Genomic DNA, 55,142 nt, shown 5'->3' with positions numbered 1-55,142 from the left:
CTCGAGTGCCTGCGGCAGGCCGCATTCTGTCAGTTCGCGTAGTGGTTCGCGGATATCGCCCATAAAATCAGTCCTTCTGGTGCAACCTATTTACCGGTTTTCCCGCCAAAGCCAAATTCTTTGAAAAAATGAGTTGCATCGCGCAACCTAATTATCTAGGTGGTGATTCGCAACTGGTTGCAAATTGAAACTTACATTGCATTTTTCGCACGGCCAGTTGAGAAAAACGCAATGCACTGAAGGAATGATACGATGACCCTCTCCCTCGATCGTAGCGCCAAGATCAGCGTGTTCGTGTCGGCTTTCGCCTACACCGCCCTCACCTTCGGCGCCCTCACCACCCCCACCGCTGCCGAAGCCCGCAGCGATGCGCCTTACTACACTGCCGAACTCGCCCAACCTGCTGCAGAGCGCACCACGGTTGCAGGCGGGGTTGCCTGGACCTGCGCGGACACCAGCTGCGTCGCACGCAAGGGCACCTCGCGCCCGGTCCGCATCTGCCGCGATCTCAAGCGCGACCTCGGCGAAGTGAAGGCGTTCACCGCCAAGGGTGAAGAGCTGGACGCCGACAAGCTGGCGAAGTGCAACGGCTGATCCCGAGCACCACCACATCCCCCACCCCCTCTCCATCAGGGTGGACCTTGGAGCCCCGGCCACAGTGCCGGGGCTTTTTTCGATCAGATAAGCCCGCGCTCGCTCAGGTCGTTCTCGAGCAGCCGCGCCTCGGTGAAGTGATGCACCTGCCAGCCGCAGTTGCGCGCCGCGTCGATATTGGCCGGGTTGTCGTCGATGAAGAGCATGGAGGCGGCAGGCAGGCCGAACCGCCGTTCCGCCAGCGCGAAGATCGCCGGATCGGGCTTGGCGACACGCTCTTCGCCCGAGACCACGATATCACGGAACCGGTCGAAGATGCGTTCCTGCGGGCGGAAGCCGGCCCAGAACTCGGCACCGAAATTGGTGATGGCGAACAGCGGCATGCCTGCCTCGTCGAGCCGTTCGACCAGCGCATGGCTACCCGGGACCGGGCCGGGAATGGTCTCGTTGAAACGCGTAGCGTAGGCGCGGATTTCCTCCGCAAAGTCCGGGTAGAGCGCGATACGTTCCGGCACCATCTGCGCCAGCGGACGCCCGGCATCGTGGAGGAAGTGCCATTCCTCGGTCACGACTTCGCCCAGCACCTTTTCCAGCCGCTCGGGATCGTCGACGATCTTTTCGAACAGGGCACTCAATTGCCACTGGTAGAGCACCCTGCCCACGTCGAATACGACCGCCTCGATCGGACTATCACTCATCACACGCCTTCCATACGCGAACGGCCCGCACTCCCTTCCGGGAGCCGGGCCGGTTCATGACGCTTGCGGGGCAAATGCCCCACATCGCAGCTTAGCCCTGGCGGGCCTTGAAGCGGCGGTTGGTCTTGTTGATGACGTAAGTCCGCCCGCGACGACGGATCACGCGGCAGTCGCGATGCCGGTTCTTGAGCGACTTGAGGCTGTTGCGGATCTTCATGGTAGGTCTCGTTTCACAAATAAATACGCGCCGGAGATGGTGCCCCGACGCGCCAATTTCAAGCGCGCCCGTTAGCGGCGGTGGTGATTCCCGTCAAGCTTCACCACGAATTTCCGCAAGCTTGCGTTCCCATTGCAGCGCGTGGGTAATGATCTCGTCCAGGTCGGCGTGGCGCGGCTCCCACGGCAGGGTCGCGCGGATACGCGACGGGTCAGACACCAGTTCGCCCGGATCGCCTGCGCGGCGCGGTTCCATCCGACGCTTTATCGCGACATTTGTCACGCGGTCGACGGCGTCCAGCACTTCGAGCACGGAAAATCCGCGCCCGTAGCCGCAGTTCATCGTCAACGAGCGGTCCGGCTGCTCGATCAGCGCTTCCAGCGCCAGCACATGGGCGGCGGCAAGGTCGCTGACATGGATATAGTCACGTACGCCCGTCCCGTCCGGCGTATCGTAATCGGTGCCGAACACCGAGACCGCGTCGCGCTTGCCGGTCGCCGCTTCGCAGGCAACCTTGATGAGATGCGTGGCGCCGGCGGTCGACTGGCCCGAACGGCCTTGCGGATCGGCGCCCGCGACATTGAAATAGCGCAGGGCGCAATGGTTGAACCCGTGAGCCGCGCTGGCGTCCGACAGCATTTGTTCGGTCATGAGCTTCGACCAGCCATAGGGATTGATCGGCTGCTTGGGCGCGTCTTCGGCCACCGGCGATGTTTCGGGCGTGCCATAGGTCGCCGCGGTCGAGGAGAAGATGAAGTGATCGACCCCGCCGCGCACGGCGGCCTCGATCAGGGCGCGGCTCTTCACCGTGTTGTTTTCGTAATAGCCGAGCGGGTTCTCGACCGATTCGGGCACCACGATCGATCCGGCGAAATGCATGATCGCCTTCGTGCCCTGTTCGAGGAATATCTGCTCCAGCAGGACGCTATCCGCGATATCGCCCTCATATAAAGGAACGTCGTCGGGAACGGCGAAAGCGAAGCCGGTCGACAGATTGTCGATCACGGCCACCGGCCAGCCCGCATCGCGCAGGGCCAGCACCGCATGGCTGCCGATATAGCCTGCACCGCCCGTCACGAGCACCGGCACTTTTGCGTCCCTGTCCATGGAAGCGGCACCTAGCAGATATTGCGAAGCGGGCAATCTCGGAGCCTTGCCGGTTCTGGCGCGTTCTTCTTTCTTTAACGCCCATATCGGAAAGACCCCGCCCATGAGTCGCATCACCCGCCGCATCGCGCCAACGCTGGCCCTGTTTTCGGCCCTCGCCCTGTCCGCCTGCGCCACCACGCCCGGCCCGGTCGAGGTCACGCGCTTCGTCGCGCCGGAGGCCGCCGCGCAGCTTGGGCAGGGGACGATCTTCGTCGCCAGCGCGGAAGATGGCGAGGACAACAGCCTTGCCCTGATGCCGTACAAATCGGCCGTCGCCGACGAGCTTCGCAGCCTCGGCTATGTCGAGACCGACCGCGCAACGGCAGACCAGATCGCCACCGTGCGGATCGAGCGTTATGTCCTCACCGCGCAGGGTCGCCGCTCTCCCGTCAGCGTCGGCGTCGGCGGTCGCACCGGCTCCTATGGCTCTGGCGTGGGTGTCGGCATCGGCATCAACCTTGGCGGCGGAGAGCGCGACAAGGTCGGCAGCGAACTGTCGGTCACGATCCGCAGCGCCGCATCGGAAGCAAACCTGTGGGAAGGCCGCGCGGACCTGCGCGTTCCCGACAATTCAGAGCTTGCGCAGGCGCAGGCAAACGCACAAACCCTCGCCGCCGCGCTGTTCAGCGATTTTCCCGGCAACAATGGCGAAACGATAGAAATCGAGGTTCCCTAAGTGAGCGATATCCGGATCGATGCGGCTTTCGACAGCGGCAATATCGAAGTTCTTTCCATCGACGGCGCGAGCGCGAAGCTCGCCATCCCGCTCGATACCAGCAGCGAATTCAAGCAGTGGTTCCACTTCCGCGTCAGCGGGGCACGGGGCCGCGAACTGGTGCTCAGGATCACCGACCTGGAATCCAGCGCCTATCCCGGCGGCTGGCCCGGCTACGACGCCTGCGTTTCGGAAGACCGCGATTACTGGGGCCGCGCCGCATCGTCCTATGACAAGGACGAAGACGGCGGAACGCTGACGATCCGCTATACGCCGGCCAGCGATATCGCCTGGTTCGCCTATTTCGCGCCCTATTCGATGGAGCGTCATCACGACCTCGTGTCCGAGGCGGCGGCATCGGAAGGCGTCGATCACCTGCACCTTGGCACTACGCTCGACGGCCAGCCGATCGACTGCCTCGAAATGGGCGAAGGCGAATTCAAGGTCTGGCTCTATGCCCGCCAGCATCCCGGCGAAACGCAGGCCGAATGGTGGATGGAAGGCGCGCTCGAAGTGCTGACCGACCCGAGCGACAGCGTAGGTCGCCTCCTGCGCGAGAAATGCCGCCTCCATATCGTGCCCAACTGCAATCCCGACGGGTCGAAGCGCGGCAATCTGCGCGTCAATGCCGCAGGGACCAACCTCAACCGCGAATGGGACAATCCGAGCGCGGAGAAGAGCCCCGAAGTCCTCGCCATCCGCAACCGCATGGATGAGACCGGCGTCGATTTCGCGATGGACGTCCACGGCGACGAAGCCATCCCGGTGAGCTTCCTTGCAGGCTTCGAAGGCATCCCGAGCTGGACCGACGAGCAGGGCGACAGCTATTACAGCTACGAGGCGATCCTCGACCGCCGGACCCCCGATTTCCAGACCGAGCAGGGCTATACCAAGTCCGCTCCCGGCAAGGCGAACCTGTCCATGAGCACCAACCAGGTCGCGGAGCGTTTCGGCGCCACCGCGATGACGCTGGAAATGCCTTACAAGGACAATCCCGCGAGCCCCGAGCCCGAACAGGGCTGGTCGCCCGAACGCTGCAAGATGCTGGCACGCGATTGCCTTGCCAGCCTGCTCGAATGGCTGGAAGCGCGCGAAGCTTAAGCCACCGGAAATGCTGGGTTAAGCGAGCGCGGGGTAGGCGATCCCCATGCGCTTGCCCATCGCCATTGCCGGCCTGATCGGCCTTTCCGCTATCGCCGCTCCGGCGCAGGCGACGGGCGGGTTCCTGTGCAAGACTGCCAGCGGGCCGCAGATCGAGATCGCGCTCGGCTTCGGCCATGTGCCGGGCGCCCCGCTGGTCGGGCACCGGCTGCGCGTGGACGGCAAGCTCATCGCCTCGCACGCGCCGCAATGGTGGCTCGACGACAAGGACATGCGGCTCCAGCTCACCTCGCCCGATGCGATGAAATCGCTCCTCGTGATGCGCACGAAGCGGGTCGGATACCATTTCGACGGGCAGGTCGAATATGACGGCCGGACCCGGTGGATCCGCTGCAAGGAAAGCTGATCCGGCCCGGCTAGGCGGTGACCGGTTCCAGCGGCGTCAACTTCCCGCCATCCGCATCGAACGCGACGCGCGCGCCATGCGGCAGGCAGAGCTGGCCGCGAATATGGCCGACGTTCGCGCCGGTCACGACGGGGCAGTCCAACGTTCCGAGATGCTGGGCGAGCACATCGTCGAGCGTGAAGCTTTCGCCCTCCGGATCATCGACACTGCAAGCCCGGCAGCGGCCAAAAATCACGCCCGCAGCATTATCAAGTACGCCCGCCAGTTTCAGCTGCTGGAGCATGCGGTCGATCCGGTACGGCTCCTCGTTCACGTCCTCAAGGAACAGCACCGCGCCCTCCAGTGCAGGCAGGCGGCCCGTGCCCATCAGGGTGGAGAGGATGGTGAGGTTACCGCCCAGCAGCCGTCCCTCGCCCCTGCCGGACTTGAGGACTCGGTCGGCAGCGAGGTCGATCTTGGGCATTTCGCCCGTGAAGGCGAGCCGCCACAGGCTTTCCCAACTCGCCGCCTCGTTCCACGGGCTGGCCGCATTGGGCGCGTGAAGCGTCGGAAATCCAGCCTCGCGCGCGATGGCGAGGTGTAGTGCGGTGTTGTCGCTATAACCGATGAAAAGCTTGGGATTGGCCCGGATGGTCGGCCAATCGAGCAAAGGCAGGATGCGCGCCGCGCCATAGCCGCCACGGATCGCGAAGATTCCGCGAACGTCCTGGTCGGAGAAAGCAGCGTTCAGGTCCGCTGCGCGCTGGGCATCGGTGCCCGCGAGATAGCCGTATTGCGCCTCGGCATTCGCTCCGAACTGTGGGACGAGGCCCATGCTCGACACCCAATGCCGCGCACGCTTGATCTCGGCTTGTGCAACTGCGCTGGCCGGTGCGACCAGCGCCACCTTGTCGCCCGCTTGCAGTCGTGGAGCACGCCCCGGCCTGGTTGCTGCGACCAGAGGCGAAGCGGACAGCGCAGCGCAGGCGGCGGCAATTCCGCCCATCGCGCTGCGCCGCGTGATCAAACGAGGCTCGCCGGGCCGAAGGCGTCGGGCAGGAGCGCGCTCAGCGTGGTGCGGCGCACTACTCCGGGGCCGACGCACAGGATCACCGGATCGGTCTCGCCCAGCTGCGCGAGTTCGTTGAGGACCTGGCGGCAACGCCCGCAGGGCGTGATCGGCATGTCGCCCGGCCCGGTAACCGCGACCGCTTCTAGCCCGCCGCGCACGCCGTCGGCCATGGCTTTCGACACCGCGACCGTCTCTGCGCACAGCGCAAGCCCGTAGCTCGCATTCTCGATATTGGTGCCGGTCACGACACTTCCATCGGCAAAGCGCAAGGCGGCGCCGACCGCGAAACTGGAATAGGGCGAATAGGAGTTTGCGGCAGCCTCCCGGGCGGCGGCGATCAGGTCGTCATCGGTCATTCGTCAGCACCTAGCCGGATCAGGGCCGCACGACCAGCCAGCGCAGCGGCGTATCGGCAGCCTGCGTGGTATGCGCCGCATTGGCGGTCCAGACCGTCCACGGCCGTCCCGCATAGCCCGGCTCGTCCATGTCGCCTTCGAGCCACAGCGCCCGCTCCAGCCGGGCGGCGGGGCGATAGCGTTCCTCGAAATCCCGGCTGGGGGCCAGCACCACCGGCGCACCGGCATGCGCTTCGATCTGGTTGACCAGCGTCAGCAATTCGCTCTGCACCGCGGCATCGGACACCCGCGTCGGGCACTCGTCCGCGGTTCGCGCAAGCCGGATCGCGGGCGGGAGCAATTGTTCGTCGCGCGGAACGATGGTGACATAGTTCGCCGACTGGCCATCCGCGCGCTCGCACGGGTCGAATTCGTGGACGGTGCCGACTTCCAGCCCTGCCTCGCGGGCAGCGGCGAGATTATCGGAAAAGCCTGCATCCTTGTCGCGCGCGCCCTTGCTCGCTTCGAGATAGACGAAGCTTGCCCCGAGCCCGGCGAGCACTTCGAAATCGACGTTCTCGTCTTCTTCGCCGATCAGCGCGCCCTGGTCGGGATAAGTGTCCTCATCGGGGCGCCAGTTGCGTTTCTCGTTCCACAGCCAGATCGCCGCGACGCCCGCGATGACCGCTGCCAGCAGCACCAGCTTCAGCAGCCAGCCCGATCCGGGCTTCTTCTTGCGCCGCGCCATGCCCTCAGCCCTTGATGTGCAGGACGCAGATCAGCGTGAACAGCCGGCGTGCGGTGGCGAAGTCGGTCTCGATCTTGCCTTCCAGGCGTTCCAGCAGCAGCTCGGCCGCCTGGTTGTGAACCCCGCGCCGGGCCATGTCGATCGTCTCGATCTCGTTGGCGGTCGCCTTGCGGATCGCCTGGTAATAGCTGTCGCAGATCGCGAAATATTCGCGGATCGGGCGGCGGAAACGCGCCAGGCCCAGCAGCAATTCCTCGACCATCTCTCCGTCCGTATTGGCGATGGTCATCAGCAGGCGCCCGTCGCGAACGGCCAGTGTCAGGTGATAGGGGCCATCGGCGCCGCGCTCTACCGCGCGCAGCGGCTTAAAGGTGTTTTCCTCGATCAGGTCGAAGATCGCGATCTTACGCTCCTGCTCGATATCCGCGTTGCGCCAGATGATCGTCTCTTCATCGAGATCGATGTGCGCGATGCGATGATCGGGACTGGAAGATGCGGATTCGGTCATGGTCTTATGTGACGCTTTCGCAACTGGCGCAGATGCATTCAAGGGGTTGCGCGATAATCCCCGCTATCCACAAGCGACAGGGCCAATTTGGCCACATGCTTCGCTTGTGGAGCCGATGCCCCTCGACCATGGTGGCGCGCATGGCCGACACCGATCTCCTCTTCCCCGCCGACGATTCGACTTCCACCCCCGACAAGCAGGGGCAGACCCTGCCCAGCAATATCGAGGCGGAGGCCGCATTCCTTGGCGCGGTGCTGATCGACAACCAGGTCGTGCAGGAGCTCAATACCCCGCTCCAGCCGCATCATTTCTACGAGCCGGTGCACCAGCGCATCTATGAGCGTATCCACAAGCTGCTCGACCGCAATTCGATTGCGACGCCGGTTACGCTGAAGCCCTATTTCGAAAGCGACGAGGCGCTGAAGCAGCTGGGCGGGATCACCTATCTCGCCAAGCTGACACAGGACGGACAGGGCCTGCTCGCCACCGGCAAGCTGGCCGAGCAGATCTACGACCTCGCGCTGCTGCGCGAGCTGGTCCACGTGGGCCGCAACCTCGTCGAAGGGGCGCTCGACACCTCGGACGAAGTCGCACCGATGGACCGCATCAGCCAGGCCGAAGCCGATCTCTACAAGGTCGCGGAAGGCGCGACCTCGGGCAACGAGGCACAGGATTTCCGCACAGCGGCGCTTGGCGCCTTGAAAATGGTCGAGGCGGCGATCAATTCGGGCGGGCGGTTCTCGGGCAAGACCACGGGCCTCGATACGGTCAACGACAAGACCTCGGGCCTGCACAATTCCGACCTTATCATCCTCGCCGGGCGTCCCGGCATGGGCAAGACCTCGCTTGCGACCAACATCGCCTTCAACGCCGCGCGCCGCCTGATGGACGATGAAAAGATCGGCATCGACCGCAGCGAATCCCCGGGTGCGGGCACCGCCTTCTTCAGCCTGGAAATGAGCGCGGACCAGCTGGCCACGCGTATCCTTGCCGAGACTGCGGAAATTTCCAGCGAGAAGCTGCGTTCGGGCAAGCTCAGCCGCGAGGAATTCCAGCGCCTGTCCTTCGCCAGCCAGGAATTGAACGAACTCCCGCTCTATATCGACGACACGCCCGGCCTCACCATCGGCGCCCTGCGTACCCGCGCCCGCCGCCTGAAGCGCCGCCACGACATCGGCCTCGTCATCGTCGACTATCTGCAGCTCCTGCAGGGTTCGGGCCGCGCAAACGACAACCGCGTGAACGAAATCTCGGAAATCAGCCGCGGCTTGAAGACGCTCGCCAAGGAACTGAACGTACCCGTCATCGCGCTGTCGCAGCTCAGCCGTGCAGTTGAGCAGCGCGAGGACAAGCGCCCGCAGCTGTCCGACTTGCGCGAATCCGGCTCGATCGAGCAGGACGCCGACATGGTGTGGTTCATTTTCCGCGGCGAATATTACCACAACGCCCTCAAACCCGACACGCCGGACGAGACCAGCAGCGAGGACGTGCGCCAGAAATATGCCGACTGGGAAGCGCGGCACCTCGAACTGGTCAATCGCGCCACGCTGATCGTCGCCAAGCAGCGTCACGGTTCGACCGGCAACGTCCCCCTGCTGTTCCAGAGCGAATTCACCAAGTTCACCTCGCCCGAACTGCGCGGCGGCTACGACGATTACGAATAAGGCTCAGATGCCGAGGTTGAGCCGGCGCGTAACGGTGTAGTCGACCACGGAAACGAGCAGCCAGCTCAGGTTCCAGCGGATCCGGTTCCACAAGGTCGCGCGCTTCTTGTGCAGCGGGATCGTCACCTGCTGCGATGCCGCGATGTGATCGCTGACGAACTGCCGCATACGGTCGGCCAGCGCGGCATCGTCGATCTTCAGGACCAGTTCCAGGTTGATGTAGAGGCTGCGCATGTCGAAATTGGCGCTGCCGATATAGACCGAGTCGTCCAGCACGATCAGCTTGGTGTGCAGCTTGCACGGCACGAATTCCCAGATCTTGGCCCGCTTCGACAGCAGGAAATCATAGAGCGATCGGCTCGCCCCAATGGTGGCGCCATTGTCCGACTTGCCCGCCATCACAAGCCGCGTCTCACCCTTCTGCGCGATCCGGCCCATGTGCTTGAGCAGCTTCTTGGGCGGGCTGAAATAGGCCATGAACATGTCCAGCCGGTCGCCTTCGACCAGATCGTCCGAAACGCAGCGCGCCCAGCTCGACAGGCCGCGCGTCGGCCCGCCCACCAGCCAGGTGGCGTTCGGCTCCTTCCATTCCCAGTCGCGCACGGTGCGCGCGATTTCGCGGGCGTGCTGCTCCTCCCGCTCGGTCCAGGATCGCAGCTTGGCATACCAGTCGTTCAGCCCCTCGACCGCCGATCCTTCGATTACGATGCCAAGATCATTCCAGCCGTTCTCTTCGGGCGGGGCGAAATAATCGTCTGCGATATTGAAGCCGCCGAACATCGCCCTCCTGCCGTCGGCGACCACCAGCTTCTGGTGGTTGCGGATCAGATAGCGCCGTGTTTTCTTGGCGGAGAACACCAGGAAAGTGCCCCCGGCATCGATAAGCGGGCGCAGGAAGAGATCGGATGCATCCGCCCCGAACCGGTCGACGATGAGGGTGACTTTTACTCCGCGCTTCGCCGCCGCGACCAGCGCATCGCGAAATTCGGTGCTGACCGTGTCCTCGGCAAAGATATAGAAGCACACGTCGAGCTTCTCTTTTGCGCTTTCGACGAGGTCGAACAGCGCGGCGCGGCGATCGGCACCGGCCGGATAGAATGCCAGGTGCTGGCCTGCCGCATCGACTTCGAACGGCTCCGGATCGCGGAATTGAGTGGCCTCGCCCTGCATTTCGCTTGCTCCCATCGTCCCTGCCTTAGCGGCTGGCGCGAAAGGCGCAAATTCTTGACCTTTTGCGCCTGTGCACCTATTTGGCCCTCTTTCCCGGATTCTCTAGAATATATCGGAGTGCCCAATGGCGCGCGTTACCGTCGAAGACTGCGTAGACAAGATCCCCAACCGTTTCGATCTCGTGTTGCTGGCTGCCCAGCGCGCACGTGAAATTTCGGGCGGTGCGGAAATCACTCTCGAGCGTGACCGTGACAAGAACCCGGTCGTCGCCCTGCGCGAAATTGCCGAACAGACGGTCAAGCCGAAGGACCTCAAGGAAGCTGCGGTCACGAACCTGCAGAAGATCCTTCCCGACGACGATGACGAGATGGACGAAATCGGTTCGCTCAGCCAGTCGGCAGAGGCCCTGCGCATCACTGCTTCGGCCCCGACCCGTTCGACCTCGATCGGTGCCGATTACGAAGGCTGATCGCCTTTCCAGTTTTGCAAATCAGGTAAAAGGCCGTCCTTCGGGGCGGCCTTTTGCGTTGCGGCGCAGGGAAAGCGCGCATAGATTCGCCTGCGACAGGAGGATCGGTTGAGCGATATCGGGGAAGGTCTGGGAACGGTCGTCGAAGGGGGGCTCTTCGCCAAGGCGGTCAGCGGCGGCGCAGGACGCGCGGGGAATACGCCGCTCGCAAAAGGCCATTTCGCCGAAAACGCCTGCCTCAATTGCGGCACCGAACTGATCGGGGCGCATTGCCATAATTGCGGCCAGCAAGCGCATCTCCACCGCACGATGGGCGCATTCCTGCACGATCTGATGCACGGCGCGCTTCATTTCGACGGCAAGACCTGGCGCACGCTGCCCAAGCTGTTCTTCAAGCCCGGAGAACTTACCCGCCGCTATATCGACGGGGAGCGCATGCGCTTCGTGTCGCCCATGGCGCTGTTCCTGTTCTCGATCTTCCTGATGTTCGCCGTGTTCCAGCTGGCCGGGATCAGCGCGCCGACCGATATACCCGGCGACAATAGCGAAGAGCTGGCCGAATTCACCGCGACCGAACTCGACCGCCGGGAGAAACTGCTGGAGAGCACAGAAGAGGAGCTGGCCAAACCCGACCTCGATCCCGGGCGCAGGGAAGTTCTCGAGCGACGGCAACAGGAATACACCGACCAGATCACGGCGCTGCGCCAGGCGCAGGAGAACGTGCCTTTCCTGCGGCAGGAAGGCACGGGCGACGAATTGATCCGCGACGGCGAAATGGTCATCCCGCTCGAAGAGGTCGACGGCACCACCATGCGCGTCAGTGGCACGAGCATCGACTGGATCGACGGCGCAATCGAGAAATGGCGCAAGAACCCGGGGCTGATGCTCTACAAATTGCAGACGAACTTCTACAAGTTCAGCTGGCTGCTGATCCCGCTGTCGATACCCTTCGTCTGGCTGATGTTCGCGTGGAAGCGCCAGTACAAGGCCTATGACCACGCCATTTTCGTCACCTATTCACTCGGCTTCATGACGCTGCTGACCCTCGGCCTCACCATCGCGGGGCTAAGCGGCATCTCGAGCGAAATCGTGGCGCTGGCGAGCATCTTCATCCCGCCGATCCATATCTACAAGCATTTGAGGGGCACTTATGGCCTCTCGCGCTTCTCGGCGATCTGGCGGCTCGCGCTGATGTCCGTATTCATCATCGTGATCCTGGTGCTGTTCCTGCAGTTGCTCCTCGTGCTCGGAGCGTTCTGAGACCGCTTAGCTGGCGGGATCTTCCCGGTCCTGGTTGAGATCGTCGCCCAGGATGGGGGCGGTGTCGGGCGTTTCCTTGTCGCCCTGCTCGATGTGGCGCTCGACATCGGCTGCGCCTTCGCTGACCGCGCCGGCTCCATTTTTCGCGCCTTCTTCGATAACCTCGCCGACCACTGCGGCATTGGCCTCGATATCGTCGCCCGCCAGCTCGGCTGCACGCGCGGCATCTTCCTGCGTCTGGTCGGAGCAGGCAGAAGCACCCGCAAGGGCAAGGGCGGACAGGCTGGCAATGGCAAGACGGTTCATGGGCGGCATCCTCGTGATTTCGGTGGTTCGATCTTCATAACGCCCGATGTGCCTTCCGCGTTTCCGGGCGCTCATGAGCCACAAGGATATTCGCGGATCAATCCGGCACGCCAGGCCTGCGCGAGCGTCATTTTGCGGCGATCGTTTTCGGGCACGGCACCAAGGATCCTAACAGCCTTTTTCGCATCGATGCCCTTCTTGCGCTCCGCCTCGCTCACGCAATAGATCGGCTTGCCCCTGGCCTTTCCCGCCTCGTTCTCATCCCGCGCCAACTGCCCTGCTGCCTTCAGCTGGGCCATGCGCGGCTTGGTCCGCTTGTCGAACAGGGCGCCCATGCCCTTGTCCACGAGCTCCACTGCGTCGGCGTAGAATGCCTGCGCGTTCACATCCGCCGGACCGGCCGTGGCGGCGGTGGCCAATGTCAGAGCGCCGAGGCCGGCAAGGATCTGTTTGTACATGAAAAAGCTCCGCTCCCCGATCAGGGAACGGAGCTTTCGATCACTGGGGCTGAACGCCAGCCGAACAGGAATTATCCCGCCTGGGGCGCGGTGCCTCCACCGAACTTCTTGCCCGATTTGGGAACGGCGCTGCCGGTGGTCGGCTTGACCGCGACCGGGCCGGTCGGAGCATCGGGACGGTCGATCTTTCCGCCCTTCATCAGCTGGTCGATCTCTTCACCGGTGAGGGTCTCGTATTCGAGCAGCGCCTGGGCGAGCAGGTGGAGCTTGTCCTCCTGCTCCGTCAGCACTTCGGTAGCCCGCTTGAGACCGCCCTCGACCAGTTCCTTGATCTCGGCGTCGATCAGCTTGTTGGTTTCCGCACCGCCCATCGTGCGCGCGGTCTGGCCCATGCCGAGATAGCCTTCTTGGCTCTGCTCGTACTGGAGGGGTCCGAGCTTGTCGCTCATGCCCCACTTGGTGACCATGTTGCGCGCAAGGTCGGTGGCATACTGGATGTCGCCGCTCGCGCCGCTCGAGACCTTGTCGTGGCCGAAGATGATTTCTTCCGCCACGCGGCCGCCCATGGCGACGGCGAGGTTCGCGTGCATCTTGTCGCGGTGATACGAGTAATTGTCGCGTTCCGGCAGGCGCATCACCATACCCAGCGCACGGCCGCGTGGGATGATCGTCGCCTTGTGAATGGGATCGGATGCCGGTTCATTGATGGAAACAAGCGCGTGGCCTGCCTCGTGATAGGCGGTCATCTTCTTCTCGTCTTCGGTCATGACCATGGAGCGGCGTTCCGCGCCCATCATGACCTTGTCCTTCGCGTCCTCGAATTCCTGCATGGCAACGAGACGCTTGTTGCGGCGCGCAGCCAGCAGGGCCGCCTCATTGCACAGGTTAGCGAGGTCGGCGCCCGAGAAGCCCGGGGTGCCGCGCGCGATGGTGCGCGGGTTCACATCGGGCGCCAGCGGGAGCTTGCGCATGTGGACGGCGAGGATCTTCTCGCGCCCGTCGATATCGGGGACCGGCACCACGACCTGGCGGTCGAAACGGCCCGGACGCAGCAGCGCGGGGTCCAGAACGTCGGGGCGGTTGGTCGCCGCGATGATGATGATGCCTTCATTGGCTTCGAAGCCATCCATCTCGACCAGCAACTGGTTCAGCGTCTGCTCGCGCTCGTCGTTCGAATTGCCGAGGCCATGGCCACGGCTGCGGCCGACCGCGTCGATTTCGTCGATGAAGACGATGCAGGGCGCGTTCTTCTTCGCCTGCTCGAACATGTCGCGCACACGGCTTGCACCGACGCCGACGAACATTTCGACGAAGTCCGAACCCGAAATGGTGAAGAAGGGCACGCCCGCCTCGCCCGCGATGGCGCGGGCCAGCAGCGTCTTACCGGTACCCGGCGAGCCGACCAGCAGCGCACCCTTGGGAATCTGGCCACCGAGCTTGGAAAAGCGGCTCGGGTCCTTGAGGAATTCGACGATCTCTTCCAGCTCTTCGCGCGCCTCGTCGATGCCGGCCACGTCTTCGAAGGTCACGCGGCCCTGCTTTTCGGTCAGCATCTTGGCCTTGGACTTGCCGAAGCCCATGGCGCCACCGGCGCCGCCGCCCTTCTGCACCTGCCGCAGCGCGAAGATCGCGATGCCGAGGATCAGGATGAAGGGGAGCATGTTGATGAGCGCGTAAAGCAGGATATTCTGGCTGCCTGCTTCCTTGCCCGAATACTGGACGCCGTTGTCTTCCAGCAGCTTGGGCAGAGACGTGTCGCTGGCAACCGGGACGGTGCTGAACACCTCGCCTTCCTTGGTCGTGCCGGTGATCTGCTCGTCGGAAATCTCGACCGATTTCACATCGCCTGCCGCAACGCGTTCCTTGAAGTCGGAATAGAGCAGCGGCGTACCGCCGCCACCGGACGAGTTGCCGAACATCGAGACGACCAGGAGCAGGCCGAGAAATACCCCGCCCCAGACGAGGAGGCTCTTCAGCCAGGGGTTAGGGCCGTTACCCTCGGGATCGGGCTGCTGGTCCTGATTCTGATCGCGCATGAGCGGACATTCCTTTCAATCTCACCAGAATGTAGGATCGCGCAGGTGAATGGCAAGTTTAGACCACTCGCCAATTCGTCCTATTTCCGATCACACTCTTCGACGGCATAGGCGCGGCAGAAGACATCGACCGCGCCTTCGATGCGCCTGCGTTCCAGTTCCGCGTCGACCGGGCGGCCGAAACGCCGCTCCAGATCGCCCATGCCCTTGCACATGGAAACGAACTGTTCGACCGCGAGCGAAGTGTCGTCGATGGCGAGTTCACCGCTTGCCACCATCGTGTCGAGCAAGCCCGCGAAAGCCTTCCGCATACGGTAGGGGCCCGCCTGCAGGAACGCCTCGCCGATGGTCGGATCACGCTCTGTTTCCGCGGCGATGCGCCGGTCGAACTGCACCATTTCATCGCGCGTCAGGAATGCGACCATTGCCTCTGCGATCGCGGTCAACCGCTGGCGCAAGGTCCCCGTCGGCAGAGACGTCAGTTCCAGGCTGGAGCGCATGGTCGCGCACTCACGGTCGACCGAGGCCGCAAACAGCGCCTGCTTGTCGCCGAAATGATTGTAGATCGTCACCTTCGATACGCCGGCATCCGCAGCGACCTGCTCGATCGAGGTGGCGGCAAAGCCCTTCTCAAAAAAGGAACGGGCAGCCGCGGCGAGAATCGCTTCCCGCTTGGCCTGGTCCGCCGGCCTTCCGATCGATCGCTTTTCAGCAGCAGTTGACAAAGTGAACGGTCCCGTTCAGTTGAACGCCTCCGTTCACTAATGAACGAGTCGCACAGCAAAGGCAACCAAGCGCCGTGATCTGGATCGCAATCAGAATGCTGACCGGGGATGCCCAGAAGTTCTACGGGCTGGTATTCGGCATCGCGTTCTCGACGCTCCTCATCACCCAGCAGCTGACGATTTTCGTGAACCTGCTCGAACGCGGGGCTAGCGGGGTCTACAATGTCTCCAGCGCCGACGTCTGGGTCATGGACCCGGTCAGCCGCACGACCGATGTTTCCTATGCCCTACCCTCCACCGCACTCGACAAGGTTCGCGGCGTTCCGGGTGTCGAATGGGCCGTGCCACACATCCGCGCGCAGGCCAGCGTGCGCACCAAGAGCGGCGACCTGGAAGGCGTGGCAGTGATCGGGGTAGACGACGCGACGCTGATCGGCCTGCCCAAAAACATGGTCGAAGGCTCTTCCGACGTCCTCTCCCAGCCCGACAGCGTGATTATCGACGATGTCGGCATGACCCGCATGTTCCCCGGGCAATCGCCGATTGGCGAGCGGTTGGAGTTGAACGACCAGCGGGCAGTGATCCGCGGCATCGCCGATGCGACGCCCAGCTTCACCAGCACCGTCGTGCTTTATACCAAATACAGCCAGGCGCTGAATTACGTCCCTGGCACGCGCAACCGCCTGTCCTTCGTGCTGGTCGGCGCGGAAGATCCCTCGCAGGCCAAGGCGCTATCGGAAAAGATCGAGCGCGAGACGGGACTGAAAGCGCAGACGCGCGACGAATTCGCCCGCGACGGGGTCGATTTCATCATCGAGAACACCGGCATCCCGCTCAATTTCGGGATCACTGTCGCGCTCGGCTTCATCGTGGGGGTCGCCATCGTCGGCCTGACCTTCAGCCTCTTCATCCGCGACAATATCAAGCAGTTCGGGGCGCTGAAGGCGATCGGCGTCACCAATGGCAAGATCCGCAAGATGGTGGCCGCGCAGGCCGCGCTGGTCGGCTTCGTCGGCTACGGCCTCGGCGTGCTGGGCACGCTGGCCTTCATCTGGAGCTTTTCGGCCAACCCGACCTTCAAGGGCTTCTATATCCCCTGGCAGATACCGATCATCAGCCTCGTCGCGGTCACGCTGATCCTAGCGCTGACCGGCTGGCTGGCCCTGCGCAACGTCCTCAAGACCGAACCTGCGGCGGTGTTCCGGTGAGCGAGGCCCCTGCCATCTGCACGCGCGGCGTCACGCGCGACTTCAAGGCCGGTCAGCAGACGATCACCGTCCTGCACGGCATCGACCTCGACATCCGCGCGGGCGAGCTGACCTATCTCGTCGGGGAAAGCGGCTCGGGCAAGACGACCATGATCTCGATCATGTGCGGCATCCTCTGGCCGACCGAGGGCGAGGTGAAGGTTTTCGGCACCGACATATACGAATTGAGCGACACCGAACTGGTCGAGTTCCGCCTCAACAACATCGGTTTCATCTTCCAGCAGTACAATCTGATCCCCGCCATCGACGCGGCCAGCAATGCCGCCGTCCCGCTAATCGCGCAGGGGATGGACCGTCACGAGGCCCGCGAACGTGCGGTAGAGATGATGGCAAAGCTGAATATCGCGGACCAGGCCGACAAGCTGCCGAACCAGCTTTCGGGCGGCCAGCAACAGCGCGTCGCCATCGCCCGCGCGCTCGTCCACGAACCGCGACTGGTGGTGTGCGACGAACCCACTGCCGCGCTCGACGCATCATCCGGCAGGCGGGTGATGGACCTCTTGCGCGAAGTGGCCGTCGCCGAAGATCGCGCCTGCATCATCGTCACTCACGACAACCGCGTTTTCGATCTCGCCGACCGCATCCTCGTGCTCGAGGACGGCAAGATCATCCATGACGGCACCGAAATGCCCGAGGAACACTGATATGGCTTTCAATCTCCGCAATCTCAGCTTTTCCCGGCAGGTGCTGCCCGCCATCGCCGGGCTGGCGCTGCTGCTCGCCATTATCTTCATCGTTTCGGGTCTGCCCGATCGCGAATTGTCCGAACCGGAGAACGAGCCGCCGCGCGCGCCCGAGCAGCTTGCCGATGCGCCGCGCGTTGCCGGATCGGGCGTGGTCGAACCGTCGAGCGAGGTCGTGCAGATCGGCTCGGCCTTGTCGGGCCTCGTCACCGGCCTGTTCGTCCAGCCCGGCGACCGCGTGAGCGAAGGCCAGACGCTGTTCACCGTGGACGACCGCGCCGCCCGCTCTGCCCTGCGCGAAGCGGAAGCCGCCATTGGCGAAGCGCGCGCCGCGATTGCCGAGGCGGAGACCGCGCGCGCTACGGCATCGCAGCAATTGGCGCTCTATCGCGATGTCGATGATCCCGCCGCCGTCAGCCGCTCCGAAGTCATCCGGGCCGAGGGCGAAGCGAGTGCCGCTGCTCAGCGCCTGTCGCTTGCCCGTGCACGCTTGCAGGCCGCCCAGGCGCGTGCCGCCAGCGCGCGGACCGAAATCGGTCGCCTGACCGTGCGCGCACCCATCGCGGGCGAAATCCTGGCGGTGAATATCCGCAAGGGCGAATATGTAAGCACCATGGGCGGCGGCGGATCGCAGCCCTTCATCGAGATGGGTCAGACACGACCGCTCTATGTCCGGATCGATATCGACGAGGAGCAGGCACCCCGCCTCGACATGGGCGCAGTGGCGACCGTCAGCCCGCGTGGCGCATCCGACCAGCAGGTAGAGGCGACCTTCGTGCGCGCCGAACCGCTGGTGGTGCCCAAGCGCTCGCTGACCAATTCCGCTGCCGAGCGCGTCGACGTGCGGGTCCTGCAAGTGCTCTACGAATTGCCCGAGGCGGCATCGACGGGCGAAACGCTGTTCCGCGTGGGCCAGCAGGTCGATGCCTATATCCCGGCCAAGGGCGGCGAATGATGCGCTTGCTACTCGCTTCCACATGCGCGCTGGCGCTGGCCGGATGCGTTGCCGGGCCGCCGCCCGAAATCGCCACGCCCGCACCGGTCCTGCCGCCGGAATATTTGTTCGCTCCCGACGCTGCGTCTGCGACCAGCCTCGCCGCGCTGCTTCCCGCTGACGATCCTGCTTACGACACGCTGGCCGCGCAGGCTCTCGCCAGTTCGCCCACGCTGGGCGAGGCGCTGGCGCGGATCGACCAGGCGCGTGCAGGCGCAGACCTGCGCGGCGCGAACCGCCTACCCTCCGTGGGCGCGAATGCAACGGTCGAAGGACGTCGCAGCAATCCGGCGCAATTCGGCGGCGACCTGCCATCGGCCATTTCTTTCGATACCGAGCAGCTTTCCTACGCGGCCAATGTCACCGCGCGCTGGGACCCGGACATCTTCGGCCGCCTGCGCGCGCAGGAACGCGCAGCGCTCGCCCGGATCGATGCGGCATCATCCAGCGCCCGCGGGGTACGTAGCGCCCTGCTCGCCGAAATCGCCGCCAGCGTGATCGACTGGCGCACGCTCGATGCGAGGGCCAGCGCCATCGAGGACGACCTGGCCGCAGCCGAAGAACTCGCGCGCCTGTCCAGGGTCCGCGAAGATGCGGGCATCGCGCCCGGCTTCGACCGCGTGAGAGCGGAAAGTGCCGCCGACGCTTCGCGGAGCCGCCTCGCCGCGCTGGAGAGCGAGCGTGCCCGCCTGATCGGCCGCCTCGTCACCCTTACCGCGCAAGGCGGGGCACAGGTCCGTTCGGCACTGGCGATGTCGCCTCGCGAAAGCGGACTGCCTGCTGCCCCCGCCACCCTGCCCAGCGCCTTGCTTGCCAATCGCGCAGATGTCCTTGCCGCCGCAGCGACGCTCGCCGCGGAAGATGCGGAGCTGGCCGCGGCCGCCCGCCGCCGTTTTCCGGTTTTCGACCTGTCGGCCGCCATCGGCCTGCTGGCCTTCAGCCCGGGCGACCTGTTAGACAGCGATTCCATCATCGGCAGCCTCGCCGCCTCCGTCGCCGCGCCCCTGCTCGATTTCGGGCGGATCGAGGCCGAGATCGACGGTGCCGCGGCCGAAAAGCGCGCCGCATTCGAAGCCTATCGCGGGGCCGTCTACACCGCGCTCGGCGATGCAGAAGGGGCCTATGGCCTCGTCGCTGCCGCCGACCGCGAAGCCGCCGCTGCCGCGCAGGAAGCTGCCAGCCTGCAACGCGCCGCCTCGCTCGCCGAAACGCGGCAACGCGCTGGCCTTGCGGATTTTCTCACCGTGCTCGAAGCGCGCCGTGCGGCCGATGCCAGCGGCGAACGCGCGGCGGCGGCGAAGGGACGGGCGGAGCGCGCTCGGGTCATCTTGTGGCAGGCGCTCGGCGGCGATACTCAGCCGATCACGCGGTCCACCAGCCAGTAGGCCCCGGTAATGCCAATGGCGTAGGAGGCGATACGCAAGGCGCGCGCTTCGGCCCCAGCCCGCACGCGTCGGATCACTGCCAAGGCAGCGAGGACAGCGGCAATCACCAGCAGTTGCCCCGCCTCCACACCGAGGTTGAAGCTTACGAGCGCTGCAGGCACCTCGCCCTCGGGCAAGCCTATCTCGCGCAAGGCCCCTGCGAAACCGAAGCCGTGGAGAAGGCCGAAGGCGAAGGCGACCAGCCATGGCAGGCGGCGCGTGATCGTCTCTTTCGTGCCGCGCGCGATCTCGACCGCGAGAAACACGATCGACAGTGCGATCAGGGCCTCGACCGGACGCTGCGGCAATCCGGTGACCCCCAGCGTCGTTGCCACCAGCGTGATCGAATGCGCGACGGTGAAGGCCGTGGCCGCCTTGACCACCGGCCAGGTCCGCCCGACCAGCAGGACGAGCGCGATGACGAACAGCAAATGGTCCCATCCCGCTAGGATATGCTCGACACCAATTATGAAATAGCCGCGCCAGACCTGCATGCTCGATGGTCGCGCTTCGACCTCGGCGTAGGGCTCTTGCGCGGTCAGGCGGTAGACCTGGACGGGTCGGCCTAGAGGGGCCACGCGCAGGATTGCATCGCCCTGTCCGAAGAGGGCGGGCCAGCCGATGCGGCTCCCGGCAATATCGCTTTCGCAAGCGACTTGCGCTCGTCCGACCACCGCGAGCGCGGAGTTGTCGAGCATCGGTTCGCCCGAAAACTCGCAGTACTCCGGCAAATCCGGACGCGCGGTCCGGTCGGCCTGCGGCGAGGCGAGCGGTTGCCTCCAGCCGAGGTTCCAGCGCGCCTCGTCGATTTGCTCCAGCTGGATCGAGACGGGCCGCAACTCATCCGCCAAGGCGGGGCTTGCGATAAGGAGGACGGCGAGCGCCAGCAGCCAGCGGATCATTCGACCTCGATCCGGTAAGCTTCGCGAAGGAGATCAAATGCCCTTGCCCGCCGCGCAGCAGCCGTCGAACTGCGCCAGTCGGCCTCCACCCTGTCGCGGATTTCCGAGAGGGGCCGTTGCCGTCCCTCGACCCGCTCTTCGATGTCGACGAGGTGGTAGCCATAGCCTGACGTCACCTGCGCACCGGAGGTCTCCTGCATCCGGGCAATCTGCGACGCGAATTGCGAGCCGAAGACCGCCTTGATGTCCGCATAACTCGCATCGGTCATGCGTTCGGGCAGTGAAATGGTGTGCCCGTTTGCATCTCCCGCTGCGTCAAGTGCCTCGTGCAGCGCATCTTCGCTACGGAAATATTTCTGCGAGAAGGTGAACCGCTCCCCTTCCGCGAACCGTCCGGGATGGTCGCGCAGCCACGCCGTGAGCGTCTCCTCGCTCGGCCGGGCGGTTTCCACTTCGGCTCCTGCCAGATCGTCCATCTTGGTCGACAAGCGCCGGCGCACGACCGGATCGCCCGCATCGAGCCCAAGCCGCAGCGCCTCGCGGTAGAGCACCTCTTCGCGCACCCAGCTTTCGATCTGCGCATCCAGCTCCGCATCGGTGGGCGGACGGCCCATCGTGCGCTCGAAGCCGAGGACGAGGTTCGCCTGCTCCTCTTTCGTGAGCAGGATAGTCCGCTCGGCCGGATCGACCGGCTCGCCCGCGAAGGCAAGCACCGCCCAGATTGCAGCGCCTGCCACCAGGAAATGCGCGAGCGGATCGCGCAGGAGGCGGCGCATCATCGCATGATAGGCGGCGCATCGCCCGGGGTCCTGCGCGGACGCAGCCAGACCGGCGAGGAATAGGCGCGCTGCTGGATAACGTTGGCCTCCACGACTTCCTTCGGCAGCGTCAGGCCGAAGCGCTTGGCATCGTAGAGGACCCAGCTCGGCGTCGGGATTTCGAGTACGCGCACATAGTAGAAAGCGCGCTGTCCCCGGCGATATTCGGGATCGGTCCAGGTGGCGCGCAATTCAGCCGCCCCGATCGAATTCTCATAGGTCGCCTCGGACCGGTTCACCGTATCGCCAACGGGCGGCACGGGCGAATTGGAGGCGGCATCCATGGGCCGCGCGCTCCACGCGACGTCGAACACCTTTTCCTGCTCCGCCCCATTGGCATCGACCCAACCCTTCACGATCTGCACCCGGTCCAGATTGGCCCCGTCCGGGTCCTTCAGCGCGCTGACGAGGAAGGTCGGCGCCTTGCCGTCGTCCACCAGGTCACCGCCCATGGGGACACCGCGCGAATAGCCTGCGCGCACCCAGTCGCCTTCCCAGTCGCTTTCGCCGAAATCGAAGCCTGCGAAGAGGCGCACCACCATGCGCGGACCGGTCGTCGCATAGACCTCGCGCCGCATGAAGGCATCGAAGATTTCCGCCCGCGTATTGCCGCGCGCCCAGGCGGCCGCATAGCCGCTGGCGAGATAGTGCCAGCCGAAACGGCCCTCTCTCGTCCCGAGGTTCTGAGCGGACATAGCGCGGTCGGCACGCGGTTCGTTGCCGGTATGCTTGCCGAAGAATTGGTCGTCGTCTGCCGTGGCCAGCGCCGTGTGACTGTCGGTCGAGCCGATCAGGCCGAAGGCATAAGGGTTCTCGCCCATCTGCTGTTCCAGCGTCAGCCCGCGCAAGAGGGCCGAGCGGATATAGCTGCCCGCGAACATATCCGGCGTGCTGCGTGCGGTCAGCGGAAGGTTGCCTAGCTCCCATCCAGCCACGCCGAAGCTGGCGAATTCGTCGTTCGGGGACAGGAACGGGTGCGTCTCGCTGTCGCCCTTGATCTGCGTCACTTCGACCACCGGTTCGTGCCGCGCGCGGAGGCGGGCATAGTCGGCGTCCATCGGCCCGCCGTCGGGGCCTGAAAATTCGAACATCATGCCGTTCGACAGGTTCGAATTGTGCGGGATCGCCAGCACCTTGCCGCCGGTGCTCTGTTCGTAGGAATCCATGTAATCCCAAAGGCCGGTGACGTCCCCGTCCAGACCCGGATAGGGCAGGACCTGCGCGGTCCGCGCGCTGCCGTCGCGAAACATCACCACGCGGTGGAGATTGTTGCCGCCCGGCATGAGCGTCCATTCGAAGCCAGCGAAGGCGGTGAAGGTGCCCGGCTCGTTATAGCGGTCGAGCAGGCCCAGGTGCCGGTCCCACAATTGGCGCGTCGCACGCGCCTGGCGTTCGGGATCGCGCAGTGCCTCGGGTATCTCGTCGTTCGCGGCGGCTGTGATCAGTTCCGCCACGGCGCGCGTCGATTGCTCGGGGCTTTCGTGCATCATGTCGCGCCAGCGCCGCAGCGTGGGATCGCGCACCATCATGCGCGGCGCATCATAGAGCCTGCGGGTCGCCCCCATCGCATCGGAGTGATCGGCAATGACGAGAAAATCGAGCGGCCGGTCGAGCTGTGCGCTCATGCCGGTGGTCGCAGTGACCTCATCCCCGCGCGCGAACTTCAGCGCGTCTTCCGGGCCGAGCCGCACTCCGAAGCCGAAGGCATCGACCGAAACATCGGTATGGAGATGGGTGTCTCCCCAATAGGGACGGTCGGGAAATTCAGCCAGTTCGACCGTGTCGGTGCCATCGCCGCGCTGTTCCTCGCTAACGCCGCCCCCTGCGAACAGGTCGCAGCCTGCCAGCACCAGGGCACCTGCGATTACGCCGATCCGGTAGTCCATGCCTTATCCCCTCATCCGCGAGGGAATGTGCAGGAGCAATCGCGTTCAGGTCAAGCAGCTATGCGATATGCAACGGGTTCGACGATGGCCATGCCGCCGCCCGAACCCTCTTCGTCCGAAGTGTAGTAATAATAGGTGCCGCCGCCGATCGCCGCGATGGCGAGCGCCAGTGCCGCGAGCATGATGACCCCGTCGCGGACCGTCAGCGCCAGGCCGATGGCGGCGATCGCCAGCATGGGCGCGCTGCTGGCGAACGGCAGGACTTCGAGCGGCGGAACCGTTGCGCACAGCAGCAGGATGACCACCGCCGCGATCTTGATCCATAGGCCTTCGGTGAGGCCCTCGAGGCGTCCGTGGCTGTGTTCGTCCAGCCAGTGGGCGATCCCGCGAAGCTTGGCGATGCCCTTGTGCAGCTTCTTGCTCTCCACGGCACGGTTCTGGAGCCATTGCGGCATCCAGATATGATCCTTGCCGAAGAGAAGTTGCACCGCGATCAGCGCGATGACTGCGGCAAGGAAGCTCGGCACGCCCGGAATGCCGCCGACCGGCGTGATCTCCAGCAAGGCCGGAATCATGATGAAGGGACCGAAGCTGCGCCCGCCGAAATCGTCGAGCACATCGCCGACGCGAACCGTGTCGTTCTTGGTCGTCAGGTCGTCGAGTTCGCCCAGCACGCTCTCGACGCCATCGGCTTCGGACTGGGATTTTTCTTCGGCCATTGCGCTCCCCTTCGCCCTTCAACGCGCGAAGGGCGAAAAGGGGTGCACGCGATCGTCAGCCCTTCTTTTTGAGGAGGGCTGAACGTTCGCAGCGGCAGACCACTTCGCCGCGCTGGTTTACCGCTTCGTGCAGGAAGGTAACGATGCCGGTGTCGGGCCGCGACTTGCTTTCACGCAGGGCGATGACCTCGCTGGTGGCGTGAAGCGTGTCGCCGATGAATACCGGCTTGGGCATCACCAGCTTGTCGTAACCCAGGTTCGCGACCAGCGTCCCGAGCGTGGTGTCGCCCACACTCAGGCCCACCATCAGCGAGAAAGTGTAAGTCCCGTTGACGAGAATTTGCCCGAACTCGCTCTCCTTCGCCGATTCCACGTCCAGGTGGAGCGGCTGCGGATTGTGGGTCATCACGGTGAAGAAGAGGTTGTCCGCTTCGGTCACCGTGCGGCGGATTTCGTGGGTCAGCTTGTCGCCGACCTGCCATTCGTCGAAATGCCGGCCCGCCATCAGCTATGCCCCATGACGGCTTTGACCTCGAGGAAGTCGTGGAAGCCCCACTCTCCCCATTCGCGGCCGTTGCCCGATTTCTTGTAGCCGCCGAAAGCCGCGTTCATGTCGTAGCCGCCGTTGATGGCGACGCGGCCTGCACGGATGCGCTTGGCGAGCTTCTTCGCGGTCTCGATATCCTCGCCCATGATGTGGCTGGCGAGACCGTATTCAGTGTCGTTCGAGATGCGGATGGCGTCGTCGTAATCATCATAGCCGATCATCGCGAGGACCGGCCCGAAGATCTCCTCGCGCGCGATCGTCATGTCGTTGGTGACGTCGGCGAAGACGGTCGGCTTCACGTAGTGTCCGGTCTCGAGGCCTTCCGGCTTGCCGGGACCGCCTGCGACCAGCGTCGCGCCCTCCTCGATGCCCTTTTCGATGAGGCCCTGGATCTTGTCCCACTGCGCCTTCGACACGACCGGACCGATGGTGGCATTGCCCTTGGGATCGCCCGGGATCACGCCCTCGGCAGCTTCCTTCGCTGCGGCCTTGGCTTCTTCCATGCGCTTGTGCGGCACGAGCATGCGGCTGGGCGCAGTGCAGGTCTGGCCCGAATTGCCCATCATCGCGGTAGTGCCGCGCATGACCGACTGGGTGAAGGCGCTGTCGTCGAGGATGATGTTGGGGCTCTTGCCGCCCAGTTCCTGCGCCACGCGCTTGACCGTATCGGCGGCGTTCTTGGCAATGAGGATGCCCGCACGGGTCGAGCCGGTGAAGCTGACCATGTCGATATCGGGATGGCCCGAGATCGCTTCGCCCACGCCGGGGCCATCACCATTCACGAGGTTGAACACGCCAGCCGGAACGCCAGCGGCATCCATGATTTCCGCGAAGATATAGGCGTCGAACGGTGCGATTTCCGACGGCTTCAGGATCATCGTGTTGCCGGTCGCCAGCGCGGGGAAGACCTTGCAGGCGATCTGATTCAAGGGCCAGTTCCACGGGGTGATCATGCCGACCACGCCGATCGGCTCCCACATGTGGAGCGTCGGGCCGTCCTGGCGTTCGAATTCGAACTTCTCCAGCACCTCGATTGCGGTCTGGCAGTGCCCGGCGAGCAGGCCGGTGTGCGGGCCGTTGGCAAGGCTCATCGGGGCGCCCATCTCGTCGGAGACTGCCAGCGCGAGATCGTCCTTGCGATTGGCGATCTCGGCCTGGATTGCGCGGAGCAGGGTAAGGCGCTCTTCCTTGCTCGTCTGGCTGAAGCTCTCGAACGCATGACGCGCGGCCTTGACCGCCTTGTCGACATCGGCCTTGGTGCCGAAGCTGATGTGGCCGATGGTTTCTTCGGTCGCGGGGTTCTCGACCGGCTGGGTATTCTCGGTGACCGGGTCGACCCACTGGCCGTCGATGTAGAACTTGGTGCAATCGCGCATGGGAATTTCTCTCCTTATGCGCGGTCCATTAGCCCCCTTGCGACCAGCGCGCCACCACCTCTTCGCCGTCCTGTGCACTGTCGCGGATCGTGCCCGGCGTGCGGTCGAAGCGCGGAGCGGGCGCCGTGTGCGAGCGACCGCCATGTTCGACGAAAGCACCGCGCGCCTTCATGTGCGGATGGTCCTTCGCCTCGTCGAGCGGGACGACCGGCGCGAAACAGGCATCGGTACCTTCGAGCAGTTTCACCCATTCCGCCTGCGGCTTCGTCTTGAACAGGGCGGCGAGCTTTTCGGTGTAATCGTCCCAGTTCGCCGGGTTCATCTGGCCTTCGCGCAATTCCTCGGGTGCATCGGCACGCTGGAGCAGCTCGGCATAGAACTGCGGCTCGATCGCCCCGACGCTGACTTCCTTGCCATCCGCACATTCATAGCAGCGGTAGAAATGCGCCGCCCCGCCAAGAAGGCCCGCGCCGCGCTCGGTCGTCCGCAGGGCGCTGTGCGGCTGGCCGTAGAAAAAGCTCATCAGGCTGGTCACGCCGTCGACGATAGCGGCATCGACGACCTGCCCCTTGCCGCTGCGTTCGCGTTCGTAAAGCGCGGCGAGGATACCCATGGCGCAGTACATGGACCCGCCGCCGAAATCGCCGACGAGGTTCTGCGGCGGTATCGGCAATTCACCTTTCGCCCCGATGGAGTCGAGAGCGCCGGTGATCGCAATATAGTTGAGGTCGTGCCCGGCAGCCTGCGCCAGCGGACCGTCCTGCCCCCAGCCGGTCATGCGCGCATAAACGAGGCGCGGATTGGCTTCGAGCAGCACGTCGGGTCCGAGGCCCAGCCGCTCCATCACGCCGGGACGAAAGCCTTCGACCAGAACGTCCGCGTGCTTCAGCGCCTCATGGACGAAACGCTGGCCTTCCTCGCTCTTGAGGTCGACGGCGGCGCGGTGGCGAGCCCGTTCTACGACGGGGTTCATCGGCTGGTGTCCCGGACGCTCGATCCGCACGACTTCCGCGCCGAGATCCGCCAGCATCATGGCGACGTGTGGTCCCGGGCCGATCCCCTGGAACTCCACCACCTTCAATCCGGTCAGCGGTCCATGCGCGGCGTGTTCGGCCATTCTTCTCTCTCCACGATTTCAATTTCTCTCTCACCCGGAGACAAGTCGAAACGGTTCGCAATTGCAACGCTTTTCGCGTCTAGCCTCCGGTAACGCTCATATGGCGGGAGGTCGCAGGCGTATCGGCCGCAATATCGAAGTCGTGCCGCCGGGGCTTGCCCGCCAGCAGCGCATCCATCGCCGCATCGAGCGCGCCCTCGCCGCCTTCACGCATGATGTCCCGCAACTCGACCTTCTGGTCGTGCCCCAGACAGCCATAGACCGTGCCCGTGGCCGCGATCCTGATGCGGTTGCAGGAAGAGCAGAAATTCTCGCTCAGCGGCGTGATGAACCCGATCCGGCGCCCGGTCCCTGCGACCTCGAAATAGCGCGACGGCCCGCCGGTCTGGTAGGTCGTCGGCATCAGGGTCAGTTCGCGTTCGAGAGCCGCGCGCGCCTGCGTCAGGGGCAGGTAGGTGTCGGCCCGCTCACCCTCCACTTCGCCCAGCGGCATCGTCTCGATCAGCGACAGGTCGCAGCCACGCTCGCCGCACCAGTAGGCCATGGACACGAACTCGGTGTCGTTGACGCCGCGCATGGCGACCATGTTGATCTTGACCGCGATGCCTGCCGCACGCGCTGCATCGATCCCCTCGATCACGCGCGCCACATCCCCGCCCCGCGTAATCGCGGCGAAGCGCGACGGGGCGAGCGTATCGAGGCTAACGTTGATCCGCTCGATCCCGGCATCGAAAAGTTCTTCCGCCATCCGGGACAGGAGCACGCCGTTGGTGGTCAGGGTGAGCTCTTCTAGGCCGTGTTCGCGAAGGGCGCCGAGTTCCCTCGCGAGGTCTAGAAATCCGCGCCTTACCAGCGGTTCTCCACCCGTCAGACGGATGCGCTTCACGCCGCGAGCAACGAGATGGCGCGCAAGTCCGGCAAGCTCTTCCAGCGTCAGCAGGTCGCGCCGGGGCAAGAACTGCATGTCCTCCGCCATGCAATAGGTGCAGCGCAGATTGCACCGGTCGGTGACCGACATCCTCACATAGTCGATCCGCCGACCGAAGCCGTCGATCAGGGGTGCTGCATCCTGCATAAGCGAAGAGTAGCCCTGCCCGGTCAGAAGTCGAGCGCCTGAACGGTCTGTCCTGCCGAAAGACCGTCGGAGCCTCCCGCCTGTCGGAGCAGCAGGTCGGCCTTGGCGAGCAAGGCCTGCGCTCCCGATTGCTGGTTGGCGAAGGGCACGGCCTTGCCATCCCATAGCGCACCGCGACCGAAATGCTCGCGCGGTCCGGGCGCGGGCAAATCTTCTGTCAGCTCCAGTTCGCGCCAGCCCAGCACCTCGTCATAGCCCCCTCCGGCAAGCGCGGTCACGAGAGGCGCGAGGAAAAGCCGGGCGGTAACGAGCGCCGACGTTGGGTTGCCGGGCAGGCCGAGCACGAGGCGCCCACCTGCGCCCTTCGCGGACCAGACCGGTTTTCCCGGCCGCATGGCGATCCGTGAAAACAGGGTGCGGAAATCCTGTCCTTCTATCGAGCGGCTTGCGAAATCGCGTTCACCCACGGACGCACCGCCGATCGTCACAAGGACATCACACCGCGCCAGCAATTGCGCCGCCAGTTCCTCGATCCGGTCGGGATCGTCCGGTGCGACCTCGCTGCCGACGATCGTCGCACCGTACTGACGAGCCATCTCGGCAAGGGCCGGCGTAATGCTGTCGGGCAATGCGCCGGGACGATCTGCCGCCGCGCCGGGCGCGACCAGTTCGTCGCCGGTGGCAAGAAATGCGACCCGCGGAGCCCGCCAGACTCGGACCCCTGCGCAATCGGCGGCGGCGGCCCCGACCAGTTGCCGTGGCCCCAACCGGGTCCCCGCCTCCAGCAAGGTGTCGCCTTCGCGAAAATCGGAGCCGCGGGCGCGAATGTGCCGCGCCTCGCCATAGTCGCCGGCGATCTCGAGTCGCTCGCCCCGCGCCTCGACGATCTCCTGCACCAGCACACGGTCGGCCCCTTCCGGAACCGGGGCGCCGGTGAAAATGCGGACCGCTTCGCCCTGCGATATTCCCGCCGGCGCCTGCGAACCGGCATAGGATTTACCGACGATGCGCAAAGGGCCCGGCAAGTCGGTATCGCGCACGGCATATCCGTCCATGGCCGAGACATCGAAACGGGGCGCATTGATGCGGGCTTCCACGGAGCGCGAAAGGCGCAGTCCGGCAGCTTCATCGATAGCGACCAGCGCTTCTTCCAGCGGTCCTGCCGCTTCGCGCAGGATGGCGCTTGCTTCGTCGAAGGAAATCAACCCGTCGGCCTCGCCATGCAAGGGACTTGGTAATTCGTCACGCGATCGCTCATTCGCTTTCTCCTCATCCCGCTCCATAGAAGCCCCACCCCTAGCGAAGGGCGGCTGCCATGCAACCGTGCGAGAGCGAACTTGAGAGCGCGGCGGTCATGGGGCACAAGCTTTCCTAATGGACGAAGGGGGAGGAGCGAGCGCAATGCAAAGCGGACTTGAGCGGGCGTGCGCACGCCTCGGCCTTGGAACGCCCGGCGAAGCGAAACGGCTCACCGGAGGCGCAACGATGGAAAGCTGGCGCTTCAGCGCAGAGGGGAAGGACTATGTCCTGCGCCGCGCGCCGAGCATGGAGTTCATGACAGAGCGACCCTTCGGCCACGCCAGCGAAGCCGCCATCATCGAGGCCTCGCGGAACAAGGGTGTTACCGCGCCCCGCATCGCAGGCGTGCTAGCGGAAAGCGACGGTCTCGGCTCCGGCTTCATCATGGAGGCGCTGCCCGGCACGCCCGATCCCCGTGCGATCCAGGCGATGGACTTACCGCGGCAAATCCTCGTCGAAGCGGCAAGGGACCTCGCCCGCATCCATTCACTGGGCGCGGCCGGCCTGCCCGCCGATGTTCCTGTCATGGACTACGCCGAAGCCGTGGCGAACCTGCGCCAGCAATTCGAGGATGCAGGCGGCGACAGGCCGATCATCGCCTTGGGCCTGCGCTGGCTGATGGACAATTTGCCCGACCCGGTCGAACCCGTTCTCAACCATGGCGACTTCCGCCTTGGCAATATCCTCGCCGAGTACAGCCATCTGACCGGCGTGCTCGACTGGGAGCTGGCTCATTTCGGTGACTGGCACGAAGACCTCGCGTTTGGCTGCATGGCAGTGTGGCGTTTTGGGGGGTATGACAAACCGGCACTCGGCCTCGGCTCGCTGGAAGAATATTTCACGGCCTACGAAGAGGCAGGCGGCAGGCCGGTAGACCCTGCACGCTTCCGCTTCTGGACGGTCTATCGCACCGTCTGGTGGGCGCTGGGCTGCCTCAAGATGGCAAGTTACTGGCGCAGCGGGGAAGACCGCATGCTGGAACGCGTCGTCATCTCGCGCCGCACGAGCGAGCAGGAACTGGACCTCCTGCTGTTGCTCGAAGAAGACGCGCCGGATGAGGAACGCAACCAGTCGATTGCTCCTCCAGAAGCGCCCGAAACGCATGGCGAGGCGACAAGCGGCGAAGTTGCGACCGCGATTTCCGAATGGCTGGAGACGATCAAGGACCGGATGGAAGGGCACGACCGCTTCCAGCTTGCCGTGGCCCGCAACGCTTTGGGCATGATCGCACGGGACGATGCGCTGATGCCGGTCGAAGGCGACGCCGAACTCGCCGAGGCGCTGCTGGAAGGTGAGATCGATCTCGCGTCCCCTGGCCTGCTTGCAGAATTACGCGAAACCGCTTTCGCCAAGCTTTCGGCGGATGTGCCAAAATACCCCTCGCTCGCGGTGGCGCGGCGTCAATGGATCGGAGACGATTGATGGATTTCAGCATTCCGCAGGATCTCGAGGACTACTACGCCGAACTCGTTTCCTTCATCGAGGCAGAGATCGAACCGCTGGTCGCAAGGGATGATAACATCCGGTTCTTCGACCATCGCCGCGAGAATGCGCGCACCGATTGGGAGCGGGGCGGCCTGCCCAATCACGAATGGGAGGACCTGCTGCGGCAGGCGCGCAAACTGGCGGACGAGGCGGGCCACTGGCGCTTCTCCGCGCCGAAGAAATATGGCGGCAAGGACGGGTCGAACCTGTGGATGGCGGTCATCCGCGACCGCTTCGCGCAGCGCGGGCTTGGCCTGCACAACGACCTGCAGAACGAACATTCGATTGTCGGCAATTTCCCTTTCGTCGCCATGTTCGAGATCTTCGGAACCGAAGAACAGAAACAGGAATTCATCCTCGGCGGTTTCGAAGGCTCGCGCCGCGTCGCCTTCGGCCTGACCGAGCCGCACCACGGGTCGGACGCCACCCACATGGAAACCCGCGGCGTTCGCGAAACGCGCGAAGGTGTCGACGGCTGGCGGATCGACGGCGAGAAGATGTGGATCACCGGCATGCACGTCGCCACCCATTGCGCGCTCTTCGCCCGCACCGACGGCGAGGACGGCTCGGCCCGCGGTATCACCTGTTTCCTCGTCCCCAATCCGACCGAGGGGCTGGAGATCGAGGAGTGGCTGTGGACCTTCAACATGCCTACCGACCACCCGCGCCTGTCGCTCAAGAATGTCTGGGTGCCCGACAGCGCGATTCTGGGGCATGAAGGCCGCGGCCTCGCGCTGGCGCAGAGCTTCGTCCACCAGAACCGTATCCGGCAGGCTGCTTCCTCGCTCGGCGCGGCGCAGTATTGTGTCGAGGAGAGCGTGAAATACGCCCGTGAGCGCAAACCATTCGGCGAGGAACTGGCGCGCAACCAGGCGATCCAGTTCCCGCTGGTCGAACTGGCCACACAGTGCGAAATGCTGCGCCTTCTGATCTACAAGACCGCGTGGGAGATGGACAACATGCCGCACGAGGAGATCGAGCGGACCATCTCCGACAAGGTGTCCATGTGCAATTACTGGGCGAACCGCCTCGTGTGCGAAGCGGCCGACCGGGCGATGCAGGTGCACGGCGGCATCGGCTACTCACGCCACAAGCCGTTCGAGCACATCTATCGCCACCACCGCCGCTATCGCATCACCGAAGGCGCGGAGGAGATCCAGATGCGCAAGGTGGCCGCCTACCTGTTCGGCTATCTCGGGCCGAGGCGGAAGGGCTAGGAAGCCCCCTACGCAAACCCGGCCAGCAGCCGGAGCAAATGGCAATTCATGGCCGGTCGGTCGCCAGTAGTTCCTCCATCATGGCGATTGCCGCTTCGCGCCCGATGCGGCGGATCAGCGTCCGGTCGGTCTCGTCGCCGAGTTCGAATGTCACGGCAGGCACGCCATAGGTATCGAAGGCATAGGCCTTGGATATCGGGCGGCCTACTTCGTGGCGTGCGTCGCGATAGACCTCGTAACCGTCCATCCGGTCCTGGTAGCGCGCCAGCCAGTTTCGGGTGAAGAGCGGTGGATCCGTCTCCAGCTCGTCGGGGATCGTGTAAAACACGTCGCGCCCGGTCGAATGAAAATCGAGCAACAGCCGCAGGCGCTTGCCGGGATCGTCATCGATTGCCGCCAGCAGGTCCCGCATCAGCTGTGTTTCCGGCTGCGTGAAAGGCCCCCAATCGCGGTTCAGATCGACGCCGCCGGTATTGTGCCGCCAGTGCCCCCTCACCACACCGTCGGGATTGAGAAGAGGCACCGCCAGGACGCGGAAACGTTCGCGGAAACGCCGGGCCAGTTCGGTATCTTCGAGTAAGGTCTCGACGAATGGGAACATCGCCAGCGCGCCGGTTACTTCGGGAGGATGTTGGCGACCCACCAGTACGACCTGCTCCGATGCCGCCGGATTGCCGATCCGCACGATCTCGATCGCGCGGCCCTCGGCGGACAGGCCGAGAGTTGCGCGCTCCACCGACACCTTTGCTTCCAGCCCGTCCAGCCAGCTATCGTAGGCAGCAGGAGCGATAATTTCCTGCGCCGAAACGAACAGGGGTCGTCCATCGGTCGGGATGGAAAGGCGTGCCACCCGCGACCCGTCGATCTCTTCCACTGCGACGTTAGCAGGATCGAGACTGGTCCAGTCGACCCCGTCGTAGCTCACTTTCGGTTCGTAGCGGTGCCCGCAGGCCGTATAGTCGAGATCGACACCGACCACGCGCGGCGCATTGCTGTGCAAGCGAAACGCATACCAAGGGCTGCAATTTATCGGCGGTGCATCCTCCGGCGACAGCGTGATGGCAATGCGCCCGTCGTCACCCACGGTGCAGGATGCCAGCGCCCCCGCGTCGAAAGCCGTGTCGATCGCCATCGTGCCATCGCCGCAGCGCGCATCGGCAACAGCCAGCATATCCGGAAAGCCTTCGCCGGGTGCCGCGCCCGGCATGGCACAGCCGGAAAGCCAGACTGCGGCGATAACCAATGTACTCAGGCCGCGTTTCATCGATTTCTCCCGAGAGACGGGTTGCCAAGTTTCCGTACGCAGATCGATCGAGAGCCGGCGCCCCCGAGCGTTGTGCAAGCTGCCATAGAGCCCGTCGCTTTCGTCGGCAATCGGCGGCGCTTCAATGGCGATCTTCCGCCAGAGAAAACTTCGATGGTTCGAACCATCGAGGCGAAAGAGAATATCTTCCCGCACCGGCACCTGCGCCAATAACAGCATGGCTTGCAGATTGGGCAATCTGGGCGCATCACTCGGTCGGGGACTGGCCGGATCAGGCCGCGATCGGGGGATGAGGAATGGCGTTTTTGCGTGCAGGCTTGTTGCTCCTGGCAGCCGCTTCGACGATGCCGCTTGCTTCGGGCTGCAGCCCCCTCTCGGCGCAATCCGCCACCTATGGCCTGCCGGCGCCCGAGGTCACGCAACTCGACCATGCGCCGCCGCAGACGATCCTGTTCATCGGGAACAGCTACTTCTACTACAACGACAGCCTGCATAACCATGTCCAGCGCATGGTCGCTGCCTCCGGCGTTCTGGGAGAGGCTGAGCCATCCTACAAGTCGGCGACCATCGGCGGTGCGGCGCTGCGGGATCATGCGGTGGAGCATCTGGTCGATCACACCAAACTGAGTGTCGATCGGCCCTTCGAACTGGTAATCCTGCAAGGGATCAGCTCCGCCGCCCTCACCGAAGAGAGTCGCGCGCGCTTCAACGAAGCGGCCACCAGGCACGCCGACACGATCCGCTCAGCCGGTGCAGAGCCGGTGCTTTACATGACACCAGCCTACGCGCCCGAGCATCGGCGCTACTCGCCAGACATGACCGCGCAGACAGCACGGCTCTACATCGACACTGCAAACCGGCTCGATGCCATGGTCATCCCCGTCGGGTTGGCGTTCGAAGAGGCATTGCGGCGGCGGCCCGATATCGTCCTGCACAAACCGTTCGATTCCTCTCACCCGAGCATGCTCGGCACCTATCTTGCCGCGGCGACGGTCTTCGCGACGCTCTACGGGCAATCGCCGGTCGGCAATCCCTACGACTATTTCGGCGCGGTGAGCGCTGAGGACGCGCTCTTCCTGCAGCAGGTCGCGCAGGATACCGTATCCAGCTTCTTCGGACGGACAGCGAATGACCAAGACTAACCCGGCCGCCAGCGCCGACCAGCCGCGCGGATTCAATCCGGTCGGCCTCATCGCGGGCCTTGTCGCCTTTGCCGTCTTCTTTTTCGCGTTCAGTCCGGATGAACTGGATCGTCCTGCGCAGGTCGCCGCCGCAATCGGGGTGCTGATGGCGATCTGGTGGGCCACCGAAGCGGTGCCGTTGCCGGTTACGGCCCTCATCCCGATCATCGCGTTCCCGCTGGCCGGAATTGCCACGGTAGACGAGGCTGCAGCACCCTACGCAAATCCTATCATATACCTTTTCCTCGGCGGGTTCCTCGTCGCCCTGGCGGTAGAGCGGAGCCAGCTTCACCGCCGCCTCGCCCTTGCGATCTTCCGCCACATGGGCAGCACCGGGAAGGGGCTCGTCGCAGGTTTCATGCTGGCTGCAGCCCTCCTCAGCATGTGGATCTCGAACACCTCGACCACGCTGATGCTGTTCCCCATCGCGGTCTCGCTGGCCCTGGTCGTGGGCGAAACCTCACCGGGACTGGGCGAAAAGGGAAAGCGCGATTTCACGCTCGCCCTGTTGCTCGGCCTCGCCTACGGGGCCTCGATCGGCGGTGTCGCCACGCTGGTCGGCACCCCGCCCAATGCCTTCATGGCCGGGTTCCTGCAAAGCGAATACCAGGTGGAGATCCCGTTCGCCCAGTGGATGATGATCGGCGTACCGGTCTCCGTCATCCTGCTTCCGCTCGGCTGGCTGCTGCTTACGCGCTTCCTGTTTCCGGTCGAATTTGTGTCGTCTGCCGAAACGATTGCCGAAATGGACCGGCGCCACGAGGCGCTTGGCAAGATGAGCATCGCCGAAAAGCGCACGGCAGCCCTTTTCGCCCTGCTCGTTTTCGGCTGGATCATGCGCAAGCCGCTTTCGGGCCTGCTCGGTATCGAAGGGTTGTCCGATGCGGGCATTGCGATGGCCGTTGCCCTGCTCGCATTCCTGATCCCGAGCGGCGTCGATCGCCACGCGCTCGTCACTTGGGAAGACACCAAGCGCCTGCCCTGGGGCGTCCTCATCCTGTTCGGCGGCGGCCTGTCGCTGGCCGCGGCGCTATCGTCCACCGGCCTCACCCTGTGGCTGGGCCAGCAGCTCGCCCCGCTGGGCGAAATCAATCACATTCTTCTCGTGATTGCGCTGACTACGCTGGTGATCTTCCTGACCGAGCTAACCAGCAATGTCGCGACCACCGCGACCCTCTTGCCGGTCGTTGCGGCGCTGGCGATCGAACTGGGGATCGATCCCCTCATCCTGGTGGTCCCGGTGACTATCGCTGCAAGCTGCGCCTACATGCTGCCCGTCGCCACCCCGCCCAATGCGATCGTCTTCAGTAGCGGCGACGTCGCGATCAAGGACATGATGCGCGCGGGGCTGTGGCTCAACATCGTCGCGATCATCCTGGTTTCGATCATCGCGGTCTGGCTCGTTCCGGCAGTCCTCTGACGCAGGGCCCTCGGCGGGTCAGGCGTAGGATACGACGAGGTAGCAGACCGCGTCTTCGCTGCCGCGGTTGGCGATCTTGTGCTTGCGGTCGGCGGGGTAATGCGCGGTATCGCCCTGCGCTAGCGCGGTGGGCGGTTCGACCCCGACTGCGACTTCGACAGAGCCCTTGGCCACGCTCAGCATCTCGCGCGTTCCGGCAAAATGGGCATCGCTGTCGAGCTCACCGCCCGGCGCGAAGGTAAGCTCGTAGAACTCGACGTTCTTTTCCATGTGCAGCGGGGTCAGCGTGCGCAGGCGGCAGCCGTTCTTCTCGCTGAACAGGGCCTGCTCGTCGTCCGCGTCGACGACTTCGACCAGCGAGGGGCGGATTTCCTCTTCGATCAGATGCACGATCGACAGGCCGAAGGCATCGGCGATCCGCGCTGCCACGGCGAGCGTCGGATTGGCCTTCCCGCGCTCGATCTGGGAGAGCATCGAACGGCTTACACCTGACCGTTCGGCCAGTTGGTCGAGAGTGATCTTGTGCGTGCGCCGCATCACCCCCACACGGCGACCGAACTCCTGGCTGATGGCATTATCCGACATGCTGGGACCCTTGTTGCACCGTTGCGCTTTTCCAGTATAGAGGCGCCATTCTGATATAGTGACGGAGACGTTTTGTGAAGGCATTGGTCAAGGCCAAGGCGGAAAAGGGGCTCTGGCTCCAGGACGTGCCCGAGCCCGAGGTCGGCTCGAACGACGTGAAGGTAAAGATCCGCAGGACCGCGATCTGCGGCACCGACATGCACATCTGGAACTGGGATGAATGGGCCCAGCGCACGATCCCCGTCCCCATGACGGTCGGTCACGAATTCGTCGGCGAGATCGTCGAGTTCGGCGACAACGTCTCTGGTTTCGAAGTCGGCCAGATCGTCTCGGGCGAAGGACACGTCGTGTGCGGACGCTGCCGCAATTGCATGGCCGGTCGCCGCCACGTGTGTGCCGACAGCCAGGGCATCGGCGTGAACCGCCCGGGCGCTTTTGCCGAATATCTCGTGCTCCCGGCAGCGAACCTTTGGGTGCACCAGCCGGGCATCGACCTCGATGTCGCATCCATCTTCGATCCTTTCGGCAATGCCGTGCACACCGCGCTGCAGTTCGACGTGCTGGGTGAAGACGTGCTGATCGTCGGGGCCGGTCCCATCGGCATCATGGCTGCCGCCGTCTGCCGTCACGCAGGCGCGCGCCACGTCGTCGTCAGCGATCTCAACGAAGACCGCCTCGCTCTCGCGCTCAAGATGGGGGCAACCGCGACGGTCAATCCCACCAAGCGCACGATCGAGGACATGCAACAGGAACTCGGCATGGCCGAAGGCTTCGACGTGGGCCTCGAAATGTCGGGATCGCCGGCGGGTTTCGCCTCGCTCATCGACAACATGGCGCATGGCGGCAAGGTCGCGATCCTCGGCCTGCCTGCAGAAGCGCCGAGGGTCGACATGGACAAGGTCATCTTCAACATGCTGACGCTGAAGGGCGTCTATGGCCGCGAGATCTTCGAGACCTGGTACAAGATGTCGGTCTTCATCCAGTCGGGCCTCGATCTTTCGCCGATCATCACCCACCGCCTACCGGTCGACCGTTTCGAGGAAGGCTTCGCCGCCATGGCCTCGGGCGAGGCCTGCAAGGTCGTGCTGAACTGGGATAATTGAGGAAATACGATGAGCCAGCGCTTTTACGAATATCTCGCCCAGGAACTGGAGAGCATCGAGGAACAGGGCCTGTTCAAGTCCGAACAGGAGATCACCTCGCCGCAGAGTGGAACCGTCGACCTCGGTTCGCGCAAGGTCGTGAACCTGTGTGCGAACAATTATCTCGGCCTCGCCGATAACGAGGAAATCCGCGCGGCATCGCGCGAAGGGCTCGACACCCACGGTTTCGGCATGGCCTCGGTCCGCTTTATTTGCGGCACGCAGGACATCCACAAGCAGCTGGAGCAGAGCATTTCGGACTTCGTCGGTTTCGACGAAACAATCCTCTACCCTTCCTGCTTCGACGCCAACGCGGGCTTGTTCGAAACGCTGCTGACGGCCGAGGATGCGGTCATTTCGGACGCGCTCAACCATGCCAGCATCATCGACGGTGTGCGCCTGTGCAAGGCGCAGCGCTATCGCTACGCCAATAACGACATGGGCGAGCTGGAAGAGCGGCTGAAGGAAGCCGATGCGGCAGGTGCCCGCTTCAAGCTGATCACGACCGACGGCGTGTTCTCCATGGACGGCTTCATCGCCCGCCTCGACGAGATCTGCGCCCTTGCCGAAAAATACGACGCGCTGGTCCATTTCGACGATTGCCACGCCACCGGCTTCCTTGGCGAGAACGGCCGAGGAACGCATGAATATCGCAATTGCATGGACCGGGTGGACATCACGACCGGCACGCTCGGCAAGGCGCTGGGCGGGGCAAGCGGCGGCTACACCAGCGCGAGGCCGGAGATCGTGTCGATACTGCGCCAGCGGTCGCGCCCTTACCTGTTTTCGAATTCGGTCGCGCCGCCCGTGGTTGCCGGTTCGATCAAGGCGCTCGAACTCGCCCGCCGCGGCGAACAGCGCGCCAAGCTGTGGGAGAACACCCGCTATTTCCGCGAGAAGCTGGAGGCGGAAGGCTTCGACATCCTGCCGGGCGAGCATCCGATCATCCCGATCATGCTCTACGATGCCAAGGATGCGGCCGATTTCGCCGCCCATGCCCGCGCCAACGGGATCTACGTGACCGCCTTCTCGTTTCCCGTCGTTCCGAAGGGCAAGGCCCGTATCCGCACGCAAATGTCCTCCGCCATCACGCGCGACGACATCGACCATGCGGTCGAGGTCTTCACGAAGGCGCGGGCCAGCCTGGGTAAGTAACTCTGAGATTGGCCTCGGCACCGCTGTGTGTCGGGCCAGTTCAGACCTTCAGCCAGAAGCGGATAACCATCGCCACAGCGCCAAGGACTGCGACGCTGGCGAGCCAGATCGCGGCCATCCACGCCAGTCGCTTCCATAGCGGCGACTGCGGACCGGTGGGCTCCGCCATCAGTGGTAGCCTTCGTCCGAGACCTTGCCGCGGAATACCCAATATGCCCACGCGGTATAGGCGATGATCAGCGGCATGGTGATCGCGACACCGACGAGCATGAAGACCTGGCTTCGCTCGGGCGCTGCAGCGTCCCAAATGGTGAGACCCGGCGGCACTACATAGGGCCACATGGTCACGCCCAGCCCCAGCATACCGAACAGGAACAGCGCGATCGAGAGCCAGAACGGCTTGCTGTTCCGGTCCATGCCGATCGCCCGCAGCATCGAAACCGCGATGATCGCCGTGATAATCGGCACCGGCGCGGCAAAGTAGATTTCCGGCGCTGTCAGCCAGCGTTCGGCATATTCGGCGTTGAGGAAGATGTTGTAGAGGCTCACCGCTCCCATCAGCACGATCGTGGCAATTGCGGCGCGCAGAGCGAGCCAGCGGGCATGCTTTTGCGCGCCGCCATCGAGCTTCCAGATGAGCCATGTGCTACCGAGCAGCGCATAGCCTGCGACCACGCCCAGCCCGCACAGCAATGTGTACGGCGTCAGCCAGTCGAACCAGCTCCCGGCATAGGCCCGGTCGACCACTTCGACCCCCTGCAACAGCGCGCCGAGCGTCATGCCCTGCGCCATAGCCGCCACCAGCGATCCGCCGAAGAACGCTGCGTCCCAGAACGGCCGGTGTGCCGGATCACGCCAGCGGTACTCGAAGGCGACTCCGCGAAAGACTAGGCCAAGCAGCATGGCGATGATTAGCGGATAGGTGGCAGGCAACACGACTGCATAAGCCAGCGGGAATGCCGCGAAGAGACCGCCCCCGCCGAGCACCAGCCAGGTTTCGTTGCCGTCCCACACCGGAGCGATGGAGTTCATCGCCCGGTCCCGTCCCTGCCCGACCTTAAGGGTCGGGAACAGGATGCCGATGCCGAGGTCGAACCCGTCCATCACCACGTAGGCGAAGACGGCGAAGGCGATGATGAAGGCCCAGATGACTGTCAGGTCCATCACACGTCTTCCTTGTCGGCCGGAAGCGGCTCGTCATGGCCCGGGTTCTGGGTCGGGCCCGGGGTGATACCGGCGGTGCGGATCGGACCGGTGTCGCCGCGTTTGACCCCCACCTCGCCCACGTGCGGGACCTTGCCCATCAGTCGCAGGATGTACCACACGCCAACGCCAAATACGGCGAAATAGACGACAATGAAGGCCAGCAGCGATGCCGCGACGGCTGGCGCGTCCAGCGGGCTCGCCGCATCTGCCGTGCGAAGAAGGCCGTAGATCACATATGGCTGGCGGCCGACCTCGGTGGTGATCCACCCTGCCAGCACGGCAACGAAGCCGGATGGTGCCATGACGAGCGCGGCCCTGTGCAGCCAGGGCCAGTCGTAGAGCTTGCGGCGCCACCGCGCGAGCAGGCTCCATGCACCGATGCCGAGCATGGCGAAACCGATCCCCACCATCACGCGGAAGGACCAGAACACCACGCCGACCGGGGGTTCCTCGTCGTCCGGGATCGTATCGAGCCCCGCCATTGGCGCATCGAGATCGTGTTTGAGGATCAGCGAGGACAGTTTGGGAATCTGGATCGCGTAGCGGACCGTCTTGGCCTCGCTGTCGGGAATGCCGAACAGGATCAGCGGCGCACCGTCCGGATGGCTATCGAAATGCCCTTCCATCGCCATCACTTTTTGCGGCTGGTGCTCGAGCGTGTTGAGGCCGTGCATGTCACCCGCGAAGATCTGCAGGGGAGTCACGATGGCCGCCATCCACATCGCCATCGAGAACATCTTGCGCGCGTGCAGGTTGGTACTGTCCTTGAGCAGGTGCCACGCTCCCACCCCGCCCACCACGAACGCGGTCGTCAGGTAAGCGGCCATGACGGTATGCACGAGGCGATACGGGAAACTGGGATTGAACACGATGTCCCACCAGCTCGGACCGGGCAGGAACTGCCCGTTCGCAGCGATCTCGTAACCCGTCGGCGTCTGCATCCAGCTGTTCACAGACAGGATCCAGAACGCCGAAACGAATGTGCCAAGCGCCACCATGCAGGTCGCTGCGAAATGCAGCTTCTTGCCGACCTTGTTCATGCCGAAAAGCATGACACCGAGGAAGCCTGCCTCGAGGAAGAAGGCGGTCAGCACCTCGTAAGCCATGAGCGGCCCGATGACCGGCCCGGCCACGTCGGAAAAGACCGACCAGTTCGTGCCGAACTGGTAGCTCATCACGATCCCCGAAACGACGCCCATGGCGAAGGCGATGGCGAATATCTTGAGCCAGTATTTGAACAGGTCGAGATAGATCTGCCGCCCGGTTTTCAGCCAGAGGCCTTCGAGCACCATGAGGTAACTCGCCAAGCCGATCGAAAACGCCGGGAAAAAGAAATGGAAACTCACCGTGAAGGCGAACTGGATGCGCGCAAGCATCAGAGCGTCGAGAAAATCGAGCATGAAACGGCCTTACATGATTCGGTGCGGCTGGAGCAGTCGAACAAACACAACGGAACTTGCCTCAGGCGCAACAATCAGATCATTCCGCGGGCGAGATAGTGATCCACCGGAGGCGGCGGTTCGCCATTGTCTTTCGAGACTTCGGCAAATGCCCGGTCCTGCGACAGGAATACCTTGCCGTTCAACTCATCCAGAAAATGCGTGCGCTTCAGCCGGTCCATCACCGGGCCTTTGACCTCGGACAGATGCAGGCCGATCCCGCCGTCACCGAGCCGGTGGTTGATCGCTTCGAGGCTTTCGAGGCCCGAAGCATCGATCTCGTTCACCGCACTGCACATCAGGATTACGTGCCTGAGCTCCGGCCGCTCGGCGACGCGTTCGAGTACATATTCTTCCAGCCAGCGCGCGTTGAGATAGGTCAGCGCCTCGTCGATGCGGATCGAAAGGACATGCGGGACGGTGAAGACGCAATGCCGCTCGACATTACGGAAGTGTTCGGTCTCTGGCACGCGCCCGACAATGGCTGCGTGCGGACGGCTGGCGCGGTAGAGATAGAGCAGGAGGCCGACCGCCACGCCGGTGATCACGCCAAGCTCGACCCCAGCGATCAGGGTGACGGCGATGGTGGCGACATGCGCGGCGAAATCGGCCTTGGAATAGCGCCACAGTTGCCCGGGTGTCTTCATGTCGACAAGGCTCAGCACCGCCACGATGATGGTCGCGGCCAAGGTCGCAATCGGCAGACTGAACAGCAGCGGCGTGAGGAACAGCGTCGCCAGCGCGATACCGACGGCGGTGAAGGCTCCGGCAGCAGGCGTCTCAGCGCCGGCATCGAAGTTTACTGCCGAGCGGGCAAAGCCGCCGGTCACCGGATAGCCTCCTGAAAAAGCACTGGCGATATTGGCAGCACCTAGGCCGATCAGTTCTTGGTCAGGCTCGATGCGTTGACGGCGCTTGGCGGCCAGCGTCTGGGCGACGGACACGCTCTCTACGAAGCCGATGATCGAAATAAGCAACGCCGGGACCCACAATTGCTGGATCAGCGACAAGTCCGTCGATGGCAGGGCAAACGGTGGCAGGCCCTGCGGGATAGCGCCCACGAGCTTCACACCCTTGTCGCCAAGGTCGAACGCGATTGCGGCCATGATCGTCAACGCCACCGCCACGACCGGCCCGGCCTTGGCCGTCATGTCGGCGGCGCGTGCGGGAAGGCCCAAGCGTTGCAACGCGGGCTTGGCGCCCTTGCGCACCCAGAACAGGAAGATCGTCGCCGGGATGCCGATGGCAAGCGTCCAGGGATTGGTTTCGGTGATCGATCTCGCCAGAGACCCGAGCATGCTTGGCCAGTTGTCGCCGCCAGCGGTAATGCCGAGGATGTGCTTCAACTGGCTGGTTGCGATAAGAATGCCGCTGGCGGTGATGAACCCGCTAATGACCGGGTGCGAAAGCAGGTTCGCCAGGAATCCGGCGCGCAGAAGGCCGAGGATGGCCAGCATGACACCGGACAGCATCGCCAGCGTGATCGCTGCTTCCAGATACTCCGCCGTCCCTTGCGCCGCCACCGCGCCCGCCGCGCTTGCCGTCATCAATGATACGACCGCCACAGGCCCGACTGCCAGGGTCCGGCTGGTGCCGAAAATGGCATAGAGGACCAGCGGCAGGATCGAGGCATAGAGGCCCACGACCGGCGGCAGCCCTGCCAGCAAGGCGTAGGCGAGGCTCTGCGGAATAAGCATGATGGTCACGATAATCGCGGCCATCAGGTCATTGGTCAGGATCGACCGGTTATATGTCCGACCCCATTCGAGGATCGGCAGGTAACGCGAGAGCATCAGGAAGGCCCCTCGTTATTGGGCGATGAGCCCGCCAGGACTGGCAAGCCATTCGCGCCCTTTGAGCATGCCGTTCCAGTAGATCCACGGCAAGACGTCCGCCTTGAGCATCCATGACAGGCGTTGCGGCTTGGTGCCGTCGATGAGCCATGTGGGGAAGCTGGGCGCGAGCTTCCCGCCGTAGCCGAATTCGGCCAGCACGATCTTGCCGCGTTCGACCGTAAGCGGGCACGATCCATAGCCGTCATATCCGGCGGTCGGACCCTTGCCGTCCAGCTGTCGCAGGGCGTTCACAGCCACTACGGGCGCCTGCTTTCGGGCAGCAGCGGCGGTCTTGGCATTGGGCGCAGAACAACCGTCCCCCAATCCGAAGACGTTGGAATAGCGTACGTGCTGCAGGGTGTGCTGGTCGACATCGACGAAGCCGCTTTGCGCAGCAAGCGGACTGTCGGCGACGAACTGCGGCGCGACCTGGGGCGGAACGACATGAATCATATCGAAGTCGCGCGTCACTTCGCCTTCGTCGGTCGCGAATGTCGCGATCCGGTCGCGGCCATCCACCGCGACGAGGTTGTTGCCCAACTTGAGCGCGATGTCGTATTTCTCGACATAGCTCATCAGCGCCGGGACATAATCCTGGACGCCGAACAGCACGCCGCCTGCATTGCAGAACTCGACCTCGATATCGGCAAGATTGCCGCTGCGGTTCCAGTGGTCGCAGGACAGGTACATCGCCTTCTGCGGGGCGCCTGCGCATTTGATCGGCATGGGCGGCTGCGTGAAAATAGCCCGCCCCGATTTCATCCGCTGCACCAGTTCCCAGGTGTAGGGAGCAAGGTCATAGCGATAGTTGGAGGTAACGCCGTTCTTGCCGAGAGTTTCTTCAAGACCCTCGATCCTTTCCCAGGCGAGACGGATGCCCGGCGCCATGATCAGGACTTCGTAGCCGATCTCGCTGCCATCCCCGAGCTTCACGAGATTGTTCTCAGGCTGGAAGGACGCGGCGCGTGCCTTGATCCAGTTCACGCCCTTCGGCAGCACACTCGCGGTGGAGCGGCGTGTCTGTTCGGGTTGGAAAACGCCGCCGCCGACCATGGTCCAGCCGGGTTGATAGGCATGGAAGTCGGACGGCTCGACGATGGCGATATCGAGATTCGATCGCCGCCGTAGCATGGAAGCAGCCGTTGCGATCCCCGCAGAACCCCCGCCGATCACAACAACCTGATGGGATTGTCTCAATTCAGCTGCCCTTTGATGGCGGAAAGATCGTAGCCGGCGGCGATCGCCCGCTGGATGCGTTCCGCGGGGCTTACGCCGTCAGGGTCGGCGAGAGTATCCAGCGTGATCGAGCGAGTGCCGGTCCGACAGAAAGCGAGGATGGGACCTTCCGTGCCGCGCCTGACCGCGCGGAAAGCCGCCACCGCACCGTCGGGAAAATTGCCGCCGGAGACGGGGATATGATGGAAGGCCATGCCCTGCTCTTCGGCAGCGCGCCTCATGGCCGCCACTTCGGGCTGGCCTTCTTCCTCGCCGTCGGGCCGGTTGCAGATCAGTGCGACGATCCCGCGCTGGCGCAACGCAGCGACGTCTTCCGGGCGGATTTGCGGAGCGACCGCAAATTCGGGGGTCACCTCGAAAATTTCCATCATGCGTTTCCTTCGACCAGCCGGACAAGGAACATGCCCGCCAGCATCGAAACGACGAAGATAGCCGCGCTTGCCGGTTCGATTACCAGCGCCGCGATGCCCGGCCCCGGACACAGTCCGGCTATCCCCCAGCCGACCCCGAACAGGGCAGACCCGCCGATCAGCCGTCCGGTGAGGTCGCTACGGTCTGGAAGGGAGAACTTCTCCGCGAACAGCGGGTGCGCCATGTGCTCGCGAAAGCGCCAGGCGATCGCCATGACGATGACGGCTCCGCCCATGACGAAGGCCAGGGTAGGGTCCCAGTCACCGAATATATCGAGGAAGCCGCGAACGCGTGCCGGATCTGTCATACCGCCCAGCGCGAGACCCGCACCGAACAGCGAACCGGACACCAGCGGGGGAAGGAGACGGCGCATCATGGCAGCACCTCCAGGCCGGCGGCATTCATGATCGCGACGGTGGCGATGCCGGCCGCCATGAATGTCAGCGTTGCGACGATAGACCGCTGCGAAAGGCGGCTGACACCGCAAACGCCATGCCCGCTGGTGCAACCGCTGCCGAGCCGCGTACCCACTCCGACGAGCAGGCCGGCAACGATCAGGAACACCGGGCTGGCGAAGCTGGGCTCCATCCCGCCCGAGGCGATAGCGACGATAGCGGCACCGACCGGCAAGCCGATCAGGAACATCCAGGCGCTCGATGTGGACATGCCGCTGTCGCTAATGCCCGTGGCCCGCGCCGCGATGCCGGAGACGCCCGCGATCCGGCCAGCGCCGAGCAACATCAGGGCCGCCGCCAGGCCGATGAGGATGCCCCCGAACAGGCCGTCCATCGGTGCCGCATCGGGAAATGCGGAGAGTGTGAAGCCCGCAATCATACCGCGTTCACCGGTATCTTGATGTAGCTTACACCATTCTCTTCGGGCTCCGGCAGACGCCCGCCGCGGATATTCACCTGCACCGAAGGCATGATGAGCGTCGGCATCGCGAGTGTCCTGTCGCGCGAGGTCCGCATCTGGACGAACTCATCCTCGCTCACGCCGTCCTTCACATGGACATTCTCCGTGCGCTGCTGGCCGACGGTGGTCTCCCACGCATATTCGTCACGTCCCGGCGCCTTGTAGTCGTGGCACAGGAACAGACGCGTGTCGTCGGGCAGCGAAAGCAGGCGGCGGATCGACTGGAATAGCTGCCGCGCATCGCCGCCCGGGAAGTCGGCCCGCGCGGTGCCGAAGTCGGGCATGAAGATCGTGTCCCCCACGAATGCCGCGTCACCGATGATGAACGCCATGTCGGCAGGAGTGTGGCCGGGCACGTGCAGCGCAATGCCTTCGATTTCACCCAGCTTGAACGTCTCGCCGTCGGTAAACAGGTGATCGAACTGCGATCCGTCGCGCTCGAAGTCGGTGCCGGCGTTGAACAGTTTGCCGAAAACTTCCTGCACGCGGACGATTTCCGCGCCGATGGCCAGTCTGCCACCGAGCTTTTCCTGCAAATACGGCGCTGCCGAAATGTGGTCGGCATGCGCATGCGTTTCGATCAGCCAAGTCACTTTCAGATTATTAGAAGTGACGTATTCGACAATCCGATCCGCAGAGCCATAGGAGGTGCGCCCCGCCGCAGCCTCGTAATCGAGGACCGAGTCGATAATCGCAGCCTCGCAGCTTACCGGGTCATGGACGACGTAGCTTACGGTGAACGTAGCCTCGTCGAAAAAGCCCGCAATCGAGGGGCGAAGTGACTTCTCGGCCCGGGCACGATTGATTTGATCGGTCGCGGCCTGCCGGGCCTTGTCGGCGTTAGACATTGCCAAACTCCATTGTTTACGTAAATTGTGTATATGAATTGCTTTTCGGGAGTCAAGTGCTAGGAAGTTCTGATGAGCGTTGACACAAACCTGCCTCAGGCAATCGGCGGCCTCCGCATTGGCGATTACGCGCCGGATTTCGAAGCGCGGAGCACGGCGGGACCTGTGCGCCTGAAGGAGTTCCGCAAGCGCTGGCTCGTCCTGTTTTCCCACCCGGCGGATTTCACGCCCGTCTGCACGACCGAGTTCGTGGAGCTGGCCCGCAACGCGACGGAATTCGAGCAGCGCGATTGCGCCCTCATGGCGCTGTCGGTCGACAGCCTCTTTTCGCATTTCGCATGGTTGCGCATGATCCGCGACCGCTTCGGTGTCGAAGTGCGCTTTCCGATCGTCGAAGACCCTACGCTCGTCATCGGGCGTGCGTTCGGCATGGTCGCGCCGCAGGACAATGACAGCGCCACAGTCCGTTCGACCTTCTTCATCGATCCGAAAGGGGTGGTCAGGGCGATGACGTGCTACCCGGCGAATATGGGGCGTTCTATCCCCGAAATGCTGCGCATGCTCGATGCCCTGCAGGCGATCGATACCCATGATGGCCTGGCGCCGGCCAACTGGTCGCCGGGCGAACCGCTGCTCCAGCCCCCGACCCACGATCTCGACGTTGTCTTCAACTACGAAGGCGAGACGGACTGGTTCCTTCGCGACGCTCCGAAAAAGGGCACGGTATGAGCGACGACGCACCGATCGAGGAACTCAAGGCGATCGCCCACCCGCTGCGCTTCCGCATCCTGCAAATCTTGCGGGAAGGCGAACTCAACGTCGGCGAGATCGAACAATCCTCCGGCATCGGGCAGCCGGCATTATCGCAGCAACTGAGCGTACTTCGCAAAGCGGGACTGGTGGACACGCGCAAGGAAGCGAAGCTCGTCTTCTACAGCCTCGACACAGACCGCCTCGCGGAACTGGCAGCCCTGATCGGGGGCACGCATACGGCCGACAATAACGCGCCACACCCCCGCCGCACCCCCGCGCCGGGAGTAGCCAACTTCGCACGACTGTCCTGACCGGCGAACGCCATCAGCGAAGAGCCATTTGGCCCAGTCGCTGCGATCTGCTGACGTCGAGAAATGGTGCCAGAAGAGGACTCGAACCTCCACGCCCTTGCGAGCGCCGCCACCTGAAGACGGTGCGTCTACCAATTCCGCCATCTGGGCACACTTTGCACGACCGGTCATCCTTCGCCGGTCCGCAGGTAGGAGCGCGCCACTAGCGAAGGGGGGCGATTCTTGTCAACTGCAATCGCGCTTCTTGGAACGCTTGCAGGTGCGCGCAGGTTGTGGCTAGGGGCGCAACACGAATTCTAGACCGGAAAAGACAGGCATCGAAATGGCAAAAGACAGCGCACTGAACGGCAAGCTGGTAGTGCTGATGGGCGGAAGCGGCTTCATCGGCAATTACGTGGCGCAGGCGCTGCTCGAGCGCGGTGCGCGGGTGCGGATCGCCAGTCGCAATCCCGAAAAGGCATTCAAGCTCAAACCGCTCGCCAATCTGGGCCAGATGCAGTTCGCCCGCTGCGATGCAACCAATCGCCGCAGTGTCGAACAGTGCATCGAAGGCGCCGATGCCGTGGTCAATCTGGTCGGTTCGTTCGAAGGCAATCTGCGCACGCTCATGGGCGAAGCGCCTGGCTGGATGGCCGAAGCTGCAGCCAAGGAAGGCGCGAGCGCATTCGTCCACATCAGCGCGATCGCGGCAGAGCCCGACGAGGACACTTCGAACGACTATGCGGCGGCAAAATGCCTCGGTGAAAAGCGCGTCTTCGAAGCTTTCCCCAATGCAACGGTCCTGCGCCCCTCTATCCTTTTCGGCAAGGACGACAATTTCCTGAACATGTTCGGGAAGCTGATCTCGACCTTGCCTGTCCTTCCCGTTTTCGGGCCGGATTCCGAACTTCAGGTGGTCTATGTCGACGATGTCGCCGAAGCCGTTGCGCGCACTCTCGAAGACCCCGCAAACTTCGGCGGGAAGACTTTCGAGCTCGGCGGCCCGGAAAAGCTGACCATGCTGGAAATCCATCGCCGGATTGCCGAAGCGCAGCGCCGCAAGCGCACCTTCCTGCCGATGCCCGATCCGCTTTCCGCCACCTTTGCCGCGCTTCCCGGCACGCCGATGAGCAGCGACCAGTGGAACCTGCTGGCGCAGGGCAACACGGTTTCAGGCGAATTTCCCGGCTTCTCCAAGCTTGGCATCGAGCCCAAGCCGCTCGGCCTGTTCCTCGACAAGTGGATGACCCGCTATCGCAAGCATGGCCGCTTTGCCGAACGGCTGAGCGCCTAGGCTACAGGGCCTCTTTGTAGAGGGCCAGCAAGCGCGACCAGGCGCGCTCGGCCTGTTCTTGGTCGTAGGCGGGTGAATCCGGCACGCACCAGCCGTGATCGGCCGGGTACACTTCAATTTCGGTCCGGTTTTTCACATCCCGAGCGGCGGCACGCAGCGCCGTTTTCGCATTCGGCTGCTCGGCATCGTCATCCTGCGAAATGGCGATGAGATAATGGCCGTCGTCCTGCAGCAGGCGGTGCGGGCTGAATTCGCCGTCTCGCACGAGGCCGCCGCCGTGAAAGCTTGCCCCGGCTAAGATCATGTCGTCAGACCACGGACCCATCACGGCAAAGCTGCCGGTCATGCAGTAACCTTGGACGCCTACGCCCCGGTCGGGTTGGACCACGGCCTGTTCCTGGAGCCATGCAGCGCAGGCGGCATTGTCGCGCCGGATGGTTTCGTGATCGAAGCGGGCGCGCCAGGGCTTTACCTTGTCCCAGCCGCCGTTTCCGGCAAAGTCCGCGAAATCCTCGAATTGCTGGCCCGCCACATCGCGATAGTAGGGGTTGGCCAGAAGGACCGCGTACCCTGCCTCGGCAAGGCGAACCGCCATGAGGCGCTTGGCCGGCCTGATACCGGCGATGTCTGGCCAGAAGATGACCGAAGGGTGTGTGCCGCTGGACGGATGGAAGAACTCCCCGTCCATGGTTCCGTCAGGAGTGGCGAAACTGACGGTGCTGCGCATGACGATATCATCGGCCGCGTCCTCACCCGCCGGATTCATCGAGGTGCAGGCAGCTGCAGTGCCGGCGAGCGCCCCGGCACCGAACGTCCGCCGGGAAATTCCGCCCCTCGCCCATTGAGCCAAGCGTTCCTGATCACACATTGCAGTCTCTCCTCTACCCCGTCCGCGTACCAACCTAGCCCAGTCCTCGCGATGGACAAGGCCTGAGATCGGAGGCAGGATGCAATCGGGTTGAGCGGTCCGGGAAGACCGATGAGGGAGAGAGTAGCGATGAGATACGGTTTGGCGGCTGCGGCCGCGCTGCTGCTTGCGTCGTGCAATTCGGCGGAGAACGAGGGCGGCATCGACGCGATGCGCCTGGTCAATGCGGACCAGGACGCGGCCAACTGGATCAGCCACGGCCGCACCTATTCCGAACAACGCTTCTCCCCGCTTGACCAGATCAACCGCGAAACCGTCTCGGATCTCGGGCTTGCCTGGTTCGTGGATATGGATACCGCACGGGGGCAGGAAGCCACGCCGCTCGTAATGGATGGCAAGCTTTACGTGACAACCGCGTGGAGCAAGGTTTTCGCTTTCGATGCCGCCACGGGCGAGCCGCTGTGGAGCTACGATCCGCAGGTTCCCGGCGAAACCGGCGTGAAGGCCTGCTGCGATGTCGTGAACCGCGGCCTCGCTGCATGGGGCGACAACCTCTATCTCGGCACGCTCGACGGGCGCCTCGTCGCGCTCGACCGCGAAACAGGAAAGGTCGCTTGGGAAAAAGTGACTGTCGACCAGTCGAAGAGCTACACCATTACCGGTGCCCCCCGCGTCATCGACGGCAAGGTGCTCATCGGCAACGGCGGGGCCGAGTTCGGCGTGCGCGGCTATATCGCCGCTTATGACGCGGCGGACGGCGATGAGCTGTGGCGGTTCTATACTGTGCCCGGCGGCAAAGGCGGCGAGGAGCCGGAATATCTGAAGGCGGCCGCCGAAACCTGGAGCGGCGACGTGCTCGGCAGCGAGGACGGCATCGGCGGCGGGGGCACGGTGTGGGATTCGATGGCCTACGATCCGGAACTCGACCTGCTGTATTTCGGGGTCGGCAACGGAAGCCCTTGGAACCGCGCCTACCGCAGCCCCGGCCCCGACGGAAAAGGCGAGGGAGACAATCTCTACCTCTCTAGCATCGTCGCCATCCGGCCCGACACAGGCGACTATGTCTGGCACTACCAGACGACCCCTGGCGAGACCTGGGATTACACCGCTACGCAGCACATCATCCTCGCCGACATGGAGATCGACGGGCGCGAGCGGCAGGTCCTGATGCAGGCCCCCAAAAACGGCTATTTCTATGTCTTGGACCGCGCGACGGGCGAATTCCTGTCCGCCAAGCCTTATATCCCCCAGAACTGGTCGACCGGAATGTCCGAGGATGGCCGTCCCATCATGAACCCGGAAACGCGGGTCGATATCACCGGAGAACCTGCGCTGGTCATGCCCGGTCCGCTCGGCGGGCATAACTGGCACCCGATGGCGTATCACCCGGACGAGAATCTCGTCTACATTCCGGCATTCGAAGCCGCGATGCTCTATGCGCCCGAAGCGAACTGGAAGCCTGACCGGGCACGCGGCTTCAATGTCGGATTCGATCTGGGCGCAGGCGACCTGCCGCCCGACCTTGGCATCCGGCGCGAAGTCCAGGGCACGATCAGCGGCAAGCTGCTGGCCTGGGACCCGGTGGCGCAAGAAGTGCGCTGGGAGGTCGAACATCCCGGACCGTGGAACGGCGGGCTTCTGGCAACCGGCGGCGGACTGGTATTCCAAGGCAACTCGGGCAGCGAATTTGCCGCATACAATTCTGCCACGGGCGACAAGCTCTGGAGTTTCGCCGCGCAAACCGGGGTGGTTGCACCGCCGATGACCTATACCGTCAATGGCGAGCAATATGTCGCCGTGCTGGCAGGCTGGGGCGGCGCTTTCGCTCTGTCGGTGGACGGCGAACTTATCGATCAGATGAAGCCGGTACGAAACATCAGCCGGCTCCTGGTCTTCAAGCTGGGCGGAGAGGCACAGCTTCCTGCCGAGCCCGACTTCGCGCTCGCACCGCTCGATCCGCCGTTGTCGCGGGCGAGCGCCGAGACGATCGAACTGGGGCGTGCCAAATACGCGCGCTATTGTGCCGTATGCCACGCGCCTGCAGCAGTCGGGTCGACGGAATTGCCCGACCTGCGCCGCTCTGGTGCGCTCGAAAATCCGGCCGCCTGGCTGCAGATCGTCCATGGCGGTGCACTGCAGGATAACGGCATGGCCAGCTTTGCCGGTTCGCTCTCCGAGGACGAGATCGAAGCCATCCGCCAATATGTCATCAAGCGCGCCAACGAAGACAAGGCGATGGAAGCCGAGCGCGCGAAAACTCGGGTGGCGAAACGCTGATCAGCTGCGGAAGACGACCGTTCGCTTGCCGTTGAGGAGCACCCGTTCCTCAAGGTGCAGGCGGACGGCTTCCGCCAGCACACGGCTCTCGATTTCGCGCCCCTTCCTGACCAGCTCGTCGGGGCTGTCGGCATGGCTGATCGGTTCGGCCGACTGGTGGATGATTGGGCCTTCGTCGAGGTCTGCGGTCACGTAGTGCGCGCTCGCGCCGATCATCTTCACCCCGCGCTCGTAAGCCTGGTGATAGGGCTTGGCCCCCTTGAAACCCGGCAGGAATGAGTGGTGGATATTGATGCACCGCCCGGCGAAGTGCGCGGCCTGCTCGTCCGACAGGATTTGCATATAGCGCGCCAGGACCACCAGCTCCGCATCGCATTCATCGGCGATCCTGCGGACCTCGGCTTCCTGCGCGGCTTTCGTTTCGCGATTTATGGGTAGGTGGTGAAACGGTATCGAGCCGATATCGGTATGGCCGATAGCATCGCGCGGATGGTTCGAGACGATCGCCACCGGCTCCATCGGCAATTCGCCGATCCGCCATCTGTAAAGCAGGTCGGCGAGGCAATGATCGAACTTGCTGACCATTAGCAGCACCCGCCGCGGGCGGTCACGCAGCGCGAGTTTCCACTCCATTGCGAACTCTTCTGCGAGGGATGCGAAACCGGCGCGAAGCCTTTCTCGCTCCGCAGAGCCGGGGTCGAACTCGACCCGCATGAAGAAAGCATCCGAGCCCCGGTCGTTGAACTGCTGTGCTTCGAGGATATTCCCGCCGCTTTCGAACAGGAACGAGGCAACGCGCGCGGTAATCCCTGGTCGATCGGCGCAGGACAGGATCAGGACAAGAGGTTCGGACATGGGTCGCTTAATGATCGCGCTCCGGCCAGAGGACAAGCTGGAGTTCCTCGACGGCCTCAAAGCCACGCTTGTGACACCAAAAACGGCCCGGAGATCGCTCTCCGGGCCGCCTCGGTGTAGTCAGCCAATCAGACTGTTAGGAGTTACCAGCCGAAGATGATGCCGACACGGCCACCGACCTTGCCGTTCTTGTTCAGGCCGCCGCCGATACCGGCAGTGATCGCAACCTTGTCGCTGACACGGATGCCGGCGTTGGCTGCGATTGCGTTGGCACCTTCGTAGAAGCCGCCTGCAACCGACAGGTTGAAACGCGTGTCGGGCAGGAAGCCCATGCCGCCCAGTGCGATCGCCGTAGCGGTCGAGCTGGCGATACGGTCATCGAGCTGGTCGATGCGCGCTTCGACGAGATCGACGCGGCCGCCAATACCGTCAATCTGGCTCTGCAGGGCAGCGTCGCCAGCGATACGGGCGTTCTCTTCTGCGGTCAGCTGATCGAGCAACTGAGCGTCGGCAGCGGCACGCGCTTCCGATTCAGCGACGATCGCATCGGCGTTGGCGGTGATGCGCGTGTCGTATTCGACCAGCGTTTCTTCGACGACGGTGATGCGAGCCGAATTGTCGGCGATGTTCGCAGCGTTGGTCGCGATGTCTGCGGTGTTGGTCGAGATACGCTCTTCGTGATCGACCAGAGCAGCGATCACTTCGACTTCGGCATTAGTCTCATCAGCGCGCGGGTCGCCGAGAAGAGCCTGCGAAGCAGCAGCGATTGCAGCGTTCTGATTTTCGGCAGCCGGGACGAGAACGTCCTGAGCACGAGCGAAGGTGTTGGTCGCATCGTCGAGCGCGTCGAACTGAGCCTGCTCGACAACAGCCTGATCTGCTGCTGCAACGGCGTCGTTGCTGAGCGTGTTGAGGCCCGAAGCGTCGGCAGTGTAGCCAGCGTCGGTGATCGCGTCGACGAAGTCGGTGTTCGAAGCGAGCGAAGTATCGAGTGCCGTAAGGGCATCCGAGAAGTCATCGTTCGCAGCGACGGTCGCGGCAGCTGCGTCGTTGAACGCAGTCTGCGCAGCCGTGAGGTCTGCAGCGGCATCGTTGGCGACGGCCAGCGCGTCTGCACGGTCTTCCTCAGCAGCGTCCAGCGCGAGCTGTGCGTCAGCGCGGTCAGCCAGAGCGTCATTCAGAGCTGCGAGGTTCGCAGTGGTCTGGTTGGCGTCATAGTTGGCCTGGGCCGTGTCGACAGCATCCTGTGCGTCCGCCAGATCGGTCTGGGCAGCGCCGAGAGCGACGTTGGCTTCGGTCAGATCGTCAGCAGCCGCATCGAATGCGGTCTGTGCATCGGTCTGGGCAGCCAGTGCTTCCAGCTCAGCGGCCTGGGCGGCTTCGAGAGCGGCTTCGGTCGTTGCAACATCTTCGAATGCAGCGAGGTTGTCGTCGGTCAGCGTAGCTTCGACTGCAGTCTGGTCGGCAGCAAGCGTTTCAGCCGCGTCGTTGGCTGCATCGAGTTCTGCCTGGGCAGCCGTTACTTCGGCTTCGCTCGGAGCGGACTGCTCGATCTTTGTGTCGAGATTGTCGTAAGCGCCGTCACCGACACCCGACTGATCGAACTCTCCAGCACCGCGGTAATAATCCACATCGCCCGGCTCGGTGCAGTAGAGCGAGCCGTTCGTGTAACGGAAGCAAGTTTCGTCCGATGCCTGTGCGGCTGCGGGCGATGCAACCAGAAGCGCGCCCCCTGCGACGCTCGTCAT

Annotated in this window: 57 protein-coding genes and 1 tRNA gene (2 of these 58 only partly in view); 21 read left to right on the top strand and 37 right to left on the bottom strand. The window is 63.9% G+C overall.

Annotation, left to right across the window (positions count from 1 at the left end; genetic code table 11):
• Positions 1 to 63 carry the start of a winged helix-turn-helix transcriptional regulator gene (locus K3179_RS07105; RefSeq protein ID WP_090476423.1) on the bottom strand. The gene continues 492 nt to the left of window position 1, outside the view, so only the first 63 of its 555 coding nucleotides appear in the window; it begins with the start codon at positions 61 to 63; its stop codon lies beyond the left edge, outside the window.
• A gap of 189 nt (positions 64 to 252) precedes the next feature.
• On the opposite strand from K3179_RS07105, the gene K3179_RS07100 reads away from it, so the two are divergent.
• Positions 253 to 594 carry a DUF8200 family protein gene (locus K3179_RS07100; RefSeq protein ID WP_221563471.1) on the top strand — a complete coding sequence of 114 codons (342 nt, stop codon included), beginning with the start codon at positions 253 to 255 and terminating at the stop codon, positions 592 to 594.
• Between the two features lie 83 nt (positions 595 to 677).
• Here K3179_RS07100 and K3179_RS07095 read toward each other — a convergent pair whose 3' ends face one another.
• From K3179_RS07095 to galE, 3 genes are all read right to left on the bottom strand, one after another.
• The gene (locus K3179_RS07095) at positions 678 to 1,292 is read right to left on the bottom strand and encodes an HAD family hydrolase (protein WP_221563469.1); all 615 of its coding nucleotides are present in this window, start codon (positions 1,290 to 1,292) and stop codon (positions 678 to 680) included.
• A 91-nt stretch (positions 1,293 to 1,383) separates the two neighbouring features.
• The gene (gene ykgO / locus K3179_RS07090; RefSeq protein WP_007165381.1) at positions 1,384 to 1,509 is read right to left on the bottom strand and encodes a type B 50S ribosomal protein L36; all 126 of its coding nucleotides are present in this window, start codon (positions 1,507 to 1,509) and stop codon (positions 1,384 to 1,386) included.
• Positions 1,510 to 1,602: 93 nt separating this feature from the next.
• Complete coding sequence (galE, locus tag K3179_RS07085; RefSeq protein ID WP_221563467.1) at positions 1,603 to 2,616, bottom strand: UDP-glucose 4-epimerase GalE; 1,014 nt, start codon at positions 2,614 to 2,616, stop codon at positions 1,603 to 1,605.
• A gap of 103 nt (positions 2,617 to 2,719) precedes the next feature.
• On the opposite strand from galE, the gene K3179_RS07080 reads away from it, so the two are divergent.
• From K3179_RS07080 to K3179_RS07070, 3 genes are read left to right on the top strand one after another with little or no spacing between them, the layout of a single operon-like run.
• Entirely contained in the window at positions 2,720 to 3,334 is a 615-nt protein-coding gene (locus K3179_RS07080; protein WP_221563466.1) for a DUF4136 domain-containing protein, read from the top strand.
• Positions 3,335 to 4,474, top strand: a complete 1,140-nt coding sequence (locus K3179_RS07075; protein ID WP_221563464.1) for a M14 family metallopeptidase — start codon at positions 3,335 to 3,337, stop codon at positions 4,472 to 4,474.
• A 46-nt stretch (positions 4,475 to 4,520) separates the two neighbouring features.
• Positions 4,521 to 4,880, top strand: a complete 360-nt coding sequence (locus K3179_RS07070) for a hypothetical protein (RefSeq protein ID WP_221563462.1) — start codon at positions 4,521 to 4,523, stop codon at positions 4,878 to 4,880.
• Positions 4,881 to 4,890: 10 nt separating this feature from the next.
• On the opposite strand, the gene K3179_RS07065 is transcribed toward K3179_RS07070, so the two are convergent.
• Genes K3179_RS07065 through K3179_RS07050 form a run of 4 tightly spaced genes read right to left on the bottom strand, consistent with a single transcriptional unit; the run spans position 4,891 to position 7,522 of the window.
• Entirely contained in the window at positions 4,891 to 5,865 is a 975-nt protein-coding gene (locus K3179_RS07065) for a S66 peptidase family protein (protein ID WP_247712904.1), read from the bottom strand.
• 17 nt (positions 5,866 to 5,882) lie between these two features.
• Positions 5,883 to 6,287, bottom strand: a complete 405-nt coding sequence (locus K3179_RS07060) for a cytidine deaminase (protein ID WP_221563458.1) — start codon at positions 6,285 to 6,287, stop codon at positions 5,883 to 5,885.
• Between the two features lie 19 nt (positions 6,288 to 6,306).
• Positions 6,307 to 7,014, bottom strand: a complete 708-nt coding sequence (locus K3179_RS07055) for a glycoside hydrolase family 25 protein (protein ID WP_221563456.1) — start codon at positions 7,012 to 7,014, stop codon at positions 6,307 to 6,309.
• A gap of 4 nt (positions 7,015 to 7,018) precedes the next feature.
• Positions 7,019 to 7,522: a UPF0262 family protein gene (locus K3179_RS07050; protein ID WP_221563454.1), complete on the bottom strand. Its 504-nt coding sequence runs from the start codon at positions 7,520 to 7,522 to the stop codon at positions 7,019 to 7,021.
• 140 nt (positions 7,523 to 7,662) lie between these two features.
• On the opposite strand from K3179_RS07050, the gene K3179_RS07045 reads away from it, so the two are divergent.
• Positions 7,663 to 9,186, top strand: coding sequence for a replicative DNA helicase (locus K3179_RS07045; protein ID WP_221563452.1), 1,524 nt, complete (start codon positions 7,663 to 7,665; stop codon positions 9,184 to 9,186).
• A 3-nt stretch (positions 9,187 to 9,189) separates the two neighbouring features.
• Here K3179_RS07045 and K3179_RS07040 read toward each other — a convergent pair whose 3' ends face one another.
• Positions 9,190 to 10,371: a phospholipase D-like domain-containing protein gene (locus K3179_RS07040; RefSeq protein ID WP_221563450.1), complete on the bottom strand. Its 1,182-nt coding sequence runs from the start codon at positions 10,369 to 10,371 to the stop codon at positions 9,190 to 9,192.
• Positions 10,372 to 10,480: 109 nt separating this feature from the next.
• Between K3179_RS07040 and rpoZ the strand changes: the two genes are divergently transcribed.
• Together rpoZ and K3179_RS07030 are read left to right on the top strand one after the other, a co-directional pair.
• Entirely contained in the window at positions 10,481 to 10,825 is a 345-nt protein-coding gene (rpoZ, locus tag K3179_RS07035) for a DNA-directed RNA polymerase subunit omega (RefSeq protein ID WP_100259777.1), read from the top strand.
• 108 nt (positions 10,826 to 10,933) lie between these two features.
• Positions 10,934 to 12,085 (top strand): DUF3667 domain-containing protein, encoded by a 1,152-nt coding sequence (locus tag K3179_RS07030; RefSeq protein WP_221563448.1) that lies wholly within the window; start codon positions 10,934 to 10,936, stop codon positions 12,083 to 12,085.
• A 6-nt stretch (positions 12,086 to 12,091) separates the two neighbouring features.
• On the opposite strand, the gene K3179_RS07025 is transcribed toward K3179_RS07030, so the two are convergent.
• The 4 genes from K3179_RS07025 to K3179_RS07010 all read right to left on the bottom strand — a co-directional run bounded on the left by K3179_RS07025 (position 12,092) and on the right by K3179_RS07010 (position 15,610).
• Entirely contained in the window at positions 12,092 to 12,391 is a 300-nt protein-coding gene (locus K3179_RS07025) for a hypothetical protein (protein WP_221563446.1), read from the bottom strand.
• Between the two features lie 71 nt (positions 12,392 to 12,462).
• The gene (locus K3179_RS07020) at positions 12,463 to 12,849 is read right to left on the bottom strand and encodes a hypothetical protein (RefSeq protein WP_221563444.1); all 387 of its coding nucleotides are present in this window, start codon (positions 12,847 to 12,849) and stop codon (positions 12,463 to 12,465) included.
• Positions 12,850 to 12,920: 71 nt separating this feature from the next.
• On the bottom strand, positions 12,921 to 14,885 hold the full coding sequence (ftsH, locus tag K3179_RS07015; RefSeq protein WP_221563442.1) for an ATP-dependent zinc metalloprotease FtsH: 1,965 nt from the start codon (positions 14,883 to 14,885) through the stop codon (positions 12,921 to 12,923).
• Positions 14,886 to 14,965: 80 nt separating this feature from the next.
• Positions 14,966 to 15,610, bottom strand: a complete 645-nt coding sequence (locus tag K3179_RS07010) for a TetR/AcrR family transcriptional regulator (RefSeq protein WP_221563440.1) — start codon at positions 15,608 to 15,610, stop codon at positions 14,966 to 14,968.
• Between the two features lie 74 nt (positions 15,611 to 15,684).
• On the opposite strand from K3179_RS07010, the gene K3179_RS07005 reads away from it, so the two are divergent.
• From K3179_RS07005 to K3179_RS06990, 4 genes are read left to right on the top strand one after another with little or no spacing between them, the layout of a single operon-like run.
• The gene (locus K3179_RS07005) at positions 15,685 to 16,818 is read left to right on the top strand and encodes an ABC transporter permease (protein ID WP_221563438.1); all 1,134 of its coding nucleotides are present in this window, start codon (positions 15,685 to 15,687) and stop codon (positions 16,816 to 16,818) included.
• Positions 16,815 to 17,522, top strand: coding sequence for an ABC transporter ATP-binding protein (locus tag K3179_RS07000; protein ID WP_090476461.1), 708 nt, complete (start codon positions 16,815 to 16,817; stop codon positions 17,520 to 17,522). The genes K3179_RS07005 and K3179_RS07000 overlap by 4 nt, the downstream gene beginning before the upstream one ends.
• A gap of 1 nt (position 17,523) precedes the next feature.
• A complete protein-coding gene (locus K3179_RS06995) occupies positions 17,524 to 18,516 on the top strand; it encodes an efflux RND transporter periplasmic adaptor subunit (protein WP_221563436.1) in 993 nt (330 codons plus the stop codon).
• Complete coding sequence (locus K3179_RS06990; protein WP_221563427.1) at positions 18,513 to 19,940, top strand: efflux transporter outer membrane subunit; 1,428 nt, start codon at positions 18,513 to 18,515, stop codon at positions 19,938 to 19,940. Before K3179_RS06995 ends, K3179_RS06990 begins: the two co-directional genes overlap by 4 nt.
• Here the strand turns inward: K3179_RS06990 and K3179_RS06985 are convergent.
• From K3179_RS06985 to K3179_RS06945, 9 genes are all read right to left on the bottom strand, one after another.
• The gene (locus tag K3179_RS06985; protein WP_221563425.1) at positions 19,910 to 20,881 is read right to left on the bottom strand and encodes a HupE/UreJ family protein; all 972 of its coding nucleotides are present in this window, start codon (positions 20,879 to 20,881) and stop codon (positions 19,910 to 19,912) included. The two genes, K3179_RS06990 and K3179_RS06985, sit on opposite strands and share 31 nt — an antisense overlap.
• Positions 20,878 to 21,660 (bottom strand): peptidyl-prolyl cis-trans isomerase, encoded by a 783-nt coding sequence (locus tag K3179_RS06980; RefSeq protein WP_221563423.1) that lies wholly within the window; start codon positions 21,658 to 21,660, stop codon positions 20,878 to 20,880. Before K3179_RS06980 ends, K3179_RS06985 begins: the two co-directional genes overlap by 4 nt.
• On the bottom strand, positions 21,657 to 23,585 hold the full coding sequence (locus K3179_RS06975) for a DUF3604 domain-containing protein (protein WP_221563421.1): 1,929 nt from the start codon (positions 23,583 to 23,585) through the stop codon (positions 21,657 to 21,659). Before K3179_RS06975 ends, K3179_RS06980 begins: the two co-directional genes overlap by 4 nt.
• A 50-nt stretch (positions 23,586 to 23,635) precedes the next feature.
• Positions 23,636 to 24,304 carry an exopolysaccharide biosynthesis protein gene (locus tag K3179_RS06970; RefSeq protein ID WP_221563419.1) on the bottom strand — a complete coding sequence of 223 codons (669 nt, stop codon included), beginning with the start codon at positions 24,302 to 24,304 and terminating at the stop codon, positions 23,636 to 23,638.
• Positions 24,305 to 24,359: 55 nt separating this feature from the next.
• Positions 24,360 to 24,809: a MaoC family dehydratase gene (locus tag K3179_RS06965; protein WP_221563417.1), complete on the bottom strand. Its 450-nt coding sequence runs from the start codon at positions 24,807 to 24,809 to the stop codon at positions 24,360 to 24,362.
• The gene (locus tag K3179_RS06960) at positions 24,809 to 26,227 is read right to left on the bottom strand and encodes an aldehyde dehydrogenase family protein (protein ID WP_221563415.1); all 1,419 of its coding nucleotides are present in this window, start codon (positions 26,225 to 26,227) and stop codon (positions 24,809 to 24,811) included. Before K3179_RS06960 ends, K3179_RS06965 begins: the two co-directional genes overlap by 1 nt.
• A 28-nt stretch (positions 26,228 to 26,255) precedes the next feature.
• Complete coding sequence (locus tag K3179_RS06955; RefSeq protein ID WP_221563413.1) at positions 26,256 to 27,344, bottom strand: CaiB/BaiF CoA transferase family protein; 1,089 nt, start codon at positions 27,342 to 27,344, stop codon at positions 26,256 to 26,258.
• 79 nt (positions 27,345 to 27,423) lie between these two features.
• Positions 27,424 to 28,419 carry a GTP 3',8-cyclase MoaA gene (moaA, locus tag K3179_RS06950; protein WP_221563411.1) on the bottom strand — a complete coding sequence of 332 codons (996 nt, stop codon included), beginning with the start codon at positions 28,417 to 28,419 and terminating at the stop codon, positions 27,424 to 27,426.
• A gap of 23 nt (positions 28,420 to 28,442) precedes the next feature.
• Positions 28,443 to 29,702, bottom strand: a complete 1,260-nt coding sequence (locus K3179_RS06945; protein ID WP_221563409.1) for a molybdopterin molybdotransferase MoeA — start codon at positions 29,700 to 29,702, stop codon at positions 28,443 to 28,445.
• A 118-nt stretch (positions 29,703 to 29,820) separates the two neighbouring features.
• On the opposite strand from K3179_RS06945, the gene K3179_RS06940 reads away from it, so the two are divergent.
• Together K3179_RS06940 and K3179_RS06935 are read left to right on the top strand one after the other, a co-directional pair.
• A complete protein-coding gene (locus tag K3179_RS06940; RefSeq protein ID WP_247712903.1) occupies positions 29,821 to 31,140 on the top strand; it encodes a phosphotransferase family protein in 1,320 nt (439 codons plus the stop codon).
• Positions 31,140 to 32,420, top strand: coding sequence for an acyl-CoA dehydrogenase family protein (locus K3179_RS06935; RefSeq protein ID WP_221563405.1), 1,281 nt, complete (start codon positions 31,140 to 31,142; stop codon positions 32,418 to 32,420). The genes K3179_RS06940 and K3179_RS06935 overlap by 1 nt, the downstream gene beginning before the upstream one ends.
• A gap of 46 nt (positions 32,421 to 32,466) precedes the next feature.
• Here K3179_RS06935 and K3179_RS06930 read toward each other — a convergent pair whose 3' ends face one another.
• Positions 32,467 to 33,903: a M14 family metallopeptidase gene (locus K3179_RS06930; RefSeq protein WP_221563403.1), complete on the bottom strand. Its 1,437-nt coding sequence runs from the start codon at positions 33,901 to 33,903 to the stop codon at positions 32,467 to 32,469.
• A gap of 77 nt (positions 33,904 to 33,980) precedes the next feature.
• On the opposite strand from K3179_RS06930, the gene K3179_RS06925 reads away from it, so the two are divergent.
• Positions 33,981 to 34,826, top strand: coding sequence for an SGNH/GDSL hydrolase family protein (locus K3179_RS06925; RefSeq protein WP_221563401.1), 846 nt, complete (start codon positions 33,981 to 33,983; stop codon positions 34,824 to 34,826).
• Positions 34,813 to 36,285: an SLC13 family permease gene (locus K3179_RS06920; RefSeq protein ID WP_221563399.1), complete on the top strand. Its 1,473-nt coding sequence runs from the start codon at positions 34,813 to 34,815 to the stop codon at positions 36,283 to 36,285. Before K3179_RS06925 ends, K3179_RS06920 begins: the two co-directional genes overlap by 14 nt.
• Positions 36,286 to 36,303: 18 nt before the next feature.
• On the opposite strand, the gene K3179_RS06915 is transcribed toward K3179_RS06920, so the two are convergent.
• The gene (locus tag K3179_RS06915) at positions 36,304 to 36,870 is read right to left on the bottom strand and encodes a helix-turn-helix domain-containing protein (RefSeq protein WP_221563397.1); all 567 of its coding nucleotides are present in this window, start codon (positions 36,868 to 36,870) and stop codon (positions 36,304 to 36,306) included.
• 74 nt (positions 36,871 to 36,944) lie between these two features.
• Here K3179_RS06915 and tdh point away from each other — a divergent pair, with 74 nt between their 5' ends.
• Positions 36,945 to 37,973, top strand: a complete 1,029-nt coding sequence (tdh, locus tag K3179_RS06910) for an L-threonine 3-dehydrogenase (RefSeq protein ID WP_221563395.1) — start codon at positions 36,945 to 36,947, stop codon at positions 37,971 to 37,973.
• A gap of 9 nt (positions 37,974 to 37,982) precedes the next feature.
• Complete coding sequence (locus tag K3179_RS06905) at positions 37,983 to 39,167, top strand: glycine C-acetyltransferase (protein ID WP_221563393.1); 1,185 nt, start codon at positions 37,983 to 37,985, stop codon at positions 39,165 to 39,167.
• A 40-nt stretch (positions 39,168 to 39,207) separates the two neighbouring features.
• On the opposite strand, the gene K3179_RS06900 is transcribed toward K3179_RS06905, so the two are convergent.
• The 9 genes from K3179_RS06900 to K3179_RS06860 form a co-directional block, all read right to left on the bottom strand.
• Positions 39,208 to 39,336 (bottom strand): DUF2474 domain-containing protein, encoded by a 129-nt coding sequence (locus tag K3179_RS06900; RefSeq protein WP_221563392.1) that lies wholly within the window; start codon positions 39,334 to 39,336, stop codon positions 39,208 to 39,210.
• On the bottom strand, positions 39,336 to 40,331 hold the full coding sequence (gene cydB, locus K3179_RS06895; protein WP_221563390.1) for a cytochrome d ubiquinol oxidase subunit II: 996 nt from the start codon (positions 40,329 to 40,331) through the stop codon (positions 39,336 to 39,338). Before cydB ends, K3179_RS06900 begins: the two co-directional genes overlap by 1 nt.
• Positions 40,331 to 41,773, bottom strand: a complete 1,443-nt coding sequence (locus K3179_RS06890; protein WP_221563387.1) for a cytochrome ubiquinol oxidase subunit I — start codon at positions 41,771 to 41,773, stop codon at positions 40,331 to 40,333. Before K3179_RS06890 ends, cydB begins: the two co-directional genes overlap by 1 nt.
• A 74-nt stretch (positions 41,774 to 41,847) precedes the next feature.
• Positions 41,848 to 43,605 carry a SulP family inorganic anion transporter gene (locus tag K3179_RS06885; protein ID WP_221563385.1) on the bottom strand — a complete coding sequence of 586 codons (1,758 nt, stop codon included), beginning with the start codon at positions 43,603 to 43,605 and terminating at the stop codon, positions 41,848 to 41,850.
• 15 nt (positions 43,606 to 43,620) lie between these two features.
• Entirely contained in the window at positions 43,621 to 44,778 is a 1,158-nt protein-coding gene (locus K3179_RS06880; protein WP_247712902.1) for an NAD(P)/FAD-dependent oxidoreductase, read from the bottom strand.
• 62 nt (positions 44,779 to 44,840) lie between these two features.
• Complete coding sequence (locus K3179_RS06875) at positions 44,841 to 45,254, bottom strand: protein tyrosine phosphatase family protein (RefSeq protein WP_221563382.1); 414 nt, start codon at positions 45,252 to 45,254, stop codon at positions 44,841 to 44,843.
• Positions 45,251 to 45,670: a DUF6691 family protein gene (locus K3179_RS06870; RefSeq protein WP_221563379.1), complete on the bottom strand. Its 420-nt coding sequence runs from the start codon at positions 45,668 to 45,670 to the stop codon at positions 45,251 to 45,253. The genes K3179_RS06875 and K3179_RS06870 overlap by 4 nt, the downstream gene beginning before the upstream one ends.
• Positions 45,667 to 46,128, bottom strand: a complete 462-nt coding sequence (locus K3179_RS06865; protein WP_221563378.1) for a YeeE/YedE family protein — start codon at positions 46,126 to 46,128, stop codon at positions 45,667 to 45,669. Before K3179_RS06865 ends, K3179_RS06870 begins: the two co-directional genes overlap by 4 nt.
• Entirely contained in the window at positions 46,125 to 47,057 is a 933-nt protein-coding gene (locus K3179_RS06860) for an MBL fold metallo-hydrolase (protein WP_221563376.1), read from the bottom strand. Before K3179_RS06860 ends, K3179_RS06865 begins: the two co-directional genes overlap by 4 nt.
• Before the next feature lie 72 nt (positions 47,058 to 47,129).
• On the opposite strand from K3179_RS06860, the gene K3179_RS06855 reads away from it, so the two are divergent.
• Positions 47,130 to 47,786, top strand: coding sequence for a peroxiredoxin (locus tag K3179_RS06855; protein ID WP_221563374.1), 657 nt, complete (start codon positions 47,130 to 47,132; stop codon positions 47,784 to 47,786).
• Positions 47,783 to 48,121 carry an ArsR/SmtB family transcription factor gene (locus K3179_RS06850; RefSeq protein ID WP_221563372.1) on the top strand — a complete coding sequence of 113 codons (339 nt, stop codon included), beginning with the start codon at positions 47,783 to 47,785 and terminating at the stop codon, positions 48,119 to 48,121. Before K3179_RS06855 ends, K3179_RS06850 begins: the two co-directional genes overlap by 4 nt.
• 64 nt (positions 48,122 to 48,185) lie before the next feature.
• Here K3179_RS06850 and K3179_RS06845 read toward each other — a convergent pair.
• A tRNA-Leu gene (locus K3179_RS06845) sits at positions 48,186 to 48,271 on the bottom strand.
• A gap of 172 nt (positions 48,272 to 48,443) precedes the next feature.
• Here K3179_RS06845 and K3179_RS06840 point away from each other — a divergent pair.
• Positions 48,444 to 49,394, top strand: a complete 951-nt coding sequence (locus K3179_RS06840) for a complex I NDUFA9 subunit family protein (RefSeq protein ID WP_221563363.1) — start codon at positions 48,444 to 48,446, stop codon at positions 49,392 to 49,394.
• A gap of 1 nt (position 49,395) precedes the next feature.
• Here K3179_RS06840 and K3179_RS06835 read toward each other — a convergent pair whose 3' ends face one another.
• Complete coding sequence (locus K3179_RS06835) at positions 49,396 to 50,262, bottom strand: dienelactone hydrolase family protein (RefSeq protein WP_221563354.1); 867 nt, start codon at positions 50,260 to 50,262, stop codon at positions 49,396 to 49,398.
• A gap of 129 nt (positions 50,263 to 50,391) precedes the next feature.
• On the opposite strand from K3179_RS06835, the gene K3179_RS06830 reads away from it, so the two are divergent.
• Positions 50,392 to 52,539, top strand: a complete 2,148-nt coding sequence (locus K3179_RS06830; protein WP_247712901.1) for a PQQ-dependent dehydrogenase, methanol/ethanol family — start codon at positions 50,392 to 50,394, stop codon at positions 52,537 to 52,539.
• Here the strand turns inward: K3179_RS06830 and purU are convergent, their stop codons facing one another.
• On the bottom strand, positions 52,540 to 53,394 hold the full coding sequence (gene purU / locus K3179_RS06825) for a formyltetrahydrofolate deformylase (protein ID WP_221563349.1): 855 nt from the start codon (positions 53,392 to 53,394) through the stop codon (positions 52,540 to 52,542). It lies immediately after the preceding gene.
• 143 nt (positions 53,395 to 53,537) lie between these two features.
• Positions 53,538 to 55,142, bottom strand: the 3' portion of a protein-coding gene (locus tag K3179_RS06820) for a YadA-like family protein (protein WP_221563347.1). It continues 45 nt past the right edge of the window; the window shows 1,605 of its 1,650 coding nt (coding positions 46-1,650); its start codon lies off the right edge, out of view; its stop codon occupies positions 53,538 to 53,540.

The organism is Qipengyuania intermedia (assembly GCF_019711615.1).
Lineage (GTDB): Bacteria > Pseudomonadota > Alphaproteobacteria > Sphingomonadales > Sphingomonadaceae > Qipengyuania > Qipengyuania intermedia.
Note: the sequence above shows the minus strand (reverse complement) of the source record. Positions and strands in the feature narration are given on the sequence as shown.

Coding starts and splice junctions, on each gene's coding strand:
- ykgO (WP_007165381.1), bottom strand. CDS start 1,509: ATGAAGATCCGCAACAGCCTCAAGTCGCTCAAGAACCGGCATCGCGAC.
- K3179_RS07095 (WP_221563469.1), bottom strand. CDS start 1,292: ATGAGTGATAGTCCGATCGAGGCGGTCGTATTCGACGTGGGCAGGGTG.
- K3179_RS07040 (WP_221563450.1), bottom strand. CDS start 10,371: ATGGGAGCAAGCGAAATGCAGGGCGAGGCCACTCAATTCCGCGATCCG.
- K3179_RS06885 (WP_221563385.1), bottom strand. CDS start 43,605: ATGCTCTCGCGTTACCTGCCGATCCTCGAATGGGGTCGGACATATAAC.
- ftsH (WP_221563442.1), bottom strand. CDS start 14,885: ATGCGCGATCAGAATCAGGACCAGCAGCCCGATCCCGAGGGTAACGGC.
- purU (WP_221563349.1), bottom strand. CDS start 53,394: ATGTCCGAACCTCTTGTCCTGATCCTGTCCTGCGCCGATCGACCAGGG.
- K3179_RS07060 (WP_221563458.1), bottom strand. CDS start 6,287: ATGACCGATGACGACCTGATCGCCGCCGCCCGGGAGGCTGCCGCAAAC.
- K3179_RS07055 (WP_221563456.1), bottom strand. CDS start 7,014: ATGGCGCGGCGCAAGAAGAAGCCCGGATCGGGCTGGCTGCTGAAGCTG.
- K3179_RS06920 (WP_221563399.1), top strand. CDS start 34,813: ATGACCAAGACTAACCCGGCCGCCAGCGCCGACCAGCCGCGCGGATTC.
- K3179_RS06830 (WP_247712901.1), top strand. CDS start 50,392: ATGAGATACGGTTTGGCGGCTGCGGCCGCGCTGCTGCTTGCGTCGTGC.
- K3179_RS06935 (WP_221563405.1), top strand. CDS start 31,140: ATGGATTTCAGCATTCCGCAGGATCTCGAGGACTACTACGCCGAACTC.
- moaA (WP_221563411.1), bottom strand. CDS start 28,419: ATGCAGGATGCAGCACCCCTGATCGACGGCTTCGGTCGGCGGATCGAC.
- K3179_RS07065 (WP_247712904.1), bottom strand. CDS start 5,865: ATGGGCGGAATTGCCGCCGCCTGCGCTGCGCTGTCCGCTTCGCCTCTG.
- K3179_RS06840 (WP_221563363.1), top strand. CDS start 48,444: ATGGCAAAAGACAGCGCACTGAACGGCAAGCTGGTAGTGCTGATGGGC.
- K3179_RS06940 (WP_247712903.1), top strand. CDS start 29,821: ATGCAAAGCGGACTTGAGCGGGCGTGCGCACGCCTCGGCCTTGGAACG.
- K3179_RS06930 (WP_221563403.1), bottom strand. CDS start 33,903: ATGCTGTTATTGGCGCAGGTGCCGGTGCGGGAAGATATTCTCTTTCGC.
- K3179_RS06880 (WP_247712902.1), bottom strand. CDS start 44,778: ATGCTACGGCGGCGATCGAATCTCGATATCGCCATCGTCGAGCCGTCC.
- K3179_RS06945 (WP_221563409.1), bottom strand. CDS start 29,702: ATGGAGCGGGATGAGGAGAAAGCGAATGAGCGATCGCGTGACGAATTA.
- K3179_RS06835 (WP_221563354.1), bottom strand. CDS start 50,262: ATGTGTGATCAGGAACGCTTGGCTCAATGGGCGAGGGGCGGAATTTCC.
- K3179_RS06925 (WP_221563401.1), top strand. CDS start 33,981: ATGGCGTTTTTGCGTGCAGGCTTGTTGCTCCTGGCAGCCGCTTCGACG.
- K3179_RS06995 (WP_221563436.1), top strand. CDS start 17,524: ATGGCTTTCAATCTCCGCAATCTCAGCTTTTCCCGGCAGGTGCTGCCC.
- galE (WP_221563467.1), bottom strand. CDS start 2,616: ATGGACAGGGACGCAAAAGTGCCGGTGCTCGTGACGGGCGGTGCAGGC.
- K3179_RS06980 (WP_221563423.1), bottom strand. CDS start 21,660: ATGATGCGCCGCCTCCTGCGCGATCCGCTCGCGCATTTCCTGGTGGCA.
- K3179_RS06860 (WP_221563376.1), bottom strand. CDS start 47,057: ATGTCTAACGCCGACAAGGCCCGGCAGGCCGCGACCGATCAAATCAAT.
- K3179_RS07045 (WP_221563452.1), top strand. CDS start 7,663: ATGGCCGACACCGATCTCCTCTTCCCCGCCGACGATTCGACTTCCACC.
- K3179_RS06855 (WP_221563374.1), top strand. CDS start 47,130: ATGAGCGTTGACACAAACCTGCCTCAGGCAATCGGCGGCCTCCGCATT.
- K3179_RS06960 (WP_221563415.1), bottom strand. CDS start 26,227: ATGCGCGATTGCACCAAGTTCTACATCGACGGCCAGTGGGTCGACCCG.
- K3179_RS06915 (WP_221563397.1), bottom strand. CDS start 36,870: ATGTCGGATAATGCCATCAGCCAGGAGTTCGGTCGCCGTGTGGGGGTG.
- K3179_RS06870 (WP_221563379.1), bottom strand. CDS start 45,670: ATGATGCGCCGTCTCCTTCCCCCGCTGGTGTCCGGTTCGCTGTTCGGT.
- K3179_RS06890 (WP_221563387.1), bottom strand. CDS start 41,773: ATGCTCGATTTTCTCGACGCTCTGATGCTTGCGCGCATCCAGTTCGCC.
- K3179_RS06900 (WP_221563392.1), bottom strand. CDS start 39,336: ATGGCGGAGCCCACCGGTCCGCAGTCGCCGCTATGGAAGCGACTGGCG.
- K3179_RS06850 (WP_221563372.1), top strand. CDS start 47,783: ATGAGCGACGACGCACCGATCGAGGAACTCAAGGCGATCGCCCACCCG.
- K3179_RS07050 (WP_221563454.1), bottom strand. CDS start 7,522: ATGACCGAATCCGCATCTTCCAGTCCCGATCATCGCATCGCGCACATC.
- K3179_RS06905 (WP_221563393.1), top strand. CDS start 37,983: ATGAGCCAGCGCTTTTACGAATATCTCGCCCAGGAACTGGAGAGCATC.
- K3179_RS07070 (WP_221563462.1), top strand. CDS start 4,521: ATGCGCTTGCCCATCGCCATTGCCGGCCTGATCGGCCTTTCCGCTATC.
- K3179_RS06875 (WP_221563382.1), bottom strand. CDS start 45,254: ATGATGGAAATTTTCGAGGTGACCCCCGAATTTGCGGTCGCTCCGCAA.
- K3179_RS07025 (WP_221563446.1), bottom strand. CDS start 12,391: ATGAACCGTCTTGCCATTGCCAGCCTGTCCGCCCTTGCCCTTGCGGGT.
- K3179_RS06970 (WP_221563419.1), bottom strand. CDS start 24,304: ATGGCCGAAGAAAAATCCCAGTCCGAAGCCGATGGCGTCGAGAGCGTG.
- K3179_RS06865 (WP_221563378.1), bottom strand. CDS start 46,128: ATGATTGCGGGCTTCACACTCTCCGCATTTCCCGATGCGGCACCGATG.
- K3179_RS06985 (WP_221563425.1), bottom strand. CDS start 20,881: ATGATCCGCTGGCTGCTGGCGCTCGCCGTCCTCCTTATCGCAAGCCCC.
- K3179_RS06975 (WP_221563421.1), bottom strand. CDS start 23,585: ATGGACTACCGGATCGGCGTAATCGCAGGTGCCCTGGTGCTGGCAGGC.
- K3179_RS06955 (WP_221563413.1), bottom strand. CDS start 27,344: ATGGCCGAACACGCCGCGCATGGACCGCTGACCGGATTGAAGGTGGTG.
- cydB (WP_221563390.1), bottom strand. CDS start 40,331: ATGGACCTGACAGTCATCTGGGCCTTCATCATCGCCTTCGCCGTCTTC.
- K3179_RS07020 (WP_221563444.1), bottom strand. CDS start 12,849: ATGTACAAACAGATCCTTGCCGGCCTCGGCGCTCTGACATTGGCCACC.
- K3179_RS06990 (WP_221563427.1), top strand. CDS start 18,513: ATGATGCGCTTGCTACTCGCTTCCACATGCGCGCTGGCGCTGGCCGGA.
- K3179_RS06965 (WP_221563417.1), bottom strand. CDS start 24,809: ATGGCGGGCCGGCATTTCGACGAATGGCAGGTCGGCGACAAGCTGACC.
- rpoZ (WP_100259777.1), top strand. CDS start 10,481: ATGGCGCGCGTTACCGTCGAAGACTGCGTAGACAAGATCCCCAACCGT.
- K3179_RS07080 (WP_221563466.1), top strand. CDS start 2,720: ATGAGTCGCATCACCCGCCGCATCGCGCCAACGCTGGCCCTGTTTTCG.
- K3179_RS07100 (WP_221563471.1), top strand. CDS start 253: ATGACCCTCTCCCTCGATCGTAGCGCCAAGATCAGCGTGTTCGTGTCG.